53 protein-coding genes and 2 pseudogenes (1 of these 55 running past the window's edge) are annotated in these 57,671 nt (G+C 58.9%); 21 read left to right on the top strand and 34 right to left on the bottom strand.

The features are described 5' to 3' along the window. The 3 genes in view from AC1ECN_RS06775 to AC1ECN_RS06765 are tightly spaced (at most 11 nt apart) and all read right to left on the bottom strand, a layout consistent with a single transcriptional unit that may run on beyond the window. Positions 1 to 2,592, bottom strand: partial view of a carbohydrate-binding protein gene (locus AC1ECN_RS06775; RefSeq protein ID WP_477952563.1) — the 5' portion only. It extends 93 nt beyond the left edge of the window; the window shows 2,592 of its 2,685 coding nt (coding positions 1-2,592); the start codon lies at positions 2,590 to 2,592; its stop codon lies beyond the left edge, outside the window. A gap of 11 nt (positions 2,593 to 2,603) precedes the next feature. Continuing rightward, positions 2,604 to 6,143 (bottom strand): molybdopterin cofactor-binding domain-containing protein, encoded by a 3,540-nt coding sequence (locus AC1ECN_RS06770; protein ID WP_130674477.1) that lies wholly within the window; start codon positions 6,141 to 6,143, stop codon positions 2,604 to 2,606. Then, a complete protein-coding gene (locus tag AC1ECN_RS06765; RefSeq protein WP_130674478.1) occupies positions 6,140 to 6,664 on the bottom strand; it encodes a (2Fe-2S)-binding protein in 525 nt (174 codons plus the stop codon). Before AC1ECN_RS06765 ends, AC1ECN_RS06770 begins: the two co-directional genes overlap by 4 nt. Positions 6,665 to 7,015: 351 nt before the next feature. On the opposite strand from AC1ECN_RS06765, the gene AC1ECN_RS06760 reads away from it, so the two are divergent. From AC1ECN_RS06760 to AC1ECN_RS06735, 6 genes are all read left to right on the top strand, one after another. Next, the gene (locus tag AC1ECN_RS06760) at positions 7,016 to 8,152 is read left to right on the top strand and encodes an FAD-dependent monooxygenase (protein WP_130674479.1); all 1,137 of its coding nucleotides are present in this window, start codon (positions 7,016 to 7,018) and stop codon (positions 8,150 to 8,152) included. Further along, positions 8,149 to 8,946 (top strand): alpha/beta fold hydrolase, encoded by a 798-nt coding sequence (locus AC1ECN_RS06755; RefSeq protein WP_130704775.1) that lies wholly within the window; start codon positions 8,149 to 8,151, stop codon positions 8,944 to 8,946. Before AC1ECN_RS06760 ends, AC1ECN_RS06755 begins: the two co-directional genes overlap by 4 nt. A 90-nt stretch (positions 8,947 to 9,036) precedes the next feature. Beyond that, entirely contained in the window at positions 9,037 to 9,789 is a 753-nt protein-coding gene (locus tag AC1ECN_RS06750; RefSeq protein WP_003554953.1) for a maleate cis-trans isomerase family protein, read from the top strand. 58 nt (positions 9,790 to 9,847) lie between these two features. Further along, on the top strand, positions 9,848 to 10,489 hold the full coding sequence (locus AC1ECN_RS06745) for an N-carbamoylsarcosine amidohydrolase (protein ID WP_018495020.1): 642 nt from the start codon (positions 9,848 to 9,850) through the stop codon (positions 10,487 to 10,489). Positions 10,490 to 10,534: 45 nt separating this feature from the next. After that, positions 10,535 to 11,569 carry a 2,5-dihydroxypyridine 5,6-dioxygenase NicX family protein gene (locus AC1ECN_RS06740; protein ID WP_018068297.1) on the top strand — a complete coding sequence of 345 codons (1,035 nt, stop codon included), beginning with the start codon at positions 10,535 to 10,537 and terminating at the stop codon, positions 11,567 to 11,569. 128 nt (positions 11,570 to 11,697) lie between these two features. Continuing rightward, a complete protein-coding gene (locus AC1ECN_RS06735) occupies positions 11,698 to 12,186 on the top strand; it encodes a MarR family winged helix-turn-helix transcriptional regulator (protein ID WP_018483767.1) in 489 nt (162 codons plus the stop codon). A 440-nt stretch (positions 12,187 to 12,626) separates the two neighbouring features. On the opposite strand, the gene AC1ECN_RS06730 is transcribed toward AC1ECN_RS06735, so the two are convergent. The 4 genes and pseudogenes from AC1ECN_RS06730 to AC1ECN_RS06715 form a co-directional block, all read right to left on the bottom strand. Beyond that, entirely contained in the window at positions 12,627 to 13,139 is a 513-nt protein-coding gene (locus AC1ECN_RS06730) for a GNAT family N-acetyltransferase (protein ID WP_164592939.1), read from the bottom strand. A gap of 3 nt (positions 13,140 to 13,142) precedes the next feature. After that, a complete protein-coding gene (locus AC1ECN_RS06725) occupies positions 13,143 to 13,445 on the bottom strand; it encodes a type II toxin-antitoxin system TacA family antitoxin (RefSeq protein ID WP_027688576.1) in 303 nt (100 codons plus the stop codon). 590 nt (positions 13,446 to 14,035) lie between these two features. Continuing rightward, positions 14,036 to 14,944, bottom strand: a pseudogene (locus AC1ECN_RS06720) (ArdC family protein); the annotation flags it as partial. 269 nt (positions 14,945 to 15,213) lie between these two features. Continuing rightward, positions 15,214 to 16,104 carry a LysR family transcriptional regulator gene (locus AC1ECN_RS06715; protein WP_477952560.1) on the bottom strand — a complete coding sequence of 297 codons (891 nt, stop codon included), beginning with the start codon at positions 16,102 to 16,104 and terminating at the stop codon, positions 15,214 to 15,216. A gap of 97 nt (positions 16,105 to 16,201) precedes the next feature. On the opposite strand from AC1ECN_RS06715, the gene AC1ECN_RS06710 reads away from it, so the two are divergent. Further along, complete coding sequence (locus AC1ECN_RS06710) at positions 16,202 to 16,444, top strand: helix-turn-helix domain-containing protein (RefSeq protein ID WP_051320218.1); 243 nt, start codon at positions 16,202 to 16,204, stop codon at positions 16,442 to 16,444. A gap of 205 nt (positions 16,445 to 16,649) precedes the next feature. Here the strand turns inward: AC1ECN_RS06710 and AC1ECN_RS06705 are convergent. Next, positions 16,650 to 17,255: pseudogene (locus AC1ECN_RS06705) on the bottom strand (nucleotidyltransferase family protein); the annotation flags it as partial. Further along, positions 17,248 to 18,177, bottom strand: coding sequence for an XdhC family protein (locus tag AC1ECN_RS06700; protein WP_477952558.1), 930 nt, complete (start codon positions 18,175 to 18,177; stop codon positions 17,248 to 17,250). The gene AC1ECN_RS06700 and the pseudogene AC1ECN_RS06705, both read right to left, overlap by 8 nt. A 35-nt stretch (positions 18,178 to 18,212) precedes the next feature. On the opposite strand from AC1ECN_RS06700, the gene AC1ECN_RS06695 reads away from it, so the two are divergent. Then, positions 18,213 to 18,479 (top strand): hypothetical protein, encoded by a 267-nt coding sequence (locus AC1ECN_RS06695; protein ID WP_164592931.1) that lies wholly within the window; start codon positions 18,213 to 18,215, stop codon positions 18,477 to 18,479. Positions 18,480 to 18,691: 212 nt separating this feature from the next. Here the strand turns inward: AC1ECN_RS06695 and AC1ECN_RS06690 are convergent, their stop codons facing one another. Next, the gene (locus tag AC1ECN_RS06690; RefSeq protein ID WP_164592929.1) at positions 18,692 to 19,189 is read right to left on the bottom strand and encodes a DUF3788 domain-containing protein; all 498 of its coding nucleotides are present in this window, start codon (positions 19,187 to 19,189) and stop codon (positions 18,692 to 18,694) included. A 715-nt stretch (positions 19,190 to 19,904) separates the two neighbouring features. On the opposite strand from AC1ECN_RS06690, the gene AC1ECN_RS06685 reads away from it, so the two are divergent. Beyond that, positions 19,905 to 21,128, top strand: a complete 1,224-nt coding sequence (locus tag AC1ECN_RS06685; RefSeq protein WP_477952557.1) for a DUF7482 domain-containing protein — start codon at positions 19,905 to 19,907, stop codon at positions 21,126 to 21,128. Positions 21,129 to 21,188: 60 nt separating this feature from the next. Then, complete coding sequence (locus AC1ECN_RS06680; protein WP_164592926.1) at positions 21,189 to 21,641, top strand: hypothetical protein; 453 nt, start codon at positions 21,189 to 21,191, stop codon at positions 21,639 to 21,641. A gap of 628 nt (positions 21,642 to 22,269) precedes the next feature. Here AC1ECN_RS06680 and AC1ECN_RS06675 read toward each other — a convergent pair. The 4 genes from AC1ECN_RS06675 to AC1ECN_RS06660 form a co-directional block, all read right to left on the bottom strand. Further along, positions 22,270 to 22,806: a peroxiredoxin-like family protein gene (locus AC1ECN_RS06675; protein WP_477952555.1), complete on the bottom strand. Its 537-nt coding sequence runs from the start codon at positions 22,804 to 22,806 to the stop codon at positions 22,270 to 22,272. A gap of 63 nt (positions 22,807 to 22,869) precedes the next feature. Then, positions 22,870 to 23,781 (bottom strand): glycine betaine ABC transporter substrate-binding protein OsmF, encoded by a 912-nt coding sequence (osmF, locus tag AC1ECN_RS06670; protein WP_164592922.1) that lies wholly within the window; start codon positions 23,779 to 23,781, stop codon positions 22,870 to 22,872. Positions 23,782 to 24,273: 492 nt separating this feature from the next. Next, positions 24,274 to 24,762 (bottom strand): peroxiredoxin family protein, encoded by a 489-nt coding sequence (locus tag AC1ECN_RS06665; protein ID WP_164592921.1) that lies wholly within the window; start codon positions 24,760 to 24,762, stop codon positions 24,274 to 24,276. A gap of 353 nt (positions 24,763 to 25,115) precedes the next feature. Next, the gene (locus AC1ECN_RS06660) at positions 25,116 to 26,606 is read right to left on the bottom strand and encodes an MFS transporter (RefSeq protein ID WP_246729226.1); all 1,491 of its coding nucleotides are present in this window, start codon (positions 26,604 to 26,606) and stop codon (positions 25,116 to 25,118) included. Between the two features lie 481 nt (positions 26,607 to 27,087). Here AC1ECN_RS06660 and AC1ECN_RS06655 point away from each other — a divergent pair, with 481 nt between their 5' ends. The 6 genes from AC1ECN_RS06655 (at position 27,088) to AC1ECN_RS06630 (ending at position 31,294) form a co-directional block, all read left to right on the top strand. Beyond that, on the top strand, positions 27,088 to 27,711 hold the full coding sequence (locus AC1ECN_RS06655; RefSeq protein WP_477952553.1) for a cytochrome P460 family protein: 624 nt from the start codon (positions 27,088 to 27,090) through the stop codon (positions 27,709 to 27,711). A gap of 50 nt (positions 27,712 to 27,761) precedes the next feature. Continuing rightward, the gene (locus AC1ECN_RS06650) at positions 27,762 to 28,391 is read left to right on the top strand and encodes an FMN-dependent NADH-azoreductase (RefSeq protein WP_477952552.1); all 630 of its coding nucleotides are present in this window, start codon (positions 27,762 to 27,764) and stop codon (positions 28,389 to 28,391) included. Between the two features lie 45 nt (positions 28,392 to 28,436). Continuing rightward, positions 28,437 to 29,354, top strand: coding sequence for an NADP-dependent oxidoreductase (locus tag AC1ECN_RS06645; protein ID WP_164592916.1), 918 nt, complete (start codon positions 28,437 to 28,439; stop codon positions 29,352 to 29,354). Positions 29,355 to 29,607: 253 nt separating this feature from the next. Next, positions 29,608 to 30,303: a glutathione S-transferase N-terminal domain-containing protein gene (locus AC1ECN_RS06640; RefSeq protein ID WP_477952550.1), complete on the top strand. Its 696-nt coding sequence runs from the start codon at positions 29,608 to 29,610 to the stop codon at positions 30,301 to 30,303. Between the two features lie 113 nt (positions 30,304 to 30,416). Further along, positions 30,417 to 30,821, top strand: coding sequence for a cupin domain-containing protein (locus tag AC1ECN_RS06635; RefSeq protein WP_318035472.1), 405 nt, complete (start codon positions 30,417 to 30,419; stop codon positions 30,819 to 30,821). Between the two features lie 8 nt (positions 30,822 to 30,829). Next, positions 30,830 to 31,294: a carboxymuconolactone decarboxylase family protein gene (locus tag AC1ECN_RS06630; protein WP_164592913.1), complete on the top strand. Its 465-nt coding sequence runs from the start codon at positions 30,830 to 30,832 to the stop codon at positions 31,292 to 31,294. Between the two features lie 119 nt (positions 31,295 to 31,413). On the opposite strand, the gene AC1ECN_RS06625 is transcribed toward AC1ECN_RS06630, so the two are convergent. From AC1ECN_RS06625 to AC1ECN_RS06550, 16 genes are all read right to left on the bottom strand, one after another. Further along, complete coding sequence (locus tag AC1ECN_RS06625) at positions 31,414 to 32,409, bottom strand: helix-turn-helix transcriptional regulator (protein WP_164592911.1); 996 nt, start codon at positions 32,407 to 32,409, stop codon at positions 31,414 to 31,416. 646 nt (positions 32,410 to 33,055) lie between these two features. Next, positions 33,056 to 36,238, bottom strand: a complete 3,183-nt coding sequence (locus AC1ECN_RS06620) for an efflux RND transporter permease subunit (RefSeq protein WP_477952549.1) — start codon at positions 36,236 to 36,238, stop codon at positions 33,056 to 33,058. Beyond that, positions 36,235 to 37,428: an efflux RND transporter periplasmic adaptor subunit gene (locus AC1ECN_RS06615; protein ID WP_164592907.1), complete on the bottom strand. Its 1,194-nt coding sequence runs from the start codon at positions 37,426 to 37,428 to the stop codon at positions 36,235 to 36,237. The genes AC1ECN_RS06620 and AC1ECN_RS06615 overlap by 4 nt, the downstream gene beginning before the upstream one ends. A gap of 501 nt (positions 37,429 to 37,929) precedes the next feature. Further along, positions 37,930 to 38,400, bottom strand: coding sequence for a pyridoxamine 5'-phosphate oxidase family protein (locus AC1ECN_RS06610; protein WP_477952547.1), 471 nt, complete (start codon positions 38,398 to 38,400; stop codon positions 37,930 to 37,932). Between the two features lie 251 nt (positions 38,401 to 38,651). Further along, entirely contained in the window at positions 38,652 to 39,101 is a 450-nt protein-coding gene (locus tag AC1ECN_RS06605) for a GNAT family N-acetyltransferase (RefSeq protein ID WP_164592903.1), read from the bottom strand. 126 nt (positions 39,102 to 39,227) lie between these two features. Beyond that, positions 39,228 to 39,938 carry an SDR family NAD(P)-dependent oxidoreductase gene (locus AC1ECN_RS06600; protein WP_164592901.1) on the bottom strand — a complete coding sequence of 237 codons (711 nt, stop codon included), beginning with the start codon at positions 39,936 to 39,938 and terminating at the stop codon, positions 39,228 to 39,230. A gap of 161 nt (positions 39,939 to 40,099) precedes the next feature. Next, positions 40,100 to 40,645: a carboxymuconolactone decarboxylase family protein gene (locus AC1ECN_RS06595; RefSeq protein WP_164593037.1), complete on the bottom strand. Its 546-nt coding sequence runs from the start codon at positions 40,643 to 40,645 to the stop codon at positions 40,100 to 40,102. Positions 40,646 to 40,678: 33 nt separating this feature from the next. Beyond that, on the bottom strand, positions 40,679 to 41,314 hold the full coding sequence (locus AC1ECN_RS06590) for a nitroreductase family protein (protein ID WP_164592899.1): 636 nt from the start codon (positions 41,312 to 41,314) through the stop codon (positions 40,679 to 40,681). Positions 41,315 to 41,952: 638 nt separating this feature from the next. Then, positions 41,953 to 42,144: a hypothetical protein gene (locus tag AC1ECN_RS06585; protein WP_246729224.1), complete on the bottom strand. Its 192-nt coding sequence runs from the start codon at positions 42,142 to 42,144 to the stop codon at positions 41,953 to 41,955. A 185-nt stretch (positions 42,145 to 42,329) separates the two neighbouring features. Continuing rightward, positions 42,330 to 43,037: a peroxiredoxin-like family protein gene (locus tag AC1ECN_RS06580; protein ID WP_246729222.1), complete on the bottom strand. Its 708-nt coding sequence runs from the start codon at positions 43,035 to 43,037 to the stop codon at positions 42,330 to 42,332. 67 nt (positions 43,038 to 43,104) lie between these two features. Continuing rightward, a complete protein-coding gene (locus AC1ECN_RS06575) occupies positions 43,105 to 43,983 on the bottom strand; it encodes a LysR family transcriptional regulator (RefSeq protein WP_477952543.1) in 879 nt (292 codons plus the stop codon). Between the two features lie 181 nt (positions 43,984 to 44,164). Further along, on the bottom strand, positions 44,165 to 44,560 hold the full coding sequence (locus tag AC1ECN_RS06570) for a redoxin domain-containing protein (RefSeq protein ID WP_477952542.1): 396 nt from the start codon (positions 44,558 to 44,560) through the stop codon (positions 44,165 to 44,167). 1 nt (position 44,561) lies between these two features. Then, the gene (locus AC1ECN_RS06565; RefSeq protein WP_477952540.1) at positions 44,562 to 44,825 is read right to left on the bottom strand and encodes a hypothetical protein; all 264 of its coding nucleotides are present in this window, start codon (positions 44,823 to 44,825) and stop codon (positions 44,562 to 44,564) included. Positions 44,826 to 44,984: 159 nt separating this feature from the next. After that, positions 44,985 to 45,905 (bottom strand): LysR family transcriptional regulator, encoded by a 921-nt coding sequence (locus AC1ECN_RS06560; protein WP_164592893.1) that lies wholly within the window; start codon positions 45,903 to 45,905, stop codon positions 44,985 to 44,987. Positions 45,906 to 46,125: 220 nt separating this feature from the next. Then, positions 46,126 to 46,578, bottom strand: a complete 453-nt coding sequence (locus AC1ECN_RS06555) for an OsmC family protein (protein WP_164592890.1) — start codon at positions 46,576 to 46,578, stop codon at positions 46,126 to 46,128. Positions 46,579 to 46,877: 299 nt separating this feature from the next. After that, entirely contained in the window at positions 46,878 to 47,759 is an 882-nt protein-coding gene (locus tag AC1ECN_RS06550; protein ID WP_477952538.1) for a LysR family transcriptional regulator, read from the bottom strand. Positions 47,760 to 48,070: 311 nt separating this feature from the next. On the opposite strand from AC1ECN_RS06550, the gene AC1ECN_RS06545 reads away from it, so the two are divergent. From AC1ECN_RS06545 to AC1ECN_RS06525, 5 genes are all read left to right on the top strand, one after another. Beyond that, positions 48,071 to 48,448 carry an AraC family ligand binding domain-containing protein gene (locus tag AC1ECN_RS06545; RefSeq protein WP_477952537.1) on the top strand — a complete coding sequence of 126 codons (378 nt, stop codon included), beginning with the start codon at positions 48,071 to 48,073 and terminating at the stop codon, positions 48,446 to 48,448. Between the two features lie 107 nt (positions 48,449 to 48,555). Next, positions 48,556 to 48,900 (top strand): helix-turn-helix domain-containing protein, encoded by a 345-nt coding sequence (locus AC1ECN_RS06540; protein ID WP_477952606.1) that lies wholly within the window; start codon positions 48,556 to 48,558, stop codon positions 48,898 to 48,900. Positions 48,901 to 49,200: 300 nt separating this feature from the next. Then, positions 49,201 to 50,796: a GMC family oxidoreductase gene (locus AC1ECN_RS06535; protein WP_164592884.1), complete on the top strand. Its 1,596-nt coding sequence runs from the start codon at positions 49,201 to 49,203 to the stop codon at positions 50,794 to 50,796. A 170-nt stretch (positions 50,797 to 50,966) separates the two neighbouring features. Next, on the top strand, positions 50,967 to 51,212 hold the full coding sequence (locus AC1ECN_RS06530; RefSeq protein WP_477952536.1) for a c-type cytochrome: 246 nt from the start codon (positions 50,967 to 50,969) through the stop codon (positions 51,210 to 51,212). 342 nt (positions 51,213 to 51,554) lie between these two features. Continuing rightward, on the top strand, positions 51,555 to 52,784 hold the full coding sequence (locus tag AC1ECN_RS06525; RefSeq protein ID WP_164592882.1) for a DUF3095 domain-containing protein: 1,230 nt from the start codon (positions 51,555 to 51,557) through the stop codon (positions 52,782 to 52,784). A 63-nt stretch (positions 52,785 to 52,847) separates the two neighbouring features. On the opposite strand, the gene AC1ECN_RS06520 is transcribed toward AC1ECN_RS06525, so the two are convergent. The 4 genes from AC1ECN_RS06520 to AC1ECN_RS06505 form a co-directional block, all read right to left on the bottom strand. Next, complete coding sequence (locus AC1ECN_RS06520; protein ID WP_246729219.1) at positions 52,848 to 53,957, bottom strand: helix-turn-helix domain-containing protein; 1,110 nt, start codon at positions 53,955 to 53,957, stop codon at positions 52,848 to 52,850. A 262-nt stretch (positions 53,958 to 54,219) separates the two neighbouring features. Further along, complete coding sequence (locus AC1ECN_RS06515; protein WP_477952534.1) at positions 54,220 to 56,427, bottom strand: xanthine dehydrogenase family protein molybdopterin-binding subunit; 2,208 nt, start codon at positions 56,425 to 56,427, stop codon at positions 54,220 to 54,222. Positions 56,428 to 56,431: 4 nt separating this feature from the next. Continuing rightward, positions 56,432 to 56,887, bottom strand: coding sequence for a (2Fe-2S)-binding protein (locus tag AC1ECN_RS06510; protein ID WP_164592878.1), 456 nt, complete (start codon positions 56,885 to 56,887; stop codon positions 56,432 to 56,434). 267 nt (positions 56,888 to 57,154) lie between these two features. Further along, positions 57,155 to 57,671: redoxin domain-containing protein (locus AC1ECN_RS06505; RefSeq protein WP_477952532.1), on the bottom strand; the 517-nt coding region annotated here is incomplete at its 5' end.

Below are 57,671 nucleotides of genomic sequence, written 5' to 3'. Positions count from 1 at the left end.
TGCAGCCGTGTTAGCGACGTGCAGTTCAAGGCTGTGGACGCCAGGGGTCAACCTGCCGAGAGCAAAATTGTAGGGCCGCCAGCCGCGGCGACCGATCTGCCTGTCATCCAGCCGGACAGTAACCACCGTATCGACGGCGGGCAGTTCGAGGACCCAATCGGCCTCATCGCCGATTTCGAGCGTCAACCGGTAGATGCCCGTCCCGGAGAAATCGGCAAAGCCCTGCATTTCCCAACCGGTTTCGACCGAGATCGGCACGAATTCAGCATCAGGCCCCGGCGCGAAGCTCCAATCGTCGACAAGCGGTACGGCACGACCATCGTCGACGACAGGCTGATCCGAGAGATGACCTTCCCGCGCTACCGTCTCCGGCACCTGCCGCAATCGAAGGCAACGCACGTCCTGCGGGCCAAGAACGACCGTCAAATGCTCAAAGGCGAATACCTCGTTTACCGTGCCTGTTGTCGCCGACCAGACTTCGCACTCGAAGCCATCTCCGAAGGAAATCTCGCTGACGCGTTCCGTCGAGCCATCGTTGAACAACACGATCCGCCACCAACCATCAGGCTCGTATCCGATCCATTGCCAAGGCTTATCAACCGAATGGCAGGCCACATCGGGACCGGTCGATCGAAGCGACCGCAACAGAGCGCCCACATCACCGTCACCGGGCATCCTCTCGATATGCATCGAAACCTCGACAGCCTCGCGTGTTATACCGTCGCAAACAGCGGACAGGCTATCGCCTGAAGACCAGACAGCACCACCCGCCGCCTTGAAGACGGCGAGCGTTTGCAAGGTCTTCGTCGTTTCGAGCACGGTGACGGACGGCAGAACGACAGCATCGAAAATAAGGCCGGACGCGCGCAGGTGGCCGTTCTCGATCGTAGCGGTCGCCAAATCGGCCTCGCTGACGAACATGAAGTCGCAGCCCTCTGCTAGGAGCCCTTTGCACCAGGCGCCGATATGGGTTGCATGGCTGTGGCGCGGCCCTTCTGCGAAAGCTGTATGAAGAGGATAAAGGATAGCAACCGGCGTGCGGGGCGTGGCGCCCTCGATGAAGGCGGAAATCCGTGCCGTCTCCTCGGCAAACAGATCGTGGTAGCTCCACCACGGCTCGAAATTGATGCCCGGCCCGAAATCGAAACGTGGATTGGAAAACGGCGTCGGATCGTCGTCGCGCCCATCCGTCTGGTAGACGCCGTGCCAGAGGAACTGTCGGCTCCCGAGGCAGTGAAGCCGGATGGCCTGCGCCCGCATCGTCTCCAGGGTCAGTTCCCATTGCCCGGCGGCACGCACGGGCGTTCGCTCGGCGCTGGCATAAGTTTCGACGACGCATCGGCTGCGACCATTCGAACGGGCAACGGAATCGCCGAGCTTCGGCGCCAGCTGCGCCACGAAATTGTTGGAATCAACGGCCGTCTCGTGCCGGTAGGCATCGATGCCGAAGAAATCCACTGCAAGCGCCACCCTGGGGTCGATGCTGGTAAAACCGCCGTTCAACGACCAGGAACTGACATGCGGCAGGATCTCGTGCCCGGTGAGGACGATCCCCCTGCCCTCGGCCCATCGGCGCAACGTGCCGGAGAAGGCCTCGTTCATCAGGGCCGAATAGGCGGCGTAGAATTGGGCGCGCAGTCGCAGGGTTTCAGGCCCGACGTCACCCACCAGCGCCAGCAGGGCCCTGGCGAAGGTCTCTCCCGTGCCGCGCGACACGGCGTCCGGCAGGGTCGGCGCATAGAGCAGGCTGTTGCCGAGGTCACCGGAGATCTGGCTCCACTTGTAGAAACCCGCCGCCGGCTGGTCGTAGAATACGAAGCCGACGGGGTCGGGCACGAGATCGCCAAGCGCCTCGATCAGCGGATCGAGTCCGACTTCGATGAACCGCTCCGCAGCCTCCGGCAGGAGATAATTGATCAGCCGCGAGGTCCTCGACCGGGCGCTGACGAACACCGTGAGCACCTGCCCCCCATCGGGCACGCCCTCGAACAGGTAGCTGCACGACGTTCGGTCGCTTTCGACGACGAATGTCCGCGCCGTGACGTCGACCACCTGGTCGAGGCTGTCGATGCCGACCGACGGATGCAGCAGCGCTGCCTCGACGGTCCACTGGCACCACTCGACGATGCTGCCCTCATACTGCCACGCGACGATATCGGGGCCCATCGTCCGGGTGAACGGCGGATGGATGCCGCTGATCTCGCCCCGCGCGTCTCCCGAGGACGACCAGAACAGGTGGCGCTCGCGCAGGTCGTCGCGGTCCACGACCGTCCGGCCGCCGGCGTGACCGCTGATCCAGTTGTAATCGTCGTAGATTCCGAGCTTCAGGCCCAGCTTGCCGGCAATCCCAGCCGCAACACGATAGGCGTCCAGAAAGGGCGGYGACAGGTAGTCATCGCGCGACATTGCGAGACGGGCCTGGATCAGGATCGTGCCGATCCCCTTCTGTTTGAAATCGGCGAGCTGCGCGTGGCAAACGTCCTCTGCCGGGATCGAATGCCAGAACCAGTAGGCCGACGGGCGAAACGCGGCTGTCGGGTTCTCGAACAAGTCGCGGCGGCCGATATCCTGCTCGGTTCGGATCTGCTCCAACTCGTCTCTCCCTAGTGGCTTGCTGCCGTCACACGTTGCATGGCTTTGGTCGTTTCCATCCAGGCCGGCTTGTCGGGGGCGAAGCGCGCTCTCAGATAATCGGCGAGATCCTTGATCTGGCCGTCGTTCAGCGTCTGGCGGAAAGCCGGCATCGACATCACCTCAGGGGCTTGGCGGCCGGTGGTCTGCGCCAGGATTGCAGGCGCCTCGACACCCTTCAGGATTGCCTGGATAAGATTGTCCGGGGTCGCCGCATGAAGGTTGCTGTTGAGCGCCAACGACGACAGGATCGTGTTTCCAGTGTGGCATGTGGCGCAGGCGCCGTTGAACAGGCGCTCGCCCTTCGGCGATATGCGCGCGGCGGAAGCCTTGGCCGCTTCGCTCGCGGCAAGGGCGGCCTGCTTCTGCGCCTTGCTATCGGCGGGAGCCTCGTTGAGACCTGCGAGATATGTGGCCATGGCGCGGATATCGCTATCCGGCAGCGGCTGCATGACCTCGACGACATGCGCCATCGGGCCGGCGGCACTGCCGTGATCGCGCGAATGTCCGGTGCGCAGGTAGTCATAGAAGGCGTCTGCCGTCCAGCCGACCGGGCCCTTGGCGAACGCATTCAGGGCCGGCGCCTCCCAGCCATCGGCAAAGCCGCCGGCAAGCCGGGCGCTGCCGCTCTTTTCCGCGCCGAGCACATTGCGCTCGGTGTGGCAGGCCGAACAGTGACCCAGGGTCTCGACGAGATAGGCCCCCCTGTTCCACTGCGCATCGCGGGTCTCGACATATTTGAACGGCTGCGCCTTCAGGAACAGCGCGTTCCAGCCCGCCATCATTGCGCGGATGCTGTAGGGGAATTTGAGCTTCGTCTCCGGCGCTCTTTCGGCGACCGGCGCCTGCGTCATCATGTAGGCGTAGAGGGCCTGAAGATCGGCATCCTCGGCGCCCGCGAACGAGGTGTAGGGGTGCGCGGGATAGAGGTGATGGCCGTCGCGGCTGATGCCCTCGCGCATGGCACGTTCGAAGGCCGGGTAGGACCAGGCGCCGATGCCGTTTTGGACATCGGGCGTGATGTTGGTGGCATAAACTGCGCCGAACGGCGTGTCGAAGCGCCGGCCACCGGCAAAGGGTGTTCCGTCATTTCCGACATGACAGACATTGCAGGCGCCGGCCGCCGCCGCCAGCCGGCCGCGCTCGATGGTGGCGGCGCTGTAGACATTGGCGTCCGGCCGCTGGATGGTGCCGATCGCCGGGCGCCATGGAGATGCCATGGTCGCGATAGCGGACAGAGCCGCGACGGCACCGACGGCTGACAGACCCATGGTCCACCACTTCCGCCTTTTCGCGACCGGAGTGACCGGCGTTTCGTTCGTCTTGCCGTTCAGAGTTGCGAGGACCAGTTCCGGCGTCAGCGGCAGTTCGCGGAAACGAATGCCGGTGGCATCGTAGACGGCATTGGCGATGGCCGCGGCGCTGGGAACGGAGGCGGACTCTCCGACGCCGAGCGGCGGCTCGTCCTGCCGCGGCACCATCAGCACGTCGATATCAGGCACCTCGGGGAAGGTGATCAGCGGGTAGCCGCCCCATTCCTTCGACTGCACGGCGGTCGAGGAAAATTCGACCTTTTCCTTCAGAACCCGGCTGGTGGACTGAATGATGTTGCCGTGGATCTGGTGGCGCACGCCGTCGGGATTGATCATCATTCCCGAGTCCTGCGCGCAGGTCACCTTGGTGACCGCGATCTCGCCGGTCTTCTTGTTGACGGCGACATCGGCAACCCATGCCGCCCAGGCGGCGGCCTTACCCGGAAACGGCCCGTGGACGTAGACGGCATAGGCAAATCCACGGCCGTAGTGCAGATCACCTTCGCCGCCGAGCGTGCCCCATGTCGTATGCGGCACCCACTTCGCCCGTTCGGCCAGCGCGTGCACCAGGTCGACGGCGCGTGGGTCGTGGAGATAACGGAGCCGGTACTCGACCGGATCGACGCCGGCGGCGGCGGCCAGCTCGTCGACGTAGCATTCGTGGGCGAATGTATTCGGCATCGCCGACACGCCACGGAACCAGGAGGCGCGTGCGATCGGCGGCATGTCGTGCACGGTTACGCGCAGGTTGCCGTAGGCATAGGGCGGGATGGCAGTACGATCGCCCATCTGCACGACGTCGGAAACGGGCGGCAGCTTGCCGGTGAGGATCAGGGGAAGGGTTGGCGCCAGATTGGAGGGATAGCGCGTTTCGAAATCATAGGCGGACGGACCTCCCTCCAGGTCCAGACCGCCGCGCACATCCATGATCTGGGCGGCGCCCTTCGGCTCCCAGGCATGTTCCTGTTCGCGCGTTAGCTGGACCCGGACGGGTGCCATGACGGCCCGCGACAGCAGCGCCGCGTCGGCTGTCACGTCATCGGCGCAGTTGCGGCCGTAACAGCCGGCCGCCTCCAGCCGCTCGACCCTAATCTGCTCTTCCGGCATGTCGAGTAGCAGCGCCAGATCTCGGCGCATGGGATAAGGGTTCTGGGTTCCCGACCAGACGGTCAGCCCGGCGTCATTGTAATCGGCCACCGCGCAGGACGGGCCGATCGAACCGTGCATCTGGTAAGGCCAGACATAGGTGCGGTTCATCGGCTGGGCGCTGCCAGCCAATGCCATGTCGACATTGCCGCGATCGGCAAGCTTGCGTGGCGTCGACGGATTGGCACGCAGCGCCTTCTCCGGCATGTTCAGATCCGGCCACTCGGGCGGCGCGCGCCACACGACCTTCAGGCTTCCGGACGCCTCGATGGCGATTTCCTCACGGGTCGCGACAACACCGACGAAATCACCGATGGCGACGACGCCGACCAGCCCGTCGATATGCGCGACCGAGGTCTCGTCGATCGAGATTAGGCTGTTTCCGACATGCTCGCCGTGATCGAATCCGGCATATGGCGGGCGAATAACGCGGCCGTGCAGCATGCCAGGCACGCGCACATCGTGGACATAGGTCCAGCGCCCGGTTGCCTTCTCGGGAATATCGACGCGCGGGCGCGACGAGCCAACCAGTTTATAGTCCGACGGCGGCTTCAGCGGCGCATTGCTGTCGATCGACAGCCTGACGTGGCTGCCGACGACAACATCGCCGAAGTTCAGCTGCCAGTTCTCGCCGCCGTCGGTACGGATAGTGCCGTCCTCCAGCCGCAGCCGCTCAATCGGCACGCCGACCTTCTCGGCGGCCTTGGCGAGAAGATGGCGGCGGGCGGTCGCGGCGGCCTGGCGCAGCGGCACTGAGGTGATCTGGATGGTTTCGCTTGCGATGGTCGCACCCTGGTTGGGCGCGGCGGTCGTCGTGCCGAGAACCATGTCCACCTGTTCGAACGGCACGCTAAGCTCCTCGGCGACGATTTGCGCCAGCGAGGTGCGGATGCCTGTCCCGAGATCGACGTGGCCGTTGAACGCTGTCACCCGGCTATCGGCCCCTACGGCGATATAAAGCTCGGCGGCGTCGCCCATCGACGCGTCATTGACAATGAGAAGCGTGCTGGCGGCTGCCATGTAGGCGGACTTGGGTGCTTCGCGGTGGTTCATCGCGAAACCTCCGTCAGGTCGTCGGTCATCGAGTCGACTGGCCGGCCGGCTTTGGTAAGGGTTACGGCGCGGCGCACAGCGGCCAGTATCTCAACATGCGTTCCGCACCGGCAGAGATGGTGCCGCAGAGCATCGCGAATATCGCCCTCGTCGGGATCCGTATTTCGCTGAAGCAGTCCAACCGTGGCGATGATCATGCCGTTGAGGCAATACCCGCATTGCGCCGCCGCCTCTTCGATGAAAGCCTGCTGTACCGGGTGCAGAAGCCCATCCACCGCCAGCCCCTCGAGCGTGATCACGCGTCGTTTGCCGATCGCGCCAAGCGGCACAGTACAAGACCGCACCGGACGGCCGTCGACCAGAACCGCGCAGGCGCCGCATTCGCCCAGGCCACAGCCATATTTCGGTCCATTCAGGCACAGGTCGTTACGCAATATGTAAAGAAGCGGTGTTTCCGGTTTCGCGCTAACGCGCCAAAGAGCGTCGTTGACATTCAGTGAAACGGAAACGGCAGGCTTCACGGGAGCTCCTCCAGCATCGCGCAAATAGCCAGGCCTTTTGCTACTGGACGGATCGCTATACGGCGGGCGCCCTGGCGGCGCGTGCGCATCATAACGATGCGACTGTCCCCGACATCACGCATCTACTGCCCCTTATTTTTATACAAATAGCGTATACGCTTCATATGGAGCACTGGCAAGTCGAATTTCGTTGTTGCAAACGTCGAAAAACGCGGTACGCTGGGATATACAACTAAACCAGCCGCCACGAATGCTTGTCTCGCTTATTGCATTTTAAAGCGTATACGCTATAAGTAAGCCAATTCGCCTGTCGCCAGCGCGATACGGCGAAAAACGAAAAAAGGGGTCGCCATGTCCACCGGAAATGAAAGAATCGCGATCATCGGTGCCGGCCTCGGCGGCGCGGCAGCGGGGGCGCTGCTCCAGCATGCCGGTTTCAACGTCCAGATCTTTGAACAGGCCCCGAGCTTTTCCCGCCTCGGCGCCGGTATCCACATGGGACCGAATGTCCTGAAGATCTTCCAGCGCATCGGCATGGACAAGAAGCTGGTCGATATCAGCAGCACGCCGGCCTATTGGTTCAGCCGGGATGGCCTGACGGGAGACTATCTCTCCCGCATTCCCCTCGAAGGATATGGCGCGACCTATTGTACCGTCCATCGCGGCGATCTCTCTGCCTTGCAGATGGACACCATGGCTCCCGGCACCGTCCAGTTCAACAAGCGATTGACCCGCCTCGAAGACAATGGCTCGGATGTCTACCTCGAATTCCAGGACGGCACCTCGGCGCGCGCCTCGATCGTGATCGGTGCCGACGGCATCAACTCGCGCGTTCGCGAAACATTGCTGGGTGCCGAAAAGCCGAACTATAGCGGCTGGGTCGGTCATCGCGCGATGATCTCGGCGGAAAAGCTGAAAAAGTTCGACCTGACCTTCGAGGATTGCGTCAAGTGGTGGGGGCCGGATCGCCACATGATGGTCTACTACACCACCAGCCGCCGCGACGAATATTACTACGTGACCGGCGTCCCGCACCCCGCCTGGGAATTCGACGGCGCTTTCGTGCAGAGCAGCCGCGAAGAAATGTCGGAAGCCTTTGCCGAATACCATCCGGTCATCCAGGCGCTGATCGAAGCCACCGACGACGTCACCAAGTGGCCGCTGTTCAACCGTAACCCGCTACCGCTCTGGAGCCAGGGCCGCATGGTCCTGCTCGGCGATGCCTGCCACCCGATGAAGCCGCATATGGCTCAGGGTGCCGCCATGGCGATCGAGGATGCGGCCATGCTGGCGCGATGCCTGAAGAAAACCGGATCGCAGGATTACGCGACCGCCTTCCGCCTCTATGAGGCCAGCCGACGCGATCGCGCGACGCAGGTCCAGACCGTGTCCAACGCCAATACGTTTCTGCAGACGCAGGAAGATCCTTCATGGGTCTACGGCTACGACGTCTATGCCGAGCCTATCCTCGACAAGAGCGTCGCATGAGCGCGGCCCCTCTCTACGGGGCGAATGTCTCTGCCAACGGCATTCGCCAGCATTATCTGCGCTATGGCGGCAAGGGTCGGCCGGTCATCCTCATTCCCGGCATCACCAGCCCGGCGATCACCTGGGGCTTCGTTGCCGAGCGCCTTGCCGAACGCCATGACGTCTACGTTCTCGATGTCCGGGGCCGCGGCCTGTCCTCGACCGGTCCGGATCTCGACTACGGTCTCGATGCCATGGCCGCCGATGTCATCGGCTTTGCCCAGGCGCTCGGTGTTGGCGCTCCTGCGCTGCTCGGCCATTCGATGGGTGCGCGCATCGCCATGCGGGCGGCAAATATCGGCGGCGAGTTCTCCCGCCTCGCCCTTATCGATCCCCCGGTCTCCGGGCCGGGCCGCCGGCCTTATCCGAGCAAGTTGCCCTGGTATGTCGATAGCATTCGCCTCGCGCTGGCAGGCATTGATGCCGAGGGCATGAAGGCGTTTTGCCCGACATGGTCGGAAAGCCAGCTGCGGTTGCGCGCCGAATGGCTGCACACCTGCTTTGAGCCTGCCATCGTCACCGCCTTCGAGGACTTCCACCAGGACGACATCTTCCCGGATTTTGCCGCGCTGAAGCGGCCGTCGATGCTGATGGTCGCGGGACGTGGCGGCGTGATCGCGCCGGAAGATGAAGCGGAAATCCGTGGGCTCAATCCCGCTATCGAGATCAGCCGCGTCCCGAATGCCGGCCACATGATCCCTTGGGACGATCTCGACGGCTTCTTCGAAGCGCTTGGAGATTTCCTCTCCCGATAAACGCTAATGGCGGGTCTTTGGCCCGCCATTTTTATTGCCGCAGCGAGAGCGCCCTAATGTGCGCCCGCTCACTCATCAAAGGAGCCGTCCGTGCAGAAACCCTATCGTATCGGCCAGATCGTGCCGAGTTCCAACACGACGATGGAGACGGAAATTCCGGCGATGCTGATGGCTCGCCAGCTTATCCGCCCGGAGCGCTTCACCTTCCATTCCAGCCGCATGCGCATGAAGAAGGTGGTCAAGGAAGAACTGGCCGCCATGGACGCCGAATCCGATCGGTGCGCCATCGAACTGTCCGATGCCCGCGTCGACGTGCTGGGATATGCCTGCCTCGTCGCCATCATGGCGATGGGCCTCGGCTACCATCGCCAGTCGGAAAAGCGCCTGACCGGCCGCACGCAGGAAAACGACACGAACATCCCGGTCGTCACCAGCGCCGGCGCGCTGATCGAGGGCCTGAAGGTGATGAAGGCGAAGAAGATCGCCGTCGTCGCGCCCTATATGAAGCCGCTGACCGAACTCGTCGTGAACTATATTCGCGAGGAAGGCTTCGAAGTGATGGATTGGCGGGCGCTTGAAATTCCCGACAATCTGGATGTTGCCCGCCACGATCCGGAAAACCTGCCGGCCATCGTCCAGACGCTCGATCTTTCCGATGTCGATGTCATCGTGCTTTCGGCCTGCGTGCAGATGCCGTCGCTGCCCGTCATCGCCAAGGTCGAGGCCATGACCGGCAAACCGGTGCTCACCGCCGCCGTGGCCACCACCTATTGCATGCTGAAATCACTGGGACTGGAAGCAGTCGTGCCGGGTGCCGGTGCGCTGCTGTCCGGTGCTTATTGAACCTGACGTTTTTGTCGTTTCCGRCCGCATTGCGGCGGAGGAAAACAAGGAGTGCCCCATGCAGAGTGCTGAAACCAACTATCAGGGCGTTTGGGGCAACCGCATCGGTTTCGGCCAGCGGCCGGCCCTTCTGGTGATCGACTTCCTGAAAGCCTATACGGTGGAAGGCGCGCCGCTCTATGCGCCGGGTGTCGTCGATGCCGTCGCACAAACACCGGCACTTCTGGTCGCCGCGCGCGCCGCAGGCATTCCCGTCATCCACACCCGCATTCTCTATCTCGCCGAGAACTGCGCCGATGGCGGCATGTGGGTGAAAAAGGCTCCGGTCATGATGGCCATGGTCGAGGGCAACATGCTGGCCGAATTCTGCGACGGCGTCGAGCCGGAAAAGGGCGAGTTGGTCATCGTCAAGCAATATGCCAGCGCCTTTTTCGGCACCAGTCTCGCCTCTCTACTTCACACGCAGGGTATCGATACCGTCGTTCTTGCCGGATGCTCGACAAGCGGCTGCATTCGCGCAAGTGCGGTGGATGCCGTCCAGCACGGGTTCCGGACCATCGTCGTGCGCGATTGCGTCGGCGACCGGCACCCCGATCCGCACAATGCCAACCTCTTCGACATCGACAGCAAATACGGCGATGTCGTTTCAAGGGAGGATGCCATCGCCGAAATCGCCAAGATCAAGTCCGACTGTCTGTAACTTTAGTAAAACAGCCAAGCCTTCACGTAAGATAGGGGAACGAGCATGGATCAATTCAGCTTCACCGAAATCTGCCTACATCAGTTGAAGATGTCGGGCGTCCACGAGGGCGAAAAACTCATCGTCCTGACCCAGGGCAACGAGCGCCTCGATTACGCTGACGCCTTCATGGCGGCGGGCATGCGTCTTGGGGCGAAAATGTATCACATGCGTTTGCCACCGGTGCCGCCGGCAGGTGCATGGGCCGTCGGCCAGACCGGACTTGCAGCCATGCCTGACGCGGTCGAAGCCCTAAAGGCCGCCGATATGCTGATCGATTGCATCTTCCTGCTGTTCAGCCCGGAGCAGATGGCGATCCAGGCGGCCGGAACACGTATCCTGACCGCCGTCGAACCGCCGGAGATTCTCGCCCGCATGTTGCCGACAAAGGAACTGCGCGAGCGCGTCGAATTTGCCGGAGAGCTGCTCTCCAAAGCGAAGGTGATGCGGATCACCTCGGCGCATGGCACGGATGTCACCTACAAACTCAACACCTATCCGGCCATCACGGAATATGCGTGCACCGACGAGCCAGGCCGCTGGGATCATTGGCCGTCCGGCTTTGTCTTCACGGGTGGTGACGATGATGGCGTCGACGGTACGATCGTCGTTGCCCCGGGCGATATTCTGCTGCCGCAGAACATCTACGTCCGCGATCCGATCTACTACACCATTGAAAACGGTTGGATCACCGACATTCGCGGCGGCCTCGATGCCGAGCTGGTCAAGTCGTACATGGACGGTTTCAATGATCCGCGAGGCATGGGCATGAGCCATGTCGGCTGGGGTCTTAATCAGAACGCCAAGTGGCATCGCATGGTGCCCGGCGAATTTCCGGGCGGCATGGGCATGGAGGCCCGCTCGTTCTACGGCAATGTCATGTTCTCGACCGGCCCGAACAATGAACTGGGCGGCCCGAACGACACGGCCTGCCATCTCGATATCCCGATGCGCAATTGCTCGCTCTTTCTCGACGATGAGCCGATGGTCCTGAACGGCGATATCGCCGTCAAGGAAATGAAGCACACCGTCAAATCCTGATCGCAACCAACCTGCTTGGCGTGAAAACACGCCAAGCAGCCCGAGCCTCGTATGCCTTGACCGGTGAAACATGCTGTGGTGTTTCCTGCATGGACGCACTAGACGCCGCAACCGATGGACCCGCTAACATGACTGTCAAAGACATCGAACGCCCACGTGAAGCCGCGGTGTCTGAAACCGCCTATGATGTTACCGAGCAGGTGGGTCACTTGCTGCGAAAAGCCTATCAGCGRCATCTCTCAATCTTCCAGGCCAACGCCAGTGACCCAGACCTGACATCCGTCCAGTTCGTCACGCTCTGCGCGCTACACGATCTCGGTCCGAGCTCTCAGGTCGAATTGGTGAAGGCCACCTCGGTCGATCAGGCGACCATCCGCGGGATCGTCGAGCGTCTGAAAGCACGTGGATTGATCGACCTGTCCAAAGACAAAGCCGACGCCCGCAAGGTCGTCATTTCTCTCCTGCCGAAGGGTGAGGCGCTGCTTCAGGACATGTATCCACGCGCATATCTCATCAGCGAAAAAACCGTCTCTCCCCTCAATCCGGCGGAGAGAATTGCACTGCTGTATCTTCTTCGTAAAATTGCGGACGATGAGACCGGAGATACGTCACGGTAATAGTTCAGCGCAGGGCCTATGCCGGCCCTGGTTTCGAAAGGAAGCGAGCCTACGCCCGCATGGGGAAGCGTCATAATTCCCCTTCGTTCGCAGTTGAGAAGTCTTCGTCATTTCACCGGTTGGAGCTGTCAGATTCGATCACCGGCGGTGTTTCGCTCTGCAGGGCGATACGCTCCCATCGGTCGGCAAATGGACCGCAAGCGGTTTTTATATCGATGCCAACCGGCAACTCGCAGCATTCGTCCTCTCCGTTGCTCCCCCAGTTCACCCAGCGTGACTGGCGCCTTTGGACAATCGGGAAGGCGCCGGCACCCGCCGACGGTCCGCTCCGGCTTTCCCGCGCGCCGTCTGCGGCGTCGAAGCTCGGCCGGAGCCATGCCGACATTCCGATGGTCGGGCTGGCATGCTGCGCGCGCCCCTCATTTCCCTTCCCCCATTTCTTATTTGAAGAGCTGTTCGATGTCCGCCATCGGCCGGAACAGCTTCATTGGTTGGTCGGGAAACGGAAAAAAGCTTTCACGCTCGTAGAAGCGGCGCGCATTTTCATCCTTAGCATCTACGACCACTGCGAAGGACGCGATCTCGCTCCTGACGGCCCGAAAGAGGGCATCCGCCAGCAGAAACCGGCCATAGCCCTTGCCTTGGTGGCGTCGGTCGATCGCAAGTCGACCGAGAAGAGTCGCTGGAACGACCGGATAGAGCGGCAGTTTCCGCACTGCCTTTTCGGGCAGCTCCCCGAGATTCACCGCCGTCCACGAAAGGGTGTAGTAGCCAGCGACCGCACCGTCCGACAGCACCAGCACGAAAGGCGCGGCCATGTTCTTGCGGGCATCCTGACCGGCCTGAACCCGGAAATACCGATCAAGCGGCTCCACGCCACTTTCGAACGCAGACCTGTCGTGCTGAGCACCGAGGACCTCGACCCGCGGGGCTTCTCCGATGTCGTCCGCCACCCGTCAGACGTCGGTCGTTTGGCGATAGCGACGCACCGTGTCACGCAGACGATCATTGACCGGCTGCGGGTTGAGCAATGCTTCTACGAAGGTCTCGCTGTCGCGGACCGAGAGGTCCAGACGCTGATGTTCTTCGATTGCCCGACGGGCGGCCTCCTGGACGCTGGACAACACAAAATCAGTCACCGTCCGGCCCTGGAGGGCTGCGGCGCGCTCAATAAGACTTTTCTGGTCAGCCGTTAGGCGCGTCTCAAGACGCTCGCCACGGACCCGTCCACGAGGCGGATGTACTGCAGATTGGACCATCGACATTCTCCTTTTCAACGGATGTACGGCCATTGGCCGGGAAGATCAAGTAGAACGACCAGTTGTGCAACAACCTGCTGCACCGTCAGGGGAGAGATGGTTTCGGCCAATTCTTCCCCGCGACCGCCGCCTGTGCATGGCGGGGCCGMGCGCTCGCAAGACGGCCGATAGCCGTCACTGCTCCAATCGTTCCCATCCGCCGCCGAGCTGGTACGAGACAGCCCACTACTACCTGGGTGGGTAGGGCTCGATATCCGCAGACCAGTAGTGCTTGGCGATGTTCGGGCTGTTGCGGATGACATGGTAGGCGATATCCGGATTGCCTCCTTCAAGAGTGTCCGGGTCCGCACCACAGATTAGGCAATACATTCGTTGATGAACGACACTTGCAAAATATTGCAGAACTGGCGTGGCGTCGTCCTCACCGATTGCTTGCATGTCCTCGGCAGTCTGTTTGGCCGCCTCCTCCGCCGTCGATCTCCTGCTCCCTTTTGCGCAAGAAGCGGTCGCGAGGCTACCTTCCGCTGCAGTGATCGGCATCCGCATCTCTCATGCTCAAGTGAAGGAAAAGACGGCTTACGCCGCCTCCTCTCCTCATCGAGTTCCGGCTGCAACGAATGCAGGTAGTCGACGGCGCGCTGCGCATGTGCCGCCGCCGAAAAGATGGCACGCTTGTCGTGGTGGAGAACCTTCACCCAGCCATCGAGATAGCGTGCGTGGTCGGGGCGTGGTTCGAGCTCGGGCACGATGCCGAGATCGGCGCAGAGAAACGCGCTGCCGAGTTCGGCAATCAGTTCTTCGCGGGCACGTTCGCTCCGGTCTTTTGCATAGCGGCTGAGATCGCGATCCAGCCGTCGCGGTGCCCCGGTCCAATGTGTCATCTCGTGACTGAGGATGGCGACATAAGAGGCATCGTCCCGGAAGGCATCCAGGCATGGCATCTGGATGTAATCACGCTGAGCGGCATAATAGGCAGCCGTACCTCCATGCCGGATCAGTGCGCCGGTATTGGCAAAGAAGCGACCGGCATCGCCGATCCGGCTCATCGGATCCTGGTGAGGTGCGAACTCATCAAAGCGCTCAGGCAGACCGGCGATCTGGTCGGTGTTGAACACCGTGTAGGTCTTGAGGAATGGAATATCCTGTTCGATCTCGGTGCCCGTCTCCGTCGTCTCGGTGCGGCTGAACGAACTGGCAAAGACGACGGTCGTGCCGGTTTCGCCCTTGCGAACGGCGCCGCCGAGTTCGATTGCCTGGTGGAACGTCATCCAGCGTGATGAGGCAAAGCCGCGGGCGATGGCTTGCGACCACAGCAGCAGGACGTTGATGCCGGTGTAGGGTTGGCCGTTGTGGCGCAGTGGCCGGCCGACCTCGGCTGCCGCATGTCCCGTCGTCCAGGGTTTGGTCCATGGCCGCACGCCCTGTTTAAGATCGGCGATGATCGTGTTGGTGATGCGGCTGTAGATATCGGATCGTTGATTGCTTTGCTGCCTGCTCATGTTGGAACCTCCGTTTCGAGGTCGCGGCCATCGCGACCTGCTACGGCGGTCCGAAAGCCGGGCGGCAAGCGGCGCCTGCACCCACAGGGCCGCAACGCAGTGGAGGACGGCAAAGCCGTTGCCGGCGGCGCGAGCCTGGCAGGACCAAAAGCCGGGGCAGGACGCGATGGCACGCAATTGCAGGGGAGGTTTTGACAGAGGCAGACGTGGCAGATCCGCGAGGCGGCGTCACGCCGCTCGCGTCACCGATGAACCGCAGCGCAGATCGCTTAGCTGCCCGGCCGTGCCAATGAGCGGGCGATATCGACAATGTCATCGCGCGAGGCGGTTGGGTCATCCTTGCTCCAGGCAACCCCTAGCCCGATCCGGAAGTCGATGCCCCTGACCGCCTTCAGCTCGAAGGCCCGGTTCGGCAGGCCCTCGGTCCATTCCGGCGCAAAGCCGATGCCAAGCCCGGCCGAAACCAGCGACACCAGCGAATAGGTGTCATCGCARCTATAAGCGATGTTGCGGGTCAGGTCGTATTCCTCGAACTTCTCGTTGAAGTACCGCTCTGTATAGGAGAGGTTCTTGCGGTTGAAGGCGATGATCCTTTCCAAGCGCAGATCGTCGATGGCAATCTCTGCCTGCTCCGCCAGCCGGTTGGTGCGGGCGACCGCCAGCAAATACCGTTCATGGGCGATCGAGGAGAAGCGCAACGAGCCGATGTTTTCCACCGGCCGGATGAAGCCGAGATTGATCTGGCCGTTCTCCAGGCCGCGGATGATGTCGCCGGTATTGCCGCTTGATATATGGATGCGGATATCCGGGTACTTGCGGGCGATCTTGGCCAGAAACGCCGGCAGCACGCCGGTGGTCGCCGGATAGACGGTGCCGATCCTGATTTGCCTTATGGTCTTGCCGGCCACCGCCCTGGTGATCTCGGCRGAMAGATCGACCTCGCTCAGGATCCCGACGCAGCGCTCATAGAAGATCTCCCCTGCCCKSGTCAGTTCCACCCGYCTGGTCGAGCGGATGAACAGSGGACAGCCGAGTTCCCGCTCCAGCGCCTGCACATGATTGGAGAGTGCCGGCTGGGCGATGCGCACCTTGGCTGCCGCCCGGCCGAAGTGCAGTTCCTCGGCCACCGCGACGAAGTAGGAGAGCTGGCGTAGTTCCATGGGGGTTCCTCGATCGACGTGAGGATTAAGCACATTATCTGAATTTAAGATAACTGGAAATCAGATATAATCGAAGACCCCATCTTAGGCAAGGTGGGTGAACGTGGCGAAAACGCTCGGCACGGAAAGGCACAGAGCGCTGATAGCGCTGCTGGTCGAGAAGCGGGAGGCATCAGGTCTCACGCAGACGGAGCTTGCTGACAAACTTGGCGAATACCAGTCGTTTGTCGCCCGATTGGAGAGCGGCCAACGTCGCGTCGACGTCATCGAGTTTCTCGAGCTGGCGAGAATACTAAACTTTGATCCTTTGGACGCCCTGGGCCGACTTGCTAAGGAGTAGGCCGCTGAATTCTAGTGTGCGAGCACTTGTCTAGGACGATTTACCAGCTGAACCGCGAATCATTGCGACCTGGCGGTTATCGACGGAGTCTTTAGCAAGAGAATTGGTCTTGAAGAGATGCGCCCCGCAAACCCGTGATCTCATTGGTGCGGCGTAACGCTAATTTATGGAACCGAATTAGCTCGCTGCCGCGCGAATGGTTCTTCATTACGCCACCGGCCGCCAATACCTCTTGCGGCCTATCGACGTCGAGGCAAGCTGCATCGCCGACATCGACATCGAGCACGGGCAGACCTGACGTCGCAATGACGTCGCGCGCGCCGACGTCGCCCTCAAGTCTCAGCACTGCGTGATTGAGAGAACGTGGCAGGATAACGGGATTGCCGGGCTTGCCGCGTGAGACGGCGCGCACGACGGCCTCGCCGCCCGCGTTGCGAAAGGCGAAAGTCAAGGCATTGAGGTGTGCGGTGGAAATGCCCGGCATATCGGCCAGCATGACGAGAATGCCGTCGGTGCTGTCAGCGTCCCTCGATGTGTATCCTGCGATGAGTGAGCTCGCCATTCCGCTGGCGTAATCGGGGTTGTCGACGACAGTCACAGCGAGCCCATCGAGCGCGGCCTCGATCTCGCTCCTGCGATTGCCCGTGACGACAATAACGGACGCCGCATCCGCACCGATGGCGGTCAATGCTGACCGCCGCACGAGCGGCAAGCCGTCGAACTCGGCCAGCAGCTTGTGCTTCCCGCCTTCACCCATCCGGCTTGCCTTGCCGGCAGCGAGAATGACGATCGCGACCGACGCCTTAGGCATAAGCAACCAGTCTTGCCGCCGCGACATCCGCCAGAACCGACAGGGCGAGCGACGTCGCATCCCGTGTCGGGCCGAACATCCCGATGGGCGCCTTGATACGAGCGATGTCGTCCTTTCTGAAAGCCATGGCTCTCAGCCGCTCGACACGTCGACGATGCGTCCGGGTGCTGCCGAGCGCGCCGATGTAGAACCCCGGCGACCGAAGCGCGGTCTCAAGAATCGCAGCTTCGGCGTCGAGCTCATGATGCAGGAGCACGACGGCCGTGAAGGGGTCGATGATGTCGGCCGCAACCCTGCCCCCCTCGCCCTGTCCTCTGACGATCACGTCGTAACCGGAGGCCTCGGCCAGTCGTGCGACGGCCTGCGCTTCGATCGTCTGGCCGGAAAGGACGACGCGGGTGCGGGGACGGTAGACGCTCAGGAAATCTCGCTCGAGCCAGCACGCCCGTGACAGTGGGTCTACCGCTTCGAGCGTCTGACGTTCTGGCGAATAGGCAAGACCGGCTGCCTGCCGACGTTCGAGACGATCGAGAACATCCCGCAAAGCGCCGACGTCGTTCAAGACATGGATTGCGACGGTGATCCCGCCGCCGCAGGGAAGGACAATGTCGAAGAAGGGAGAGCCGTCGCCGAATTTGACCGTGCGATCCCGTCCCTCCGCCATTGCCAGGAGCGCTTCGGAAGCGACGGCGGCTTCGACACATCCGCCGGAGACATAGCCGCAGAACCGCCCGTCTGCGGCAACCGCCATATGAGCGCCGAGCGCACGCGCGGCCCCGCCCCGGATGTCGACGAGGGTGGCAAGTGCCGCCACGCCAAGACCATGGGCGTCTATCGCGAAGCGAAGCAGGTCCGACGGATCGTCGGTGGACGAGGCCCTGACGGGAATTGGCGCCGTGATGGGCGCGAGTGTCTGATCCATGGCGAATCCTTTTGTGGCGACTGTGATCCGGCGTCGTGACGCCGGCGACACAAGATGTTTTGGGCAGCCGAAGCACGACGCGCCTACCATTTGCGACTTTTGCAGAGGAACGCTCCAAATCACTGAACCCGCGCGACTTGTCCGATTTCAATCCTGTTGTTTCCAAACGCTCGCGCAAGTTTCCCTCGAAGGGGCTGCGATTGCCGAACGACACGATCAAGGAGCGACTGGAGCGAAATTGGGTGCTGGCCGCAGTGGCGCCGCCGGCCTGCTACCGCTTCGAAAGCGGGTTTGAACTGTAAGCTTCCCGCTCGTTCTTCTGCAGGAGGCACACGCCACACCTAAGATCGCATCTATTTTTGTGCGCCAAGTCGATGCCTCTGCGTCAGCGATCCGATGCGAAGGGCGAAGCTCGCCTCGTAGAAGAAGGAGCTTTGGTCTCGCCTCGGAAAAACGACCACTTGGATAGGCAGCTTATCTGCTGCTGGAACTTGCTTCGCTCCGTGACGTCCCATCAATCTGCCATTGCCAGAGGCGGGCGCTTCATAGCTAAAAGCTCCCTCACATCGTTTAGATCGTCTCCGGACGAAATCGCGACGGTCAGCCACTTCCCGTCGATGTACGTCTTGGCGTCATCGTAGAGCTTGACCACTTTCGGGGGCCAGACATAACGTCGTTCTTCAAACTTCTCTCGCTCCGCGCGCCCTAACACCACCACTGCCGAAAACAGACCGTATTCCGGCAAAAGAGTACAGAATGCCTTAGTCTTTTTGTAGCGTAGCGACCAACCGCGTTTCTTACCAGCATAAAGCCACTCAGGTTCGAAGACGCTTGGATAGTAAGTATCAATCCAACGTGTTAGCTCGGTCCAATGCTCGAACGCTGCCGGTCCGATCCAATCGCGAACGACGCTGTCATTGGGCTGTGCTGATTTGTCGGTGATACGGTCGCCGAGCTGAGGAACCATCTCTCCGTGAGGGATTGCTGCCGTCGTACTATTAGATAAAATCATCGAAAGACCTCTTGTTAACGGTCCGGCGGACGCGGGGCGTATAATACGAGGGTCAACTTTGCTCGCTTCTTGAAATCTCTTGCAGAGAAGCCTCTCAAAGCAGGCCTGCCCCGAAGGCCGAGGGCCGAGGCCGCAAAGACGACACCTTTGTCAGCCGAAAAGTCGGGCGCTCAGGAAGGTTTGTCTTGCAATGGAACGAAATCGAGAAAGCGATACCAGCACGAGCTCGGGCCGCGGCCGTAAGGACGGCGAGTGACACATCGCGTTTCCATTTGATCTGCATCTCGAACCTCGAAACCTCCGATCGTTCGCCAATTTCAACCCGCGCGCGGGCACTACGGTTAGGAGATAGGACCATGATGGTCTAAATGAAAATCACCTTTCGGCATGGAGTCGATAGCCGACCGTTATTCATGCGGCTGAGAGAGATCCACAATGAGCTCCATCGGTGTCACTGCACCCGCGGCTGGTGGGCCGATCTGCCCGGAACGACCGCTTCTTTGTCAAGGGCGATGACGGACTGATGGTCGTCAGACACGCGTCGTAAGATTTCGCCGGACTTTGAGCTCCGACTAAGAGCGGCCGCTATTACCATAGCTAGCGGCTATCGAAACTATGGTTAGAGGGAATTTTTATTAGATTTTATTTCGAGGCAGTGTCGCGTCGTTATTGGCAACCCCGGCCATAGCCACGATCTCTGCAACGGAGAAATACCATGAAAGATCATTTGAACATCAGAGCCATTTCTGTCTCCACACTTTTTCTCGCCGGCTTCTGCATCCTCCCAAATGTCACGTCGGCCGAAATTATCAATCGCGGATCGGAGGGATCTCCACTCTCTGAAATTCGCCTTGCTCCCAAGTCGATCTATCCCGATCAATACGCGGTCACAGCACAGCCATCGCCATCGGAAGTCGACTCCGCATTTCTCGGTCCCGTTCTGTTGATGAAGTCAGCCGTAGTCGATCTTGAAGCGGGCACAGCAACTCTGCCCCTTCGACGAGGCAAGCTCGCATCCGGCGAAACGGTTTGGTCAATTCTTACCGACGTCACGAATGAAAATCTTGCTAAATTGCACGGAATTCCGTTTTCGCCAAAGCTCGCTTATGGCATGACCGGCAAAGCCACGCGGAAGGGACATGTCGAACAAGACGGTTCGATCATGTTTCAGGCAGGCAAGGTCGATTTCTCTCCGGAACACACGGTGGTCCCGGGTGATGCGCCAGATTTCTTCCCACCAAAATCCGCAAAGCCAGGCTCTGTGGGCGACGCCGACTACTCACCCCTCGTCGCTCTGGATAGCGCGCCGGGTGTCATCTTTAATATGCCTATGGTCGCCTTCAATGTCTCGGCCGGCGAGCTCAACAAAATGTGCGATGGCAATGTCAAATATGGAAACGTGGAAGACAAGGTTGTCAAAATTTGTCCCCGGGACGGTACAGTGACGCTCAAGCTGACGCTCGGTTACACATTCGGGAAGCCGATCTTCTATCTTTCGACGGAAGCTAATGATCCCGGCCTGGCAGCCTTGGAAGGAGCCACTTATACGCCAGCGCTCAAGGACCTTCCATTTGCATTGGAGGATGCCTCCCAAGGCGAAGCTGCCGAGCGTCTTTACGCATTCGTCAACGGCCCGACCGGAATTGACAATCCATTCCGGCAGGGGCTCGGTAGTGCACTGTCCGACAAGGGGAGCCACGGTCCCCTCAATGTTCTCGGCGGCATCCCGACTATTAATCTCGACTACAGCCCGATGTGGCGCGTCTTCCCGGTAAAGTGGACTGCGGATGCGATCGAAAAGGGATATCGGACCAAGATGACAGATGCGATCGCAATCGAAGATGCCGGCGAAACGGGCATCATTGAAAGCATCGCAGGAGGCAAACCGAAGCCAGTTGGCTTTGTTGTCAACTGCCCAGTCGTCTATCGGGTGAACTGAGTTCATCAAGATGCCGCCGAGGCGATGGCCTTGGCGGCTTACGCTCAAAGGAAGCCCACGATGAAACAATCTCTACTCCCCATTGCCCTTGCGGCAGGTCTGTCATGCACGGTTCCTCTCGCTGCCGAGGCAAAGCCGCCGGTCGTATTGATGGCGGGCAGCGTATCGGACCGGCACGTTTCATTTTCATTTGAAAACGCAAATAACCCATTAAAGTCTGTGCTTCGGATCAGCACCCATCGGGTTGGAAACCCGGGTGCAAAGCTCGCCGTCTCGATCGACAACAATACGAGCCCATTGTTATCCGTCTTTTTGACCAACAAAGAATGCAAGTTCGCGGCCGGCGGCGCGGAGTGCACGATCACGATCGCTGGTCAAACGAAGACGTACCAACGTTTCCTCGCGGCGTTCGCGCGTGGACGGTTCGCGCACGTTTTAATTACGAATGCTGCCGTTATGGAGATGCGGACCGATGTGTCGCTTACGGATTTCACCAAAAGTCTGAAAAGCTAAACGTTTGACCGCCCGAAGGAATTGGGTGGTGTCGCGGAGACATTGGGTTCGCGACTATTGTCTTTCAGGCGCGGCGGTGCCGTCAAAACGACGGATGGAGTAACGATCAAGGCTCGCTGCTTATTTCACACGGCCGACGGGCAATAATTTCTGGCACCGTGTTCTTGCCAGCCCGACGGTTCGGCGGTCTTCACGGTGGGCTTGAGCGCGGCGCGACTGTGGCCAGGCCGGCGGCATCGGGTCGATGGTTTGTCGCACCGTGTTGCCCTGGACATACGGTCCAAGTAGATTGCTCGGGTAAATCAGCGGCGATTGGGTACGCAATGACAGAGGAGCGCATCGAGTGGGAGCAGGATGGGACGGATCCGGGCTGGTTCTATGGCAAGGATATCGGATCGGTTCGAAACAAGACCAGCTATTGCTCTGGTGGATGGTGGTTCCTTCGCAAAGTGGCTGCCCGACACTGAAGAGCATGACATTGGGCCATTCAAGACCAAAACTGTGGCGATAGCTGAAGCAGAGCGCCTCGGCCGCCTGCAGTGACTATAAAACAGGTCAAGCGCGTCACCGCGTTGCGGGAACAGCGTTTACGATTTGTCGCGCCGTCTCCGAGCGCAACGGCTTCGGCTTACACCGGACCGGTATATTCACCTMTCGCGGGATAGTCAGTTTTGATGACGTGGTCCACCGCTTGAACCATCTCGCTGAAATTAGGACGGGAAAACGGCATTGACTGCACTGAGAGGTAGTAGATCGTCTGGTCAGGCTTGATCAAGAACACGCCAGGCTCTGAAAATAGCGCCGGCTCCTCGATGCCGATCGAACTCTTGCCCCGGGAGGACGAGATATAGAGACCCCATTCTCGGGCTCGACCTAATTCCAAACCGTAGCCAAACCTCAGGCTCTTCGCGGCGATCTTTTCCGCCATGCCGCGCGCTCGCGCTTCAAAGTCCGAGCTGATGGCGATTGTTCCAACGCCGCGCTCAGCAAAAGCAGGCGTGAGACGCTCCAACTCTTTAAGGTAATTTGAGCAGACCGGGCAGTGTAGACCACGATAGAAACAGACGAGGGTCAGCCGCTCTGGCGCTTCGGCAGCGAGATCGAAGCGGCCATGGTCGAGAGTGTCGACGACGAGTTGTGGGGCTTTCTGGCGAGGTATGATCATGAAAATCGCTTTCGTGGAGTCAGGTGCGTTTGTTTTGAGACAAGGTATGAAACCGGCGACTGATTACTTCAGGAAACCTTTTTCCTTCAGAAAGCCTTCAGCGACGGATTTCGCCGGCTCGCCATCGACCTGGATCTTGGCGTTGAGCTTGCGTAGTTCGTCAGCCGTCAGGCTCTGGAAGATGGGAGCGAGAATGTCCTGGATCTTCGGGTTTGCCTGCAGCACGGATTCGCGGATGATCGGGGTCGGTGCATAGACGTGCTGCACGCTCTTGTCGTCTTCGAGAACAACCAGTTCGGCGGCTTCGATGGCGCCGTCGGTGCCGTAGACCATGGCGGTGTTGACGCCATTGGTTTGGTCGGCAGCAGCCTTGATCGTCGCAGCCGTATCGCCACCAGAAAGCACGACTTCCTGGTCCGGCTTCAGTGTGAAGCCGTAGGTCATCTGGAAGGCCGGCAGGGCGCCGGCGGAGTTGACGAATTCGGCTGATGCGGCGAGCTTGGCGGCACCGCCGCCCGAAACCCACTTGCCGAAATCGGACATGGACTTGAGGTTGTTCGGTGTAGCAACGTCGCTTCGCACAGCAAGCGCCCAGGTGTTGTTGGCGGGCGCGGGTGTCAGCCAGACGATCTTGTTGGCGTCGTAATCAAGCTTCTTGGCTTCCTGATAACCATGCTCGAGATTCTTCCAGGCTGCGTCATCGGCCTTGTTGAAGAAGAAGCCGGCATTGCCGGTATATTCCGGATAGATGTCGATGTCGCCTGCTGTGATCGCCTTGCGCACGACAGGCGTTGCGCCAAGCGCGATACGATCCTGCGTCTTGATGCCGTTGGCTTCCAGCGCCAGCGCGATGACGTTGCCGAGCAGCGTGCCTTCCGTGTCGATCTTCGATGAAACGACGACGTCTGTGGCGTGCCCGAGGCCGGCAGTAAGGGTGTACAACGAGACTGCGATTGCTAACTTCTTGAGGGACAAAACAAAGCTCCATAGGGACGTATAAAAAAACAGACAGTCATTCGAGCAACGTCGAAAGACACGCAGATCCGTTCACGATCGATGCGCGACCCGTCGTATTGCCCGGATTTGAAGTTCGTAGACGAACGAACCAGGTAAGGATCGGCTGATACGTGATATCGCGAACACTCTGACGGCAGCGTCCATCGATTGGAAATGCCGAGTGGCGATGAACTCGATAACATCAAGTTATTGAAACGTTTGAAAGGACTGGCGGCCGATGGGTTCGGACAATGTCCGGAACGCCACGATTCGCCCGTCGTCGGATAAAACCGAATTTGCAGGTGATCTCCGACTTGCCACCGTCCGACCGAGATAAAAGGCGCCATCAAAATTCGTTGCGGCACCGATTGCAATCGTTGGAAAACGTATGGTCAGGAACACCGATGCCCCGCGGTGCGAGGACGGTTATAGGCTGCACCGATCCGGGCTCTGCCTTGTCATCTGTTTCGTTCAACTGGCGAGTGGTCGCAGAGCCTGAATGAGCCCATCGGCTGCGACCAGAAACCCGTCGTAGACGACACAACCATCGGGCGCGATCACAACGAACCACGGCGTTCCCGCGGCACGATATGCCGTCATGATCTCGGGCAAGCCGTGCGCCGAAGCTGAATCAGCGATGGCGTGCCCAAAGGGGACGCAAAGTGCGTACCGCCGTTGATTTTCCCGCAGACAATCGAATGTATTTACTTCCGGTGCCTCAAACACGGTCTGGATTGCGGCCAGGCCAATCCCCTTGCCGCGGAGTTCCTTCGCCAGCGCCGCGAATGTAGGAAAGCCATGTCTATGACAGCTGGCACACCAATCCTGAAAGAAAAACAGTATCTTGAAGTCTTCGCCCAACTCGGCCAAGGTCAATGCGCCGCGTTCGTTGCCATTTTCATCGATCCACCGGACACCCTCCAGCGGCGGGGCAAGCAAGCCCACAATTCCCGTCTCCATAAATCCTCCATTCGCGGACTTCGACATTGTTCCGGGAGCTGTTAATTTTGTAGCCAACGGCTCCCGCGCCTACCAATGAAGATGGAGACTCGATCCGAAAGTGTCCAATACGCTGCGACTATAGGTTCTATTACCAACAAGATGTTCGCGGAGGCCGAGCAGGTGATGTCTATACTTGCACGATCGCAGCGGTGTTCGCGGTTCATGCTTCCAAACTTGATTGTCTTTTCCACCGCGACAAGTCGACGCTTTACCCAGCCTTTTGGTCGAGCGAGGACCCAAACCACTTCCTAGCGCTGTTTGAGACAGGTGACGCTGCCAGCAAATTCGCGGAAATGTCGAATTTGACTGACTTAAACTCCGCCAGAATTCTCTGCGGCTGTAGGGCTTATYGCAGCTATTAAGGCACCGAGGATCGAGGTCACGGCGGCGAGCGCCAGACCGACTGCGTAACCTGACTCGAACGACGCGACGCCGGCGGCAAGTGCTACGCCGGCTAGCTGGGCAATCCGGCTCGCTGCATTGTTGATGCCTGAGGCCAGCCCTTCGTCGGCCTGGTCAACGCTCGAGAGGACGGATGCGGTGAGTGGGGCCACCAGCACGGCGAAGGACAAGCCAAGTAGTGTCATCGGCGCGATCACGCCTAGTATTAGGGGTTCCTTCTGGCCGAGTGCCATCCACACATAAGCGAGCGCCGCTCCAGCAGGTCCCGCAACGATCATGGTACGCGCGCCAAACCTGTCTGCCAATCCACCGAACACACCCGACAGGAGCCCAATGGGTAGTGCAAAGGGTAGGAATGCCAACCCGGCATCGGTCGCCGGCAGTTCGCGTCGGTCTAGGAGATCGAATGGAAGCAAGAAGAACATGATCGAAACCGCCCCATAGATCATCAATGTCGCCACGTTCAGCCCAAGGAAGGCGCGGTTCTTCACCAGCCGAGGTGGCGTCATCGGGTGCTTGCTTTTTTGCTCCCAGAACGCATAAATGACGAGACTGAGAATGCCGAGTCCAGCGACGATCGTGAGCGCTGTACCCGAGTGATTTGAAGCATCAGCCACGGCCTGAACATCATGGGGCCCAATCTGGCTTAGCGCCCAGGCGAGAGCCCCGAGCGCCGAAGCCAGGATCACAGAGCCGATTACATCGAATCTGCGCTGGATGCCGCCATCTTTAGGTGCCGAGATCAGCAGAAGTCCGACGGTTACGACCGCGATCGGCGGGTTGATCCAGAACACGGACGGCCAGCCAAAAGTCTCGGTCAGCCAACCGCCTAGGACAGGGCCCCCCGCGGTGGTGAGTGCTGATGCTGCCGCCCATATGCCGATCGCCCGGTTCCGTTCGGCGTGCGGATAAGTGGCGCCAATCAAGGCGAGGCTGGCCGGGGTGACGATCGCTGCTGAAGCTCCTTGCATGACGCGGGCCGCAATCAGCCAGACCGATGAGGGTGCCATCGCGCAAGCCGCGGACGCCAGACCGAATAGAAGGCAGCCGAGCGCGAGCATACGCGCCTTGCCGTAAACATCAGCGAGAGCACCGCCGATCAATGTCAGCGACGCGAGCGCCAGCACGTACCCGTTGAGAACCCATTGAACTGCGACGAGGTCCACGCCAAGCTCGGAGCGTAACCTCGGCAACACAACGGGCAATGCGGTCGCATCAATGAAGGCCATGGAGGACGCAAGCACGCAGGCCGTGAGCACCATGCCCCGCCGGGACGGTCCTTTCCGACCCAGCTCTTGAGGACAGGGTTCTGCGTTGACAAGACCATGGTTGCATGGCTCTGCAGACCGTTGCGGATCGCGGCTGATGGCTTGCTTTGCCTGATCTATACGATTGGTCATTCGCAGGCTCCTTTGCGACTGTGGATGCTTCTGACGGTGTTCTCACACCGTGGCCCTCTCTGCCCGGCGCGGGAAATTACCTGTCGCTATAGAGTCGATAGACGGTCGTTATAGCCCCTCGCCCCTGCCTATGCCTTCGCGACCCGCACGCCCTGTCTTGATTTAGGAATGTCAGGAGGGCGGTCGTCGCAGTATTCCTTGCTGCTATGGAAACGATAGGAACCCGCTATTGGAAATTTTCGTCTCGGGCTGCGATCAATTGGCAACGCCGCAGGTAACTCGAGCAACGCTATCGGAGACCCGCGATGGCTATCGGCGACCGCGGGAAAGGTATGATCGTGGAGAGAAAAGGTCGATGCCTATCCCTACTGATCGCAGGCGCTGCTTTCAGCGTAATCGCGGTAACCGCGCAATCCGAATCCAGCAGCGCCAACGCGCCGACGAGGGTGCGCTACCTCTCTGGATATACCGCATGGGGCGAATGGCCAACGATCGCCAGGAGCTCCCTAAAACGAGGAGCAATGCCTTGAGGATTATCAGCATATTGCGCGTCGCTTTAACTGGCTTGACCGTGATCGGCGGCGCTACGGCCTATGCGCAGATGAACACCCGTTCGCCCTACGAGGACGCCGCCGCGACGGTCGTCGACAAGACGGGAAATCTGCGCGTGCCTTCCGACTATCGAGCCTCTTATCAGGTGGTGGGTAGTTGGGCAGTAGCGAACGACGAAGGCCCAGGGTCAAAGGAGATGCACGTAGTCTATGCATCTCCCGGAGCCGTTGCCGGCTACCTCAAGGACGGACACTTTCCCGACGGGACCGTCCTCGTAAAGGAAGTGTTTCATACGACAACGCAAGACATGACAACTGGAACCGTAAGTAATGCCGACACCCTCGCCGGTTGGTTTGTCATGGTGAAAGACAACGCTGGTCGATTTCCGGATAACAAGCTTTGGGGCGACGGCTGGGGGTGGTCCTGGTTCGATGCATCCAACCCTCGGAAGACGACATCCACAGACTACACGACAGACTGTCAGTCGTGTCACCAGCCCGCGCAGCAGTCGGACTGGATCTATAGTTTCGGCTACCCGGTTCTCAAACGATAATCAGGAATGGCGCCGATGTGCCATTCCGCCTTTGCTTTTGGAAGCTACGAATGAACATTCTTCATATAGATTGCAGCCCGCGCCCGGATTCACATAGCCGCAAGCTTTCGGCGGCGATCGTTGATAAGGTCCTTGAGGTTTTGCCTGACGCCAGCATCAGCCGGCGCGACCTGGGCGCTCATCCTCTGGCACACGCTGCGCCCGACTACGCGACCACACTCTCGTCGCCTGCCACGTTGGCGGACCCGCTGAAAGGTGTGCTGGACCTTTCTGAAACGCTTATTCACGAAGTCGAGGCCGCCGACGCGATCGTTATCGGAACGCCCATGCACAATTTGACTGTTCCCTCAGTCCTCAAGGCGTGGATCGACCAGATCCTGCGCGCCGGTCGCACCTTCAAATCGACCCCGGCGGGCAAGGTTGGGATGCTCCGGGATCGTCCGGTGTTTGTCGGCATCGCTTCCGGTGGTACCTTCAGCGGCGAAAGAGGCAATCAGCCCGATTTTCTCACTCCGTATCTGTCGACGGTGCTCGGATCCGCCGGGCTGAAAAGCATCCAATTCTTCTCCGTGCAAGCGACGGCGTTCCTCGATCGGGACCAAGCGGCCGTAGCCAGGGAGAAAACGCTTTCGGCGATCGATCTGCGCCGCTTGGAAACGATTGCCTGTCCCGTTGACTGAGCGGCATTTCCGCACCCGAGATGAGTGCACGAGGAGAAAACCAACATGAGAGCAATTGTGGTAATGGATCAGACCGCCGGAACGGCGGGGATGAAGCTGGTGGAGCGGCCCGAGCCACAAGCAGCGATAAACGATGTCGTGGTTGAGGTTCATGCCGCGGGATTCACCTGGGATGAGCTGACCTGGCCCCCGACGTGGACCAATCGCCAAGACCGTGACCGAGCACCATCGATACCTGGGCACGAGTTAGCTGGCGTGGTGACTGCATTGGGCTACGGCACTACGGGTCTGTCCGTAGGACAGCGCGTGTTCGGCCTCACGGATTGGTATCGCGATGGTACCCTCGGTGAGTACATAGCTGTTGAAGCACGCAACCTCGCACCTTTGCCGGGCGACGTTGATTTCACGGTGGGCGCCAGCCTGCCGATGCCCGGCTTGACCGCGTGGCAGGGTCTATTCCAGCACGGTAGGCTCCAGTCAGGGCAGAGCGTGCTTGTGCACGGCGCAGCCGGCGTAGTCGGGTCGATGGTGACCCAGCTCGCGCGGGAAAACGGCGCCTACGTCATCGGTACCGGACGCGCCGCCCACCGTGAGGCCGCGCTCGACTTCGGTGCACAGGAGTTCGTCGATCTCGAGAATGACGCTCTCGAAGACATCGGAGGTGTCGATCTGGTTTTCGACGTTTTCGGCGGCGAGATCGCCAAGCGTTCCGCAGGCGTTATCCGAAAGGGAGGAACGCTCGTGACTATTGCCGGACCGACCGAGGCACGGCCCACGGAAGGTCTTTCGGTTGACTTTGTTGTCGAATCCGATCGTAGCCAACTCGGTGAGATCGTACAGCGGGTGCGTGGCGGACGACTGCGGACGAACATCGGCACTATCGCACCCCTCGACGAAGCCGTCGCCGCCTTCAACGCGCCCGAGCGACGCAGCGGAAAGACGATCATTCGCGTTCGTCCATGAGTGTTTGGGAGGGTGAGAACTGCTCCCCTCCCCACAGACTATCGTTGCAGTTTGGGCCGCCGCAATGGTCGTTACGACATCTAGTTCAGAAATCCGGAATGCGCCCTTCGTGATCAACGATGAGAGGAAGGCGCACCCGAACTACCGGTAGAGCTTATCGAGATAGCCAATATGGGCATATTGCAGCCATATCGGTTTCTGTCTTTGGCGCAAGTTGCGAGCCGGCTCGGCCAAGTCAAGTAGGAGTAAGATATTGACCCTCAATCATCCGATATTCGGCCGCTGGTCAGCGCAGCACCCCGATCGACTGCAACTGTTTTCTCTCGCGACCCCGAATGGGGTGAAAATCAGCATCATGCTCGAGGAGACGGGTCTCGCTTACGAGGCGCACCGGATCGACATCATTGCCAACGAAAGTCACGAGCCCGCCTATCTCGCGATCAATCCGAATGGCAAAATCCCCGCAATCTATGATCCCGATGGCCCCAGCGGCACGCCCCTCGCCTTGTTCGAGTCGGGTGCCATTCTCCTTTATCTCGCCGACAAGACCGGGCAATTTATCTCGGCTGACCCGAACACCCGCTACGAAACCATCCAATGGCTCATGTGGCAGACGGGCGGGGTTGGTCCTATGTTCGGCCAAGTTGGCTTCTTCAACAAGTTCGCCGGCAAAGCCTATGAAGACAAGCGCCCGCGTGACCGCTACGTGAACGAATCGGCGCGGCTGCTCGGTGTGCTCGAGCAACGACTTGCGGACCGCGATTGGGTGATGGGTGCTGATTATAGCATCGCCGATATTTCATTGCTCGGGTGGGTACGCAACCTCATCGGCTTTTACGAGGCGCGCGAGCTCGTTGGTTTCGACCGCTTTCCTCGTGTTCAAGCATGGCTCGAACGTGGGCTGGCCCGTCCAGGGGTGCACCGTGGACTGAAAGTAACAGCAGCCTAGAGGAGAGTGGGGCGCCTAGATGAATCGAACTCCTGGCGACGCTCGGAAGGTCGGTGAGGTGAGGCGGAACAACGAAGCTTGAAAACCAAACTCTTACGCGAAAGGAAACGCTCGTGAACATCCGAACCATCATACTGCCCGGCTGCGCCGCCTTCGCTTTCTCGATGGCCAGTCCCGCCTCCGCAGAAACCGTCACGAAGAACTTCGAAGCTGCTATCCCCAATATTCCCGGCAAATCACTAATTGCCGTCGAGGTCGAATATGCACCTGGTGCGGCGTCCCCATCCCACACCCACGCGAAGTCGGCGTTCATCTATGCCTACGTGATCTCGGGCGCGATCGAGTCTAAGGTCAATGACGGTAAGACCCGCGTTTATCGAGCAGGCGAAAGCTGGTCCGAACAACCGGGAGCGCTCCATTCGATCAGCCGCAACGCAAGTAAGACCAAGCCGGCGAAGCTACTCGCCGTCTTCGTTCTTGATACTAGCGATAAAGCGTTGACCACGCCGGTCAAATAGCGCTCACGGTGGCAAAACTTGACCAACGTCTCGACTATAATCGGATCGCACCGAGTGGCATTAAGGCGTTCGGCAGTGTGTACGGCTATGTCTTGCAGTGCGGCCTACCCGAGGAGCTCGTGGCGGTAGTTTATCTGCGTGTTTCGCAGATAAACAACAGTGCTTATTGGGTCGACATGCATACGCGTGATCTCATTAGGACCGGCGTGCCGATCGATAAACTCGCACTGGTTCAAGCCTGGCGGGAAGGCGGCGACCTTTTCAACGCGGCCGAACGTGCCGCCCTGGCTTGGGCCGAGACGGTAACGCGCGCCGCGGACACCGGTGTGCCGGACGAAGAATATCGGGCGGCTCGCGCGGCGTTTGGCGAAAAGGAACTGGTCGACCTTACGATTGCGATCAGCCTCATGAACGCCTACGATCGCATGGCGATCAGTTTCCGTAATACGCCGCAGGCGACGAGCAAGAAATAATCCAAGCAAGTCATCTTTCGGCGGCGTATCGTGGATCGGGTACCTGGTCCGCTACACATGTGCCTCCCGGATACTTCGGCGTCGTCGTGCGCATCCGGCGCGGAAGACGCCAAGATCTGTTATTCAGCGGCCGTAGCGTCCTCTGCGACATCGTAAATGTCTGAAACACGCTTCGCTTCCGAACGATAGTCTGATGGATCTGTCCCGTAATGCTTGCGGAAGGTTCTCGTGAAGCTGCTGCGGCTTTGATATCCTGCGTGGAGTGCGATTTGCTCGATGGATCCGGCATTTGCGGCCAGCAGGCTGGCCGCATGCCGCATGCGTAGACGCCGCAGCACAGACATGGGTGAGTCGTCAAACGCGGCGGCGAATCTCGCCATGAACGCCGAGCGGCTGAGACCGACCGATCTGCACAGAGATTGAACATTATAGTCGGCCGCCGGGTGAGATGCCATTTCGGCAAATGCTCGTGCAATCGGTGGGTCGTTTAGAAGCGCGAAACGCTCCACCCAGGCGTTTGCCGACGTTAGACTGCGCCGAAGCAGGTTCAACAACACTAATTTGAATAGGGCCGATGCCATCGGTCCCCCGCCGATCTCGCGAACAGCAAGTTCAACCATTGCATATCTCATGAGACGGTCGATTTGGTCATCGGTTTCAAAGGTTTCGACTACCGGCGATGCGAGGGAAGCAAAGAGATCCAACCCCGCACCGTAGACGGCTCGGAAGGAGCCGCACACGAAGGAAAATGCTTTCTCTCCTTCACCGAGCTCGTAGCGAGGCATCGAGCCAGGAGTAAAGGCTTCTTTCGCGATACCGCCGCTGGACCCCCTGCCCCTGGATGATGAACCGGCCGTTACTATGTTGATTGCCCTTTTCGCTGGCGCCACGAGAAGCATATGCGGGACTAGCTCGATTGCTGCTTCCCCTTCGATCGTGATGATCCCGGAGCCAGTGAGGCCATAATGTATTGTCGGCAGGCTGCTTCTCTCGAATCGAGCGGATGTCTTCTCGGCGAACAAGCACTCCGACAGACGGGCCGATGCGACGTCCATCGTGACCATCACCTTGTCGAGATCAACTCGCGATATTCGCCGAAGCGGCTCGTCTACCACGTCTTGAACGCCTCACGGTGCATCAGCTCACGCCGGCTCGAAGGTCGGAAGATTGGGACATCGCTATTTGACACGGTCACTCCGCGACTGCGTTTCGTGAACGGTCATCTGCGCTCCGGCCCGACCAGGCGCTGAGCATTAATATTAGCCATCGCCCTCAACAGGGCAGGCACACAATCGCTCAGCTGGATGGTAAGGAGTAGAGTGGGCGGCCAAATATGTTTTATTCGGCGGAGACATGAATAGGGCTCGGCAAGAGGATTAGATGATCAATCTTGAAATAGTTGAAACATTTTGTCGTATACCTCGCTTGTACACTATCGGTTTTGCAAGGATCTTAACGGCTTCGCGAATTGTTGTGTGCGCCACGAGTTTAAACTGAACTGATAAATAGAGTGCGCCGGTCCGCTGCACGTTGTTCGCAGTCAAGACGCCCCTAGCGGCAAAACCCACGTCGCGGGCATCGCGATACTATCAATGCGCCGCGGCGCGCGTTGGTCGGCCAGTTGGTTATCGAAATGCGTCGAGCGCCGAAGGCATGGCGCCCTCCCCGTGCATGCATCTTTTGATTTCGGAGAAATTTGCGAGCGACAGGGGATTAACTGGCCCGGCGACGTTCTGTCGTCGGGCCTGTTGCATTTTTTGGTCACTCGGCTGCCTGCTGCATATTCTGGAAGTCGTCTTCTTCATGCTTGCGTGGCTTGTATCGCGAGCGGAGTAGTACATAGAAGACCGGTGTTAGGAGGAGACCGAAGAGGGTGACTCCGAGCATTCCGCTGAATACGGCCGTACCAAGCGATTGGCGCATCTCGGCGCCTGGACCCTCGGCCACGGCCAGTGGCAACACGCCGAAGATGAACGCGAAGGCGGTCATGAGGATCGGACGTAGGCGCAAATGGCTTGCCTCGATTGCTGCTTCAACCGCCGTCTTACCTTCATCTTGCGCCTGGCGCGCAAACTCGACGATCAGGATGGCGTTCTTTGCGGCCAGTCCGATCAGCACGACGAAACCGATTTGCGTGAGGACGTTGTTGTCCATACCCCTGGTATAGACGCCGATCAGCGCGCCGAGGACGGCGAGCGGAACGATTAGGATGATCGCAAGCGGAAGCACCCAGCTTTCGTATTGGGCCGCGAGTGCGAGGAAGACGAAGACAACCGACAGCGCGAAGATCCACGTGATACCGCCGCCTGTATGGGTTTCCTGGTAGGCGAGGTCCGTCCATTCAAATGTCGTGCCCGGTGGTAACATTTTGGTGGCCAGTGCTTCCATCTTCTGGATGGCTTCGCCGGTCGAGACGCCAGGAGTAGCGTTGCCCTGCAGTGGTACCGACACATATGTATTGTAGCGCTGGACAAGGGTCGGGCCGCTGGTGTCGCGGATATCGGCAAGTGTGCCGAGTGGCACGAGCGCGCCGGTGGCAGACTTGACCTTGAGGTTCAGCATGTCCTCCTTCTCCATCCTGAACCGCTGGTCGGCCTGCGCGCGCACCTGGTAGACGCGCCCGAAGGCGTTGAAGTCGTTTACATAGGAAATACCGAGGTTGGTCGACAACGTGTCGAAGATGTTTGGAATCGGCACGTTGAGGTACTGGGCCTTGTCACGATCGATGTCGAGATAGAACTCCGGCGTGGACTCCGAGAAGGTCGTAAACACTCCGGACAGACCGGGAGTCTGGTTGGCCGCGACCATCATTCTTCTCGCAACGTCGAGCACCCGCGTCATGCTGGAACTGTCTTGGTCCATGATCTGCATTTTGAAACCGCCAGAGTTGCCGATTCCTCGCACGGGAGGCGGCGGGATCGCGATGACGAAGGCCTCATCGACGCTCTGCAGGTTCTTATAAAGAGATTTGATGATCTTGTTGGCATCGTCGCCCGTTTTCTGGCGTTCGGCAAACGGTTGGAACGATGTAAACACGACGCCGGCATTGGAGGCATTGGTGAATGTCGCTCCGCTGAAGCCTGCGAATTCCACCGCGTCCTTGACGCCCGGAGTCTTCCTGGCGATGTCGGTAACCTTGCGTACGACGGCATCCGTTCTTTCCAGCGAGGATCCTTCCGGAAGCTGGACAACCACGATGGCATAGCCTTGGTCCATCACGGGGATGAACCCGCTTGGAACCTTTGTGCTTATGAACCATGTCGCGCCCAGGAGGCCGACGAAGACAACCATGGCACAGCCGATCCCGATCCGGGACTGGACAATAAGCCGTACGACGGACGAGTAGCCATGGCTGAGTGCATCAAAGCCACGGTTGAAGCCAGTCGCTGCGCCATTTCCGATCCTTGAGAAGATGTTCTGTCTTTCTTTCGCGTGATCGTGTTTCTTTAGGACGACGGCAGCGAGCGCTGGGGATAGTGTCAGCGAGTTCAATGCCGAGATGGCAGTCGCGATTGAGATGGTAACAGCGAACTGCCTGTAGAATTGCCCCGAAATGCCTGGAATGAAGGCCGTCGGCACGAAGACCGCGATTAGAACGAGCGAGATCGCGACGACGGCCGTGCCGACTTCGTTCATCGTAACGTGTGCGGCCCTTCGCGGACTCATGCCCTTTGCTAGGTTACGCTCGACGTTTTCAACCACGACGATCGCATCGTCGACCACGATTCCGATCGCCAGGACAAGACCGAAGAGCGTCAGCATGTTCAGCGACATCCCGAAGGCGGCGAGAAATGCCAGAGTACCAATCAGCGAGACCGGGATGGCGACGATCGGAATGACCGCGGTACGCCATGATTGCAGGAACACGAGGACCACGATGGCGACGAGCACGGCAGCTTCGCCGATCGTTCGATAGACCTCCGAGATGGMGTCGGCGACGAACTCCGTCGGGTCGTAGACGATGCTGTACTCAAGACCCGGAGGAAAGTTTTTCGACAGATCCGCCATCATTGACTTGATCTGTCCGGTGGTCTCCAGCGCGTTTGTGCCGGGTCGGGCGTTAATAACGAGTGCGACGGCGGTTTGGTTGTTCAGATAGCTGTTCGTCACATAATCCTGCGCGCCGAGCTCGACGCGCGCGACGTCCTCCAGCTTCACCAGGCGGCCGTCCGCAGCAGCCTTGACGATCACGTATCGGAACTGGCGAGCGTCGGCGAAGCGGCCATCGGTTCGGACGGTATACTGGAAAGAGTTGCCGGTTTCGGCTGGAGGTGCTCCAATGGACCCACCGGTGACCTGTACGTTCTGTTCCCTGAGTGCATTGACGACATCGGCGGCGGTCATGCCGTAAGCCGACAGTTTCTCGGGATCGAGCCAGACACGCATGGAATATTGACGCTCGCCAAATATCTGGACATCGCCGACCCCATGGAGGCGTACGAGAACGTCACGAATGCGGGTGCGCGCATAGTTGGATGCGTAGAGCTGGTCATAACGCCCGGTCGGGGACAGGATATGCACGACCATCAACAGATCCGGCGAGGTCTTGTCGGTCGTGACGCCGAGACGTTGGACTTCCTGCGGAAGGCGCGGCAGGGCAATGGCGACACGGTTTTGGACGAGCACCTGTGCCTTATCGAGGTCGGTTCCGAGTTTGAAGGTGATTGTCATCGTCATGGCACCGTCGCCACTGGAGTAGGATGACATGTAGAGCATGTCCTCCACGCCGTTCACCTGCTGCTCGATCGGTGTCGATACGGCGTCGGCGATTGTCTGCGGATCCGCACCCGGATAGGACGTACGCACGACGATCGTCGGTGGTGCGATTTCCGGATACTGCGCGACTGGGAGCTGGAAATAAGCAACAGTGCCAACGATGATTAGCAGAATCGAGATAACCGATGCGAAAATCGGCCGATCGACAAAGAAATGTGCGAATCTCATTGGCCTGCCCCCGCCGCGGAAGCCGCTTGCTGCACCCTCTCAGGCACATCGTTTGGGTTCTCCTTAGGTAGCTCTACCGTGATCGGAGCGACCTTCGAGCCCGGCCGGACACGAACCACCCCCCTCACGACGATTTGCTCATCACCGGTCAACCCCGAACGGATGACGCGATAACCATAGAGCTTGGGACCCGGACGAACTGGCTTCGTGGTGACCGTGTTGTCTGGATTCAGCACGTAGACCACGCGTTCGTTCTGATCGGCGGCAATTGCTTCATCGGGAATGAGGATCGCTGTGTAGGAATTCGAACCTTCAATTTGCACACGGCCGAAAAGGCCGGGTTGAAGGACGAAGCCGGGATTGGAAAAGCGGGCGCGCGCGCGGAGCGTGCCGGTGGCCTGATCGACGGTATTCTCTGCGAAATCCAGTGTGCCTGCGAACTTTGTTTCGTCGCGGTCACCGAGGCGCACGTTCACCTTCAGACCACCGCCTCCTTCTTGAAGGACGGTTCCGTTCTTCCGCGCCGTCTCGGCGTAGTTGAGTAAACGGCGTTCGTCGATATCGAAATAAAAGTCGATGGGATCGAGTGCGACGATCGTCGTTAGTTCAGTTTGATCGGTTTGCACAAGGTTGCCGACGGAGATCAGATGGCGGTTGATACGGCCGCTCAGCGGGGCCGTGATCTTGCTATAGGTGAGATCGAGCTGGGCCCGTTCAACACTCGCCTCGGATCCTTTGAGATTTGCCTGCGCGGACTGCAATTCTTTGCGCCGGTCATCGAGTGTCGACACAGTCTGGCTACCCGATTTCACGAGCGAATTCGCCCGCTCGAACTCAGCTTGCGCGTAGGTCAACGTAGACTGGGCGACGGCAAGTTGAGCATTGGCCTCATTATACGCGGTAATGTATGGGCGTTGGTCAATCTCGAAGAGCTCGTCGCCCTCCTTCACCAATTGACCATCCTTGAAGTTGATGCTCTGAAGGTATCCCCCGACCCTGGCGCGAATGGACACCTGCTCGGACGCCTGGAAGCGACCGATAAATTCGTCGTTGTCAACGACCTCTCGCACAACTGGCTTCGCCACGGATACTTGCGGTGGGGGCGGCGATTCCTGGGCCTGTGCCGCCCCGCTGAACAGAGCCGCGCAAACCAGCGGAATAAGTTTCAAAGTTGAATGGCGGAACTGCATCGATTACCTCCGACGCTTTTGATCAGAAACCTGCGGTAAGTGCCGTGGGTCCGGTTGTCTGCTGAAAGCGAATGTTAGTTTGAGATCTAATGCTCGTGGTGGCCTACGAGCTCATGAAGACGATTGGCGCTTACGTCAGAAGCGAGACGGCTCGGGATTTTTCTTGAGTATCCTCATCTTCCAACCTCCTTGCGGGCGAGGAAAAGTAGGATGGCGCAAGGAGACGGTCCAATGACCTGTGGCTATGGAATCGATGCCAGAGACGACGGGAGCAAAATATCGCTTTTCGTAGGACGTCTGCAAATCGGGCAATCCGGGAGGTGAATGGCGTCTATGGGCCGAAAAATGCCTATCGACGTCTCCTCCAGCTTTTCTGGCGTCGAGGACGTGCCGTCGGCCAATTTGGCCATCTTTGCGAGACAAATTGGTTTCAAGAAGAAAGCGCGCCGATGTGTCGGGCACGCTTTCTAGGAGCGCCACGCAAACGCGGCGGGAGTCCCGCTATGCCCCAACGGGTTTCACGGCGTATTTTTGATAATAGGTGTTTCTGATCTCGTCCTGATCTCGAGGCGGCTGAGCAAAGACGTGCGCCGGCGACAGCAAGGGGGTAATCGAGGTCGTCTCGATTTTGACCACGTGATCGACAGGATACTCTGCCCCATTCGCTGACCGGACCCACTCGGCGATCATCAGGTATTCAGCATCGTTCGGCAGCAGTACCAAGGCGTGGCCCGTGAATCGATAACCGCGCCTCTGGAAGATGTCTACGACGTTTATTTCGACGGCAGGGTTGCGTCTCAAGTTCCGTATTGTCTTGGGCGACGCGATATCCGCGAAGTAGAGAACGCCGTTCCTAATCGTCAAGGATGCCTTCGGCGATAGGTTCGGGGTGCCGTCCTCGTTGACCGTCGCAACGAACGACAGTATCGCCTGCTTGATGATCGCCTCCATGTCGGCAGTAATTTCAATCATAGATGTCCTCGTGTGAAGAATTTGAGCGTTCGCTGTTTTTGCGCACTCCATCCGAGAAAGAGGGCGTGGTTGGAACGAAGTTAAAGCAAGCTCGCGTCACGGGAGTCCCAAAGCAGTGTCCAAGGGTCCGCGAATTATCACCATCACGTGAGGCTGAGCTGGTGGCGGACTCGCTTCTATCGTTATCTCCCCGATATCGCGGAGATACGGCGGTGTGCCGCGTGGATCGCGACGTTGGAACTGCACGAGCGTCAGACAAATACTTTTCGGTATTGGATGAAACCTGAACGAACGGCGATACTTTCGTAAAGTTTCATGGCGCTATGGTTGGATTCGTGAGTCGTCCAATACACGCGGGATGCCCCGCGGTGTCTCGCATCAGCATAGACATGTTCGATCAGCGCACGGCCAATACCACTCCCCCGCGCGTCATTGGCAACAAACAGATCCTGAAGATAACAGTGGTCACCCGTCGTCCACGTGGATCGATGGTAGATCGAGTGCACCAGCCCCAGGGCTTGTTCGCCAACCACGGCTAGTGCCGCATGCACCGGCTCGAGCGGGTCTAGGAAGCGCGCCCAAGTCATGAGTGTAACGGATTCTTCGATATCTACTTCATAGAACTGCTGATAGGCTTTCCACAACGGAAGCCAAATATCGAAATCCTCGTTGTCGATGGCTTTGATCTCGACCGGCTGCATAAAATACCCCTGAACTGGAAATGCTTATCTCGAATGCATTGCCTTGACGACGTCTGCAACAAGATCAAGGAGGCCCACTTTATCGCCCGTTTATCCAAGCATTTCCTGACAGATGAGTGACCCGGCTCAGCGGCCGGCGACCAATCCGCCGTCGACGTGCAGGATCTCCCCCGTGATGAACGGTGCCGAGTCGAGAAAGACGATTGCGTCGGCAATATCGCTTGTTTCGCCCATGCGACCAATGGGGTGAAAAGCTCCCAGCACGCCGTGAGTTTCAGGCGCGTGCATCGGCGTCTTAATGATACCTGGCGCGACAGCGTTCACGCGAATGCCTTTCTTCGCATACTCGATCGCCAGCGATTTCGTTGCGGCATTGATGCCACCCTTCGTCATAGCCGCCAAGACCGAATAGATCCCACTGATCGCGGTGGGACCGATGCTGGCCGTCACACTGACCACGTGTCCACTTGAATGCTTCTCCATTTCGGCAATTGCGAGTTGGGTGATGTGATAGAAACCCGCCATGTTCACATTCATGACGGCATCAAAGTCTTCGGAGCTATGTTCGGTGAAAGGCTTTCCTCTGTAGATGCCGGCGTTGTTCACCAGCGTATCGATCCGGCCAAATCGCCCAACGCCTTCGGAAATGACCCGCCGAGCGGTTGCAGGATCACCGATGTCGCCCGCGATGCTGAGGACATTTTCGTCGTCCGACGGCTTGATCGACCGCGAAGTGGCGACAATGCGGTAGTCGAGCTTTCTAAATACCTCCACGACTCCATGGCCGATGCCTTGGGAGGCACCCGTGACAACAACAACCTTGCGTGACTTGTCCAATTAATACACCCCAGGAAACGAAGTTTTCCTAACTTTTGTGGCACCTACAAAGCCCAGATGCCTCTCGCGGAGTTTCTCCGGGTGCATCTGGGCCTTGGGGTTACGCTCGMATTGCCCATCCCCAATCATCTCTGGCGATGGCCGATGCGAGCATATGAACGTCAGATCGAACCGGCCGGTGTAACGGCGGGAAAGTCCTTGTCGGGATCGAACACGTTGTTGAAAAAGTTCGTCAAGGAGTATGAAGCGACCAGCGCAATGATCTCCATCACGTTTGCATCCGTGTAGCCGGCATCGCGGACGGTTTTCACATCCGCATCGCTGACCTTACCGCGGGTCTCTATCACTTTGCGGGCAAACTGCACGGCGGCGTCCCGTTTCGGGTCGGTTGCGTGACCCTTCCGGGCAAGAATGATTTCATCAGCCGGGAGTTTGGCCATATGCTCAGCAGTGAAGCTGTGAACCGTAAGGCAATAGTTGCATCCATTCACTTCGGAAACTGCAAGGCCGATACTGTCGCGCGTCTTCACGTCGAGCGCCTTGCTCAAGGAGCCAAACAGCGTAGCCCATGCGTTGAAGGCAATCGGACTTAGAGCGAAGCTGGCCAGCATATTCGGGGTGAAGCCGATATTCTTGGTGAATGCATCAAGGGTGGGTTTCGAATCTGCCGGAACCAGTTCCGGCTTTGGCGTTGTAATTCTAGACATAGAAACTCCGTAAGCAATTGGTTTCAAATATATTTATACGAGGTCCAGGACTTCGGCGACAGGACGGCGCGGCTTCTGCGGCCAGTTCCCAGGACGCTCAGCCCCGATGGACAGAAGCAAGACTGGCACTTCGTCATGACCCAGCTCGAACTCGCGGTGCACCGCGTCGGCATCGAAACCGATCATCGGCGTGGAACCCAGGCCGAGCGACCCGGCTGCATAAATCATCGCCGCGGCACCAAAGGTGGCGGTGCGCACTGCTTCGTCGCGCCGGCGCTGCGGGTATTCCATGTACAGGTCGCGCGCAGGAATTTCCCATTCCGGCACCAATCGCGCCGGCATAATGCCCGCTTCAACCACCGGCGCCAGACGGTCCGGGATCACGTTGGTTTCGACCAGTTGGCCGCAGACGATGAAGGTGACGGCCGCTTCGGTGATCGCCGGTTGGCTCCACGCGATCGGACTCAGTCGAGCCTTGGCTTGCGGACTGCGGACGGCGATGAAACGCCAGTTCTGCAAGTGGAACGATGTCGGCGCACTGGTACCGATCCGCACGAGTTCGCTGATTTGGTCGTCGCTCAGGGTGGCGGCGGGATCGTAGTATTTGGTCGCGCGCCGTTTCAGGATAGAGTCGATGACCGCGTTGGTCATAGTGGTTCCGTTGGTCATGGTATTTCCTATGGCTAATGGGATGGTTCGATCTGCAAGACTGCTTTGGCGCTTGCTGAAAGTGCTGCAGGGGTGGCGTCGTCCGACGTCTCTTGCTGGGCTATTTTGTCGGTTGCCAAGTTGCCCCGAACGGGTCTGGTGAGACGTCTCCGGCGGATCTGGAAAGGCATGGCCAGCCGTTTCCGCCGCCACGTCCGTCCCAACGCTTGCCATTATCGCCCACCTGCATGGTGTCGGTCGTCATCTTCCAAATTCCCTTGCAGACAACCCAAAATAAGACGAGGGAACCTCGATGGTCCAATGACCATTGGCTATCGAAATCATGCCTTCGAAGCAGCGTCCAAAACGCAGTCGTCGCAGTACGATCGCCGTCTTCTCACGTCGAAACGGGGATGGAGAGTGATGATTTTGAGGCATGCATGCAGGACCCAAGCAGCACTGCGGGGAAGGCTCGAAAAGAGGAGGCGGCGACATGGTGCGAGATTTCACGGATCTAGCGACGAAGCTTGCATGCTCGTCCAGGCGAGAACTCGCGCGACCGGGATGGCTTCACTTATCCGATGACACTCGCGATCGCGCCCCCCGTCTCAAGGAGTGAAGGGCGACGGGCGTAGCGTTCATGAAGCCGGAGCGAGGCGTCACTCGACGATGCTGGCCGCTTCGAGGTGGCTACGAGAAAGAGGCGATCCCGTGTGAGGAGACCAGTCAGGCAGCCGCACGACCTTGACGAAAGCGTCGAGCGCGGGTGAGTAACGGCGGCCCTGCACGGCAAGCAGCCGGACCTCCCGCCAGACTGGATCGCCCTCGATTGGAAGTGCCTTCAGATCCATTCGAAGCTCGTATCGGCGGAGTCGTGCGCGAATGCGACTGTCGCCTCATTCATATCCGACACACTCTTTCTTCCGTCACACGGCCATCGCGAACGCGATCTGCTCAGGCTTGAACGGAGCCCGTGCAAGCCTGTTTGCGCGAGAATTCGCCAGAGTGCGCAAGCGGAAATCTTTTCTCAGCCAGCTCATTCGCCCGTTGGTGGCTCATCTTTAATCCGAGGTCCAAGGAGGCGAATGTTGCTGAGGATGTCAGAGGGTTCCTGGCGGATCGTGAAGTCCGGCTCAACGAAGGAGCCTCGGATGATGCCATCTTGGTCGATCACGAAAGTCGCCGGGATCGGCAGCATCCATTCGGTCGATCCGTGCCGTTGGCCGAAGTCGTAACCTTGTCCTGAATAGTGCGCCTTGGTTTCCTCGGGGACGCGAAATAGGACGCCGTAGGATATCGCCACGCCGTGGTCGACGTCCGCGAGCATCGTCAGGTCGAGGTTCAACTGACGTTTCAATTGCCTCGGTAGGTCGCGGGTCTCGGCAGACAGCACAACAAGATTCGATTGTAGGCTATCAAATTCGGCCTTGACCGTTTGAAGGGCGCGAAGTTCCGCGTTGCAGAATGGGCACCAGCCACCACGGTAGAAGCTAACGACGAGTGGCCCTTCACTGCGAAGCTGCTCAGAGGAAACAAGTCGCCCATGCGCATCGGGTAGAAGAAAATCGGGCGCTGTATCGCCAACTCGCAACGCATGCGACGCGATCTCTGCCTCGCGAAGCCAGTTAACGAGATAGAGGTACGATTCTCGATCGGCGTCGCTAAATCCGGCCATAAGGTCGTTGCGGACCTGGTTCAGGGTCTTGGTTAAGCGTTCAGACATTACTTCGACAGTCATCAGCATACCGGGCATCTCGAGAAATGGGCAATATATGTGGTCATGCGGACATCCTGGTCACTTCTGAGTGGCTTTAATGAAGGGACCAGTCGCGCAGCCGCGCGACCTTGACGAAAGCGTCGAGCGCTGGCGAATATCGGCGGCCCTGCACCGCAAGCAGCCGGACCTCCCGCCAGACTGGATCCCCCTCGATCGGAAGCGCCTTTAGAGAGGGGAGCCGGGGCATATGCTCGGGCGCGAGGACTATTCCGAATCCCGCGGCCGCCAGATGCTGCAGGTGCAGGTCCCGGCAGCTGCTGTGAATGTGATTTGGCGGGGCGTCGGGAAAGCATAGACGCTGAAATTTCGGAGCTACATCGCAGTTTGAGCGACCCAGAATAGTGGCTTCGCGAAGCGCTTCGATGCCGATCGCTGGAAGGCCTGCAAGCTCATGCGACGCGGCAAGAACGGCGACGTAACGCTCTTCGAACAGGGCCCAATCGTCGATCCGTTCCGGCTTTTCGTCGAGATCACCGACCAAGGCGACATTGACTTCACCTTCTAACAAAAGCTCGACAAGGCGGCTCGATGGCTCTTCTCGAAGCTCGACATGAAGGCCGGGGACGAATTTGCGAATTTCAGCGATCGGCTCCAGCACAAGCGAAGCAGAAATGGAAGGGGCGAGACCGATCGCTAGTGGAGCCACGTCCTTTTGCTGAAACTCGCGCGCTCGGCGTCGGACGGCTTCCGTCGACGCAAGAGCTCGCTCAAGCATGGGCAGCACCGCCTTCCCCAGGTCAGTGAGGTGGGTGAGTTGGCGTTCCCGGTAGATCAGCTGTCCACCGAGTTCCTGCTCCAGCCTTTGCACGCCCTTGGTCAGTGCCGGTTGCGTGACGCTACACATCTCTGCAGCGCGCGTGAAATTCAGCGTGTTTGCAAGAGCTAGAAAGTACCGAACCTGGTGGAGTTCCATCGTACGTTCACCGTTACCTATTTATGTCACTATTGAGGACGCGGGATGGCAATGCAGCATCACGCGGCGCTATATGCTAAAGTCACGTTGCCACTGGTCGAGGCGCGATGAAACCCACGGCGGGCATCGATGGACGGACGGACACGCTTTCTGGAATCTGGAGCTAAAAAGTGTTGAGGGATCAGTGGGCCACGCGTGCGCGAATCTGCGTAAGGACTGGAAAGAGCTCGGCTGGGTCGCCGCGTCGCGTGTAGTCGGCGCTGATATCCGCGTACTCCACGATCCCTTCCCTGCTTACTAAGAACCGAGCCGGCATCGTCAGTGTCCAGCTCGGCTCGCCATTGACGGCAGCGAGGTCCAGACCAGTTTCCATTTCCGTCGCACACAATTCCCTGGGCAGCTTCCAACGCACGCCAAACGCGCGAGCGACGCCCCCTCCACGGTCGACGAGACTGGAGAACGACAGGCCACTCATTCGCTCGGTTGAGCGGCTCTCATAGGCAGACTGCTGGGAAATCGCGACGATCGACACACCTGACGACCTGAGCCGCTGCGCGACAGCCTGGAGCGCGCACAAATCAAGATTGCAATACGGGCACCATCCCCCTATAGAAGGCAATTAGTACTGGGCCATTGTTTAACAGGTCATGGGATGAAATCATCCTGCCATCGGGATCGAGTAAACGGAATCCGGGGGCCAGGTTTCCTGCATGAATAGCTCTCTCGGCGATGCCTGCAGAAACCAGTTCGTCGATAGCTTCCTGACGGACGCGCCGGATATGCGGAGGGGTATTTTCATAACACTTGCCCGTAAGGGCATCGAGCTCGTCCTGGAGTGGCACTGCGGTTATCCTTACCGGATTCGGCAGGTTTATTATCGAAATAGGGGGGTGGCGGCACTGCGAGCTCGTTTTGCAACGCAAGTTTGACATATTCTCGCACGAAGTGCGAAAGATTCCATCCTAAGGAGACAATTTTCCTGTCGTGCCAGTTCTACGATTTCATCTCAGCATTGCGAGATCGTCGTCCAAGGACTTGCGCAGATAGGAAACGGCGAAATCGATGAAGACACGTATTTTCAATGGCAAGAGTGCTTGTCGCGCGTGAATAATATGTACCGGCGTCGGTTCGGGTTCAAAATCCTGGAGGACGAGCGAGAGCTTCCCCTCAGAGACGGGGTTGACGACCTGATATGAGAGGACGTTCGTGACGCCCACACCTGCAATGGCGGCGTCTATCGCTGCTTCCGCGGTATTGATCTTCAATCGGCACAGAGGACGGACACCGCGGCTCGGCCTGCCGTCCCGCGGATTGAAAATCCAGGTCGACCCCGAGGCAAGCGCTGTGTAGGTGACACACATATGATTGGCCAGATCGTCCAACGTCTTGGGAGTCCCGTGAGCGAAAAAATAAGCAGGACTCCCACACACGACCCGGCGAATTTCCCCAAGCTTGGTGGCGACGAGCGTACTGTCAGACAACATCCCGGTCCGCACCGCGAGATCGATGTTGTCATCGACCAGGTTAACTGTATGATCTGACAACGTTAAATTGACGCTTATTTGGGGAAATCTCGTTAGGAACGCGGCCAGTACTGGTACCACATAAAGTCGACCGAAGACGATCGGCGCCGTGATCGAAAGACCGCCGCGCGGAACATTATGCGCTCCAGCGGCCTGGGACTCGGCTTCGCCGACATCATCGAGAATGCGTCTGCATGCTGCTAGGTAGGAAACTCCCGCCTCTGTCAGCGCCAACTTCCGCGTGGAGCGAACCAGAAGCTGGGTATTGAGATGCGCCTCGAGATCGGCGACCTTACGGCTGACCGTGGGAAGCGGTACATTCAGCTGCCGCCCCGCCGCGGAGAAACTCCCGGCCTCAACCGCAGCGATAAAATATTCCATTGCTTCCAAACGATCCATTTTTCTCTCACTTTCCGAGAGGGCGACCGCTTCTTTAGCCTGTAATGGGGGTGTTCGGTAGAGGCTCTCCTCTTGCTGCGGTGATCAAGAGCAGTGAAGATGGAGAGCTCATCTGCTGCCGGACCACCACCAGCCCAGAGTCTCCGTCGCGGAACTTTCAATCCATCGGGCGTGATAGTCATCAGCTTCCCTGTTCAGTGATCGACGGAAAGACAAACGCTCAATCCGCATCGATATTCGGGATCTGGAGTTCAGCCAGATCATTCTCATAACTGGCCAAAGGGCAGGCGTTGCGGTCGCGAATGGTGGCATCCGCGCGCGTGTGAATATCCGCGCTAATGCCAAGAATTTTCCCGACGGGGCAGAGGTTCGCGGCCTCCAGCAAGAATGCGCGCTGTTGCACGTCGAGCTCGCCGCCAAGCACGAGGGTGCGCTCGAAAGAATCTCTTCCGCCATGGGCGCCGTGGTGGAAGCTGACGGCAACTTCCACCCGCTCGAGCGGAAGATTCTGGCGCCGGGCCTGAGAGCGAACCGTCATCGCGGTGCATGCCGCGAGAGATGCGCCGAGAAGGTCGTAAGGATTAGGACCTGAAGATATGTGGCCGAGGCCATCTGGACCGCCGATCGGGAATTGAGATTCATCAACCTGGCCAACCAGCGCGCCATCGTTCATGAGGTCGCTCGCGACGACAACTTCTCGGAACCTGGGTGTCTCGTCCTGTGGCGCCACTGAGCGTCCTTTCATCGTGTCTTGGGTGGTCATGCGAACCGACATTGCCAACTGCCAAAATCGTCCGGTCTTGATCGAGCGAAGTCTATCTCAGCCGTTAGTTCGTCCCCCGGTGGCGATATCGGAATTCTTGCGAAATATTAGCGACGCGTCTATTCGGGCCGGTGCTGCGCGCAGATTAAATTCAGCCACCATTCGGGTAAAGTTATCATATCCATAATTGGGAGGAATGCTCGGCGACCTCAGCGCCGAAGCTCAGCGAGAAGGAAATCCATGAACGCGCGTGCTGCGGGTTTTATGATCTTTCCGGTTACGAACACCGCATTGACTTCCATTGAACCGAAATCCCAGTCGGACATCACCTGCACGAGTTCTCCGGCCTCGAGCTCTGGCCGCGCGCTTGTTTCGCTCGACGCGGCGATCCCCAGCCCGGCGATGGCGCTTGCGATGGCGCCTTCGTTGATGTTGACAGCGAGTTGGCAGTCAACGCGCACGGAGGTGACGCGACCGTCCTTGCGAAACGAGAACGTCGACGATGAATGCGCCGGACTGATGATCATCGAATGGTTTGCGAGGTCTGACGGCATAGTGGGCGTGCCCCGCTCCCGTAAATAGTCTGGGGAGGCTGTGAGTATTCGCGGGTAGTGGACAAGTTTACGCAACGTCAAACTCGAGTCTGGAAGGACGCCGAACTGGAACGATACGTCGATGCCCTCAGTCACGAGGTCTGGGTAGCGGTCAGTCACCCGTAGCTCGATTTTAAGCTCCGGGTGCTGTTTCATAAACGTGGGAAGACGCGGGATGACTTCTCTGAGCCCGAAGCTGATAGGCGTGCCTATGCGGAGCGACCCGCGTAACTCTCCCGTCCCCCGAGCCTCATGATCGGCCTCGTCGAGCGCGGCGAGGATCGTCTCCACCCGCATCAGGTAGGCTGCTCCGGCGTCCGTCAGCGTCACCGCTCGGGTTGTTCGGCTGAAGAGCATCGCGCCAAGATCGGCTTCAAGCGCTGCGATAAGGCGTGAAGCTGAAGGCTGAGAGAGACCGAGTTCACGACCGGCGCTCGAAAAATTGCCTACCCGAGCTGCACGGGCAAACAGTTTCAGTGCTGTAAGTCGGTCATTCATCACTTCTCTGATTTTCTTCTGATTTCCTTGGCGGTTTCCGTGGTCTAAATGTCACCTCTCAAATGCAATGATAATATGCTAAATGAGAGACTTTGTCTCTCATTTTTCGAGAGAAGATAGAGTTTGCGTCGCGAGGTGGCGACCCGGTGAAGAGGGCCCCAGAGGTTTTCCGAACGCTTGCAGAAGACAGAAATGGTCGCCTCCGATGACTCTTTTTTCGGGCGCTGAGCCAGTGCGATAGTCGGTGTCGGCCGAGCATGGCCTAAACGAAATGATCCAGGCCACGGGACGCTCGACTGGGTGGTCGAACGATGATACATAGGCGTCTCAACGATGTGCGGCCAATCGACATATATGAGACGCCAGGCTTGGACTCCCCTCCCTTTGCCGTTCTTTGCCGGACATTCCGTCGAGGCGACACGGTTGATTGGCACGCGCATGCAGAAGCGCAGGTGATTTTTGCAACTTCAGGAACGATGCAGGTTTATACAGACTCCGGTCGTTGGTTTGTTCCGCCCCAGCTAGCGCTCTGGGTGCCGCCGCGAATGCCTCACCGGGTTGATATGATATCCGATACCGAATTGCGGATGATCTACTGGCACCCCTCGGTACTACAGGAATGGATACCAGATAGGCCGCTCGACTACATATTCGCCCTCGCGGCAACCCCCCCCTTCTCCGGGAATTAATCCTGTCGGCCGTGAAGGATGGTGTCTCGCCTCAAAAGGCTGAGCTCGCGGCCCGATTGATTCCTCACGAACTTATCGAGACACCCAACATTCCGGTATTCCTTCCGATGCCGACAGGCGCGATTGGGAAGCGCGTCGCGGATCTGGCCTTAGCGGATCTGCGAATGCACCTCTGCGCAAGCGACCTTGCCATTCGCGCGGCAACTTCGATTCGCACCATAAGTCGGATATTCCCGGCAGAGACAGGTTTGACTTTCAAGGTTTGGCGACAGCGAGCAAGAATAGCTCTGGCAATTGATCAACTTTCGGCTGGGCGCACGATCTCACAGGTCGCAGCAGATATAGGTTTCGGCAACACCGCAGCGTTCTCGTTCGCTTTTCGGCAAATAATGAAGATGACTCCGACAACCTTTCTTCATCATCTCCCAGCCCCGGTTGTCCAGTCGACGTAAAAAAGCGAAACGGCAGTCAGTTCCCCACGGAATCGAGAGCAGCTCGACGTCTCCATCGAGCGGCGACGTTGCTTCCGAGGCGTTCTGTTCGTGGCAATCCTGTACCCACCGTGCCGCGGACCCCCGCACAATAACGACCGTCTATAGACTCCATGACGAGAGATGATTTCCCTCGTTCGCGTCGCAGCGTCATTTTCCCGGGGCTGGCCCCATAGTCTCAGCATCCGGCACTCGATCGATGCTGCTCCAGCCCTGCGTGTTGATTGAACACTTTAAATGACGCGAAAGAGAACGACACTTATGTCCCAGGAAGCCTACGATATCGTCATCGTCGGAGCGGGCGCAGCCGGCTGCGTCGTCGCGAGTTACCTTGCCGAACACACCGATGCATCGATCGCCTTGATCGAAGCGGGCGACACTGATCGCGATCCATTCATCCACATTCCGGCCGGCTTCGCCAATATGTTGGTCCACGATCGGCATGTCTGGACGTACGAAACGGTTCCTCAGCACGGCACCAAGCGAGCCTATCGCTCGGCAAAGGTGCTCGGCGGCGGTTCCTCGATTAATGCAATGTGTTACGTTCGTGGTCAGACGCGTGACTTCGCTGCGTGGCAACGCGCGGTCGGGGAAACCGGCAAATGGTCGTATGAAGACCTGCTTCCTGTGTTCATGGCGCAGGAAGATAACGATACGTTCCACGACGACTATCACGGAATTGATGGTGGTCTGGCGGTTCAGCAGCCGAAGGGTATCAACAAACTGAATCAATATTGCCTCAAGGCTTTCCAAGAGTATGGGGTTCCTTTCAACCCGGATTATAACGGCAAGAGCCAGATCGGCGTCTCGCCGGTACAGTCTACGGTCGGAAACGCGCGCAGGTGCAGTGCAGTCGATGCCTATCTACGTCCACACCTCGCCTCCGGCCGCGTCACCCTCCTCACCGAGAAGACGGTCGTTCGGATTCTCATCGAAAACAAACGGACCGTCGGCGTTGAGCTGCGCGGCCAAGGTTCCGAGACGATCATGGCTGGCGAGGTTGTGCTGTCGGCGGGCACCGTCCATAGCCCGACCATCCTTATGCACTCGGGCATCGGACCGGCCGAACAGCTTGCCCAGCATGGTATTGCGGTGATAGTCGATTCTCCTGACGTGGGGGAAAATCTCCATGACCACCCGATGGTGCCCGTTCGTGCTTATGTAAAGGGTGATCTCGGTTACCAGGGCGCCGCGCATGGCCTCGGCACTCTGAAGGCGGGGTTGCGTTATCTCGTCACCAAGGACGGTCCCGCGTCGGGCAACGGCATAGAGACGGTTACTCATTGGAATCCATCCGATTTTTCCGCTGCGCCCACGATCCAATGCTATCACGCACCGATTATCTTGAATGAGCAGCTCGGCCCGGCAGGGGATCGTTCGGGCATCACATTCGAACTTGTAGTGCTGCAGCCCAAGAGCCGCGGCTGGGTGCGGCTGGCCAACAGCGACCCGATGTCGATGCCCCTTATCAACCCGAACTTCATGGGTGAAGAGGAAGACTTGAAGGCTGCGGTAGAGGCGGTAAGAGCGATCCGCCAGGTTATGGCGCAAGCCTCGCTGGCGCCCGTGATCGCTGAAGAGATGGAGCCCGGCCCGAGTATCCAATCGGACGTCGAGATCGGCGAATGGGTGAAGCGCGCAGTGACGACGATGTGGCATCCAGTCGGTACCTGCCGGATGGGCCAGGATTCACGAGCGGTGGTTGACGCGGGGCTCAAGGTTCGCGGGGTCGACGGCCTTCGGGTGATCGACGCCTCGATCATGCCGAACATTACGAGTGGCAATACGAACGCCCCCACACAGGCGCTCGCGCGTCACGCGACGGCGATGATGGTCGAGGATTTGAAGCGGCACTAGGAAGCCCTCACGCTGGCTGATGGGGCGCTGACCGGGCTCCGCTGCCAGCGCCTCTCCGGTTGTCGGCCAAAGGGTTGGTCTCCTCATCCCGCGTCCTCAGTCGTTGATGGGAACGGGAACTCTCAAGCGCGTTCGCACGGAAAGCCGCGCGGACAAAATTGGGTCTAAAGATGAAGAATACGAGAAAAATCAGGACGTTCGCCACGGCGCTGGTGTTTGCGGGTCTGGTCGCGAGCGTCGGCCACGCGCAGGATGCGGAGCATGGAAAGAGTGTCTTCAAGGCCTGCTCGGTGTGCCACTCCACCGATAAGACGAATCGGGTCGGTCTGGGTCTGGAAGGAATTGTTGGTCGGCTGGCGGGTACATCTCCCGGCTTCCGCTATAGCAAAGCGATGAAGGATGCGGGAATGATCTGAGATGCCACGTCGCTCGATGGGTTTTTGGAACTTCCCCAGAAGGCGGTGCCCGGAAACAGGATGCCCTATGCAGGGTTAAAGGACGCTGCAGACAGGGCTGACGTCATTGCCTACCTTTCGACGTTGAAATAGCGACGCGTTGCTTGGGCGATTATCGACGTGTTGCCATAGGATGGGTGTGAGAACCTCGATCTCCAACGCGGGATCAAATTTGGGGTCATCGATGTAGCCGCGTCGGCTGAATATAACGGGTGCCCCTCGTGAGTCTTCCGGCGGCAGATCAGTGAGGGTGCCGTTTGGTAGTGAGCTTGCTGGATGCTAACTGGACCGAAGGGAATGAAAATGACGGGGACTAGATCAGAGCCGGACTTTGGAGGCGTCGTTTCTCAGGAAAACGGTGACCAAGCGCCCGTCGACAACCAATTCTATCTGGCACTTGCGCCCTTCGATTCTTTTGATGATGTAACGCAGCTGGATCGATATCGCCCTCTACCAGATAACTGGATTATCGCCGTCGCTGATGTCAGCCAGTCGACCGAAGCTATCCAACAGGGACGCTACCGCGAGGTAAATACGGCCGGTGCAGCGGTTCTCGCAGCCGTCAGCAACGCACTCCCCGACCTTCAATTTCCGTTCACGTTTGGAGGAGATGGCGCGAGCTTCGCTGCACCTGGTGCTTATTCGTCCATCATCAAAGACACGCTTGCAAAAACGGCAGCCTGGGCCGGGGACGCACTAGGTCTCGTACTGCGCGTGGCAATCATTCCTGTAGCGGACATCCGTGCTCGGCATTTGGACGTCCTCGTCGCCCGATTCGCGCCCTCTTCGAATGTTACCTACGCAATGTTTGCCGGCGGAGGGCTTGCGTGGGCCGAGCGCGAACTGAAGAACGGCCGTTATGCGGTCCCGCGTGCGCCCTTCGGCGAAACAGCCGACCTCACAGGCCTTTCGTGTCAATTTGCTCCGATCAGCGCCAAGCACGGCGTCATCTTGTCTCTAATCATCATTCCGCGCGATGATCCGACTTCGTTCATGGAGCTCATACAGGAACTCTTGCGGACGCTCCGCCCCTATGATTCCGGCCTACATCCATTACCGGCCAACGGTCCGCTTCCTGCATGGACCGGCGCCCATCTTGGTCATGCTATCAAGACCGGCAGTCGAAACACGCCCCTTGCGACTTGGGCTGCGAAATGCTTGCGCGCGATCGTGGCACGGGTGGCGACCCTCCTGGGCGTCCGAATTGGTGGCTTTCATGAAGCTCGGTTTCGGCGAGAACTCGTGGAGAATACGGACTTTCGAAAATACGATGACGGCTTGCGCATGACACTGGATTGCTCCGCTGAACTCGCCGACGCGATAGACGTACGGTTGGAAGAGGCTCAACGGCGAGGTGCATGCTATTTTGGCACGCATCGACAGTCGGCCGCGAATCTTACGTGCTTTGTGCCATCGCCCACCCAAGCCAATCACGTCCACTTCGTGGATGGCGCTTCGGGTGGCTACGCGTTTGCTGCCCTCAACCTCAAGCGAAATATTGCAGGCGGTTTTGGCCCCGAGACCACGCGCTAGTCTCCAGTGGAACATTTCTACGGCATCCGTCCCGGATAGATTGCTTGTGAGCGTCCATCGTTCTCACGCAGGTTGCGCGGCTTTTCGCCCGGTCGCTGTACGGCGATAGTCGCTCGGGTCTCGTTCGTAAGCCTGTCGGAAAGCTCGTACAAAGCTTGAGCGGCTTTGGTATCCTGCATTGCGAGCAATGACGTCGACCGTTGTCGCCGTCGTCGTCAAATCGATTGCGGCCTGGCGCATTCTCAATTCTCGCAAGACAACCATCGGCGATCGGCCAAAGATCCCCGAGAATCTCGCCATGAACCCAGAACGACTCAATCCTGCATTGTGTGCCAAGCTTTGAACCGAATGCGCGGCTCCCGGCCGTGCCACCATATCCGCGAAAGCGCGGGTAATCTGCCTGTCGGCAAGTATCGAGAATCGCTCCGTCCACGGTTGGGATGACCCGAGGGACCGTCGCAACAACGAGACAAGGACTTGCTTGAGCAGCGACGAGGTCATGGCTCCAACACCGACCTCCTGCTGAAACAACTCGTCCATAGCTTCGCGAAGCTTCAGATCGATCTTGTCCTTCGGCTCGAACTGCTCGATAACCGGTTCGCGCAAATCGCCAAACAGCCTCACCGACTGACCAAAGAGTGCAGTAAAATAACCGCAGATCTGAACGACTTCAGGCCGTTCATTCGGGACTGCGAGACGGAGGATGCCACCTCGACGTGTCCAACAGTCCTTCGAGATAAGCGTCGGCGAGCCGATTCCGCCGTCAACCTCGATGGTAAACGGAGTGTTTGGCGGCACGATGATGAGCATATGAGGGTTTAACGGCATTCGTGGTCCGCCATTGATAGATATACGTCCCACCCCGCTCAAGTTGTAATGGATTCCGGGTGCGTCGATCTTCCCCATTTCGACTCGATGGCCGCGCGGCACCAGAAGCTCGATCAGCGCGATGACATCGATGTCGATCGCCTGCATCAAGTTGTCGAGGTCGGTGGTCGACGCCCTGACATTGGAGACCTCGGGCGGCGAAACGTTCTGTTCGACGAGATCGCGGTTCGGAGCCGCTTTTGAAATTTCTTGCATAACTGTAGTGGCCCTGTACTGCCCGGCCGCCGGCACCGTTAGTGCGTGGAAAGCCATTCTCAAAGGATCAGTGGGCATAACTACACGCATTTTTACCACCGAATTTCTGGTCTCACCAACGATTATTGTTACATCCTCGGGAGAAAATTAAGCGCTTCGATAACCGGCCGTGAGTTCGACCGCACCGCATTGTGGTCCCACGCGACCGCTCCGGAAAAGGCTCGCGTTTGCGGACCCGAAAGGCGTCCTCCCGAGAGCGACGACTTTCAAGCGAAGCCAACGAACACTTCTGAAGGGTGTGCATCACGATCCGTCATCCCTCGCCGCGGCGCGCGGGAATGACGGGCAAGCGTTAAGACGACGACCGCAGTGAATTCGTATCGAACGGTAGATTGCGAAGGCGCTTACCGGTGGCGGCAAAGATCGCATTGTTCACTGCGGCGCTGACAACAGCTGTTGGAGCTTCACCCACGCCACCGGGAGCCTCCAGGTTCTGAATCAAATGCGTCTCGACCACTGGCACTTCATCGATACGCATCGGCAGATAGGTATCGAAATTGCCCTGTTCGACCCGTCCATCCTTGAACGTGATTGAGCCATGAAGTGCTGCGGTCAGGCCGAAAAGCGTTCCACCCTGAATCTGCGCCTCGATTGTGTCGGGATTAACGTGCATGCCGCAATCAATCGCACAGACGATCCGCTTCACCTTCACCGAGCCATCGGGCGCCACCTCAACCTCGGCGACCTGCGAAGTGTAGCTTCCATATGCGAATTGTACGGAAATCCCTCGGCCATGCCGTGGGGGAAGTGGTGTTCCCCACCCCGCTTTTTCAGCCGCATGCGACAGGACAGCAAGCGCCCGTGGATTGTGAGCAAGCAATCCCTGGCGATAGGCGACCGGATCTTGCTTCGCCGCATAAGCGAGCTCATCGATGAAGCTTTCGATCACAAAAATATTGTGAGTAGGCCCGACACCTCGCCACCACGATGTCCGGACACCTTGGGGCTCGACCCGTACATAGTCGACATGGATGTTCGGCAGCGCATAGGGAGGCTCAGCCGCTCCTTCCACGGCATCGGGGTCCAATCCGTCTTTCACATAAGGGGGATAATATCGAGCCATGACCGAGGAACCGGCGATCCGATGTGTCCAAGCAACCGGCTTGCCGCTCTCATCAAGCCCGGCAGAGAGGCGATCGAGATAATACGGCCGATACATATCGTGCTGGATGTCTTCCTCGCGGCTATAGATCACCTTCACCGGACCATCGACGTGCTTGGCAATCTTGACCGCGAGTATCGTACCATCGGGTTCCAGTCGTCGGCCGAAGCCCCCGCCAATGAGATGGTTGTGAATTTTGATCGCATCCTTTGGCAAGCCTGTGAGCTGGGCCACCTGTGACTGCGTGATCGTCGGTGCCTGTGTTCCGACCCAGATGTCGCAACGATCCTTCTGCAGATGGACGGTACAGTTCATCGGCTCCATCGCCGCATGGGCCAGGAAAGGCACCTGATAGATCGCCTCAACCCGTTGTGCTGCCCCCGCGAGAGCCTTCACGACATCACCGACGCTACGGGCAACCGTGCCCGGTTTTTGCGATTCGTGTTCCAATTGTTTGACGATATCGGCGCTATTGACCTTGCCGTTCGGCCCGTCGTCCCACGTGATGGCGGCGGCTTCGAGCCCCTTTTTCGCTGCGCCTGTGTGATCCGCCACGACGGCAACAACTTCACCGATGTTGACCACCTGCCGGACACCTTTTACTTCCAGCGCCGCTTTCTCGTCGACCGAATTGGCTTTGCCACCGAGCACCGGCGAAATCGCAATCGCGGCAAACTTCATTCCCGGTTGTCGTGAATCGATGCCGTAGTGCGCGCGCCCATCGACCTTGATCGGCGAATCTATGCGCTTAGCGCGCGTGCCGATCAGGGTGAAATCCTTGGGATCCTTCAATTTTACCGTTGCTGCGGGAGGCACGGGCAGCTTCGCAGCAGCCTCCGCGAGTTCACCGTAGCTCAAATATTTCGAACCCGAGGAATCGAAAACGACACCATCATCGGCGAGACAGGTCGCAGGATCGACATTCCACTGGCTGGCAGCCGCCGCTATCAAGAGAGTGCGAGCCACGGCCCCGGCCTGACGCAGCGGCGTCCAGAAGGCACGGACAGACGCAGAACCACCCGTATTTTGTATGCCTATGAGCGAGTTGACGTAAAGCGCCTCGTTTGGCGGCGCGTGTTGAACCTGGATCTGGTCGAGCTTCACTTCCATTTCTTCGGCCAGAAGCATCGACAGCGACGTGTAAACCCCTTGACCCATCTCGACCATCGGCATGATCAGGGTCACGACGCCGGTCGGGCTGATCCGTATAAAACCGTTCGGAGCAAAAGCATCCGTAACCTCGTCGTCGATCACCTGAGACGCAGCTGCGGCGAAGACGGGCTCGGTGCTCGCACCCACCAGTGCGAAACCAAGCAGCAAACCTGTGCCATGAATAAAGGTGCGTCGCGACATTGCTGTTTCATCGCCATTCTGTTTTCTTAGAACTAGCTTGTCCATGATCTCAAATTCCCGCGGCGTGCTTGATCGCGGCACGGATGCGTTGATAGGTGCCGCATCGACAGACATTGCCCGACATGGCAGCGTCGATGTCCTCATCGGTCGGCTTCGGAATGTCCTTCAACAGTGCTGCCGCAGACATGATCTGACCTGACTGGCAGTAGCCGCACTGGACCACCTCGAGGTCCAGCCACGCTTTCTGCAAGGCCGCCCCCTGCGGCGCCTCTCCGATCGCCTCGATGGTGGTAATCGCGCTCTCGCCGACGCTGTCGACCGCAGTCTGACAGGAGCGGACCGGCTGGCCATCGAGATGGACGGTGCAGGCACCGCACAGCGCTTGGCCACAGCCGAATTTGGTCCCAGTCATACCGAGTACGTCGCGAAGCACCCACAAAAGCGGAATATCGCCGTCGACGTCGACCTCACGAAGTGCGCCGTTGATTTTCAACGTCAATGCCATGCATGCCTCCTAAGCTCGTCGCGAGTGAGCGCTGAGCCAAACGCACACGCACTCGCCACACCAATGACCGAGATTTGTCCCAGCTCCACCGAGTGTTGCTTGATGAGATCTGTGACAGCAGTGCGCATTGATCGCAGCGAGGGTCCCTTTTTTCCAATAACCGGTACGTATGGTTTCCATAGCAGCGGGGAATATCACGCCGGTCCACGCTAGCATTCGGGAAACTGGGCAGGTCTCCATGCGTCTACGACGCAGCTATATTCCCCCTCACCCCAGCCGATGTCGGTGMAAGTGGTCGACCACAGGGAGTATGCCCCGCATATCGGAGGGGCGGGTTTGATCCGGATTGATCTCCGAGTAGACGATGACGCCATTTCGATCGACGACGAAGCGCGCGGGGATCGGTAGCGTCCAGCTCTCCTCGCCGTTCAATGCGGGCAAGTCGACGCCTCCCGCCTTGTGCAAGCTTCGCAAGAGTTCCGGTACCACCCAGCGGACGCCGAACTTTAAACTCACCTCGCCGCCTAAATCTCCAAGAATCGGAACTTCGACGCCGGCGAGGCTGCGCGCCCGGCGGTTCTCGGGCGCCGTCTGTTGCGATATGGCGAGAACTTCCGCGCCTCGAGCTCTGATCGCCGGGCGCAACTGGTCGAGCGCGACGAGGTCGTGATTGCACGCGGGAGACCATGTGCCGGAATAGAATGTCAGAACAATCGGACCGCGGTGTGATTGCACGCGGGAGACCATGTGCCGGAATAGAATGTCAGAACAATCGGACCGCGGT

It is taken from the genome of Rhizobium sp. 01N447_2 (assembly GCF_056399245.1).
The sequence above is the reverse complement of the archived record's forward strand: the minus strand, read 5'-3'. Positions and strand labels throughout refer to the sequence as shown.

What these genes read in the sequence shown, in the direction of transcription:
- AC1ECN_RS06770 (WP_130674477.1), bottom strand. Translation starts at nt 6,143, where the DNA reads ATGAACCACCGCGAAGCACCCAAGTCCGCCTACATGGCAGCCGCCAGC.
- AC1ECN_RS06760 (WP_130674479.1), top strand. Translation starts at nt 7,016, where the DNA reads ATGTCCACCGGAAATGAAAGAATCGCGATCATCGGTGCCGGCCTCGGC.
- AC1ECN_RS06755 (WP_130704775.1), top strand. Translation starts at nt 8,149, where the DNA reads ATGAGCGCGGCCCCTCTCTACGGGGCGAATGTCTCTGCCAACGGCATT.
- AC1ECN_RS06745 (WP_018495020.1), top strand. Translation starts at nt 9,848, where the DNA reads ATGCAGAGTGCTGAAACCAACTATCAGGGCGTTTGGGGCAACCGCATC.
- AC1ECN_RS06740 (WP_018068297.1), top strand. Translation starts at nt 10,535, where the DNA reads ATGGATCAATTCAGCTTCACCGAAATCTGCCTACATCAGTTGAAGATG.
- AC1ECN_RS06725 (WP_027688576.1), bottom strand. Translation starts at nt 13,445, where the DNA reads ATGGTCCAATCTGCAGTACATCCGCCTCGTGGACGGGTCCGTGGCGAG.
- AC1ECN_RS06700 (WP_477952558.1), bottom strand. Translation starts at nt 18,177, where the DNA reads ATGGATCAGACACTCGCGCCCATCACGGCGCCAATTCCCGTCAGGGCC.
- AC1ECN_RS06690 (WP_164592929.1), bottom strand. Translation starts at nt 19,189, where the DNA reads ATGATTTTATCTAATAGTACGACGGCAGCAATCCCTCACGGAGAGATG.
- AC1ECN_RS06685 (WP_477952557.1), top strand. Translation starts at nt 19,905, where the DNA reads ATGAAAGATCATTTGAACATCAGAGCCATTTCTGTCTCCACACTTTTT.
- AC1ECN_RS06680 (WP_164592926.1), top strand. Translation starts at nt 21,189, where the DNA reads ATGAAACAATCTCTACTCCCCATTGCCCTTGCGGCAGGTCTGTCATGC.
- AC1ECN_RS06665 (WP_164592921.1), bottom strand. Translation starts at nt 24,762, where the DNA reads ATGGAGACGGGAATTGTGGGCTTGCTTGCCCCGCCGCTGGAGGGTGTC.
- AC1ECN_RS06655 (WP_477952553.1), top strand. Translation starts at nt 27,088, where the DNA reads ATGGCCAACGATCGCCAGGAGCTCCCTAAAACGAGGAGCAATGCCTTG.
- AC1ECN_RS06650 (WP_477952552.1), top strand. Translation starts at nt 27,762, where the DNA reads ATGAACATTCTTCATATAGATTGCAGCCCGCGCCCGGATTCACATAGC.
- AC1ECN_RS06645 (WP_164592916.1), top strand. Translation starts at nt 28,437, where the DNA reads ATGAGAGCAATTGTGGTAATGGATCAGACCGCCGGAACGGCGGGGATG.
- AC1ECN_RS06615 (WP_164592907.1), bottom strand. Translation starts at nt 37,428, where the DNA reads ATGCAGTTCCGCCATTCAACTTTGAAACTTATTCCGCTGGTTTGCGCG.
- AC1ECN_RS06610 (WP_477952547.1), bottom strand. Translation starts at nt 38,400, where the DNA reads ATGATTGAAATTACTGCCGACATGGAGGCGATCATCAAGCAGGCGATA.
- AC1ECN_RS06605 (WP_164592903.1), bottom strand. Translation starts at nt 39,101, where the DNA reads ATGCAGCCGGTCGAGATCAAAGCCATCGACAACGAGGATTTCGATATT.
- AC1ECN_RS06595 (WP_164593037.1), bottom strand. Translation starts at nt 40,645, where the DNA reads ATGTCTAGAATTACAACGCCAAAGCCGGAACTGGTTCCGGCAGATTCG.
- AC1ECN_RS06590 (WP_164592899.1), bottom strand. Translation starts at nt 41,314, where the DNA reads ATGACCAACGGAACCACTATGACCAACGCGGTCATCGACTCTATCCTG.
- AC1ECN_RS06585 (WP_246729224.1), bottom strand. Translation starts at nt 42,144, where the DNA reads ATGGATCTGAAGGCACTTCCAATCGAGGGCGATCCAGTCTGGCGGGAG.
- AC1ECN_RS06580 (WP_246729222.1), bottom strand. Translation starts at nt 43,037, where the DNA reads ATGCTGATGACTGTCGAAGTAATGTCTGAACGCTTAACCAAGACCCTG.
- AC1ECN_RS06575 (WP_477952543.1), bottom strand. Translation starts at nt 43,983, where the DNA reads ATGGAACTCCACCAGGTTCGGTACTTTCTAGCTCTTGCAAACACGCTG.
- AC1ECN_RS06560 (WP_164592893.1), bottom strand. Translation starts at nt 45,905, where the DNA reads ATGGATCGTTTGGAAGCAATGGAATATTTTATCGCTGCGGTTGAGGCC.
- AC1ECN_RS06555 (WP_164592890.1), bottom strand. Translation starts at nt 46,578, where the DNA reads ATGAACGATGGCGCGCTGGTTGGCCAGGTTGATGAATCTCAATTCCCG.
- AC1ECN_RS06550 (WP_477952538.1), bottom strand. Translation starts at nt 47,759, where the DNA reads ATGAATGACCGACTTACAGCACTGAAACTGTTTGCCCGTGCAGCTCGG.
- AC1ECN_RS06545 (WP_477952537.1), top strand. Translation starts at nt 48,071, where the DNA reads ATGATACATAGGCGTCTCAACGATGTGCGGCCAATCGACATATATGAG.
- AC1ECN_RS06540 (WP_477952606.1), top strand. Translation starts at nt 48,556, where the DNA reads ATGCCGACAGGCGCGATTGGGAAGCGCGTCGCGGATCTGGCCTTAGCG.
- AC1ECN_RS06535 (WP_164592884.1), top strand. Translation starts at nt 49,201, where the DNA reads ATGTCCCAGGAAGCCTACGATATCGTCATCGTCGGAGCGGGCGCAGCC.
- AC1ECN_RS06530 (WP_477952536.1), top strand. Translation starts at nt 50,967, where the DNA reads ATGAAGAATACGAGAAAAATCAGGACGTTCGCCACGGCGCTGGTGTTT.
- AC1ECN_RS06525 (WP_164592882.1), top strand. Translation starts at nt 51,555, where the DNA reads ATGACGGGGACTAGATCAGAGCCGGACTTTGGAGGCGTCGTTTCTCAG.
- AC1ECN_RS06520 (WP_246729219.1), bottom strand. Translation starts at nt 53,957, where the DNA reads ATGCGTGTAGTTATGCCCACTGATCCTTTGAGAATGGCTTTCCACGCA.
- AC1ECN_RS06515 (WP_477952534.1), bottom strand. Translation starts at nt 56,427, where the DNA reads ATGGACAAGCTAGTTCTAAGAAAACAGAATGGCGATGAAACAGCAATG.
- AC1ECN_RS06510 (WP_164592878.1), bottom strand. Translation starts at nt 56,887, where the DNA reads ATGGCATTGACGTTGAAAATCAACGGCGCACTTCGTGAGGTCGACGTC.